This window comes from Pseudarthrobacter sp. J1738 (assembly GCF_050490315.1).
In the GTDB taxonomy this organism is placed as follows: Bacteria; Actinomycetota; Actinomycetes; order Actinomycetales; family Micrococcaceae; genus JBNPEO01.
The window spans coordinates 1-56,643 of the sequence record NZ_JBNPEO010000001.1 but is presented as its reverse complement, the minus strand read 5'-3'; the positions used below and the strand labels follow the sequence as shown (position 1 = coordinate 56,643).

General features: G+C 62.6%; 52 protein-coding genes and 2 pseudogenes (1 of these 54 only partly in view). 24 read left to right on the top strand and 30 right to left on the bottom strand.

All coding sequences use genetic code 11. The features are described from left to right. The 3 genes from ACQR35_RS00270 to ACQR35_RS00260 all read left to right on the top strand — a co-directional run. Positions 1-810, top strand: the 3' portion of a protein-coding gene (locus tag ACQR35_RS00270; protein ID WP_430268895.1) for a DNA-3-methyladenine glycosylase 2. It extends 168 nt beyond the left edge of the window; only the last 810 of its 978 coding nucleotides appear in the window; its start codon lies beyond the left edge, outside the window; it ends in the stop codon at positions 808-810. Between the two features lie 65 nt (positions 811-875). Next, positions 876-1,304 (top strand): aspartate 1-decarboxylase, encoded by a 429-nt coding sequence (gene panD, locus ACQR35_RS00265; RefSeq protein WP_430267932.1) that lies wholly within the window; start codon positions 876-878, stop codon positions 1,302-1,304. A 42-nt stretch (positions 1,305-1,346) separates the two neighbouring features. Continuing rightward, positions 1,347-2,327: an AEC family transporter gene (locus tag ACQR35_RS00260; protein WP_430268894.1), complete on the top strand. Its 981-nt coding sequence runs from the start codon at positions 1,347-1,349 to the stop codon at positions 2,325-2,327. A gap of 22 nt (positions 2,328-2,349) precedes the next feature. On the opposite strand, the gene ACQR35_RS00255 is transcribed toward ACQR35_RS00260, so the two are convergent. Beyond that, entirely contained in the window at positions 2,350-3,336 is a 987-nt protein-coding gene (locus ACQR35_RS00255; protein ID WP_430268893.1) for an LLM class flavin-dependent oxidoreductase, read from the bottom strand. A 253-nt stretch (positions 3,337-3,589) separates the two neighbouring features. Between ACQR35_RS00255 and ACQR35_RS00250 the strand changes: the two genes are divergently transcribed. From ACQR35_RS00250 to ACQR35_RS00240, 3 genes are all read left to right on the top strand, one after another. Beyond that, complete coding sequence (locus tag ACQR35_RS00250) at positions 3,590-4,567, top strand: transporter substrate-binding domain-containing protein (protein WP_430268892.1); 978 nt, start codon at positions 3,590-3,592, stop codon at positions 4,565-4,567. A gap of 73 nt (positions 4,568-4,640) precedes the next feature. After that, positions 4,641-5,216, top strand: a complete 576-nt coding sequence (locus ACQR35_RS00245; RefSeq protein ID WP_430268891.1) for a hypothetical protein — start codon at positions 4,641-4,643, stop codon at positions 5,214-5,216. Next, positions 5,213-7,984 (top strand): ATP-binding cassette domain-containing protein, encoded by a 2,772-nt coding sequence (locus ACQR35_RS00240; RefSeq protein WP_430268890.1) that lies wholly within the window; start codon positions 5,213-5,215, stop codon positions 7,982-7,984. The genes ACQR35_RS00245 and ACQR35_RS00240 overlap by 4 nt, the downstream gene beginning before the upstream one ends. 14 nt (positions 7,985-7,998) lie before the next feature. On the opposite strand, the gene metH is transcribed toward ACQR35_RS00240, so the two are convergent. Beyond that, positions 7,999-11,637 carry a methionine synthase gene (metH, locus tag ACQR35_RS00235; protein WP_430268889.1) on the bottom strand — a complete coding sequence of 1,213 codons (3,639 nt, stop codon included), beginning with the start codon at positions 11,635-11,637 and terminating at the stop codon, positions 7,999-8,001. Between the two features lie 85 nt (positions 11,638-11,722). Here metH and ACQR35_RS00230 point away from each other — a divergent pair, with 85 nt between their 5' ends. Further along, the gene (locus ACQR35_RS00230; protein WP_430268888.1) at positions 11,723-12,190 is read left to right on the top strand and encodes a hypothetical protein; all 468 of its coding nucleotides are present in this window, start codon (positions 11,723-11,725) and stop codon (positions 12,188-12,190) included. Positions 12,191-12,202: 12 nt separating this feature from the next. Here the strand turns inward: ACQR35_RS00230 and ACQR35_RS00225 are convergent, their stop codons facing one another. The 8 genes from ACQR35_RS00225 to ACQR35_RS00190 are packed head-to-tail and all read right to left on the bottom strand — an operon-like array spanning position 12,203 to position 19,647. Further along, positions 12,203-13,264, bottom strand: coding sequence for an LLM class flavin-dependent oxidoreductase (locus ACQR35_RS00225; RefSeq protein WP_430268887.1), 1,062 nt, complete (start codon positions 13,262-13,264; stop codon positions 12,203-12,205). Positions 13,265-13,312: 48 nt separating this feature from the next. Beyond that, a complete protein-coding gene (locus ACQR35_RS00220) occupies positions 13,313-13,459 on the bottom strand; it encodes a hypothetical protein (RefSeq protein WP_430267941.1) in 147 nt (48 codons plus the stop codon). Next, positions 13,459-14,829, bottom strand: a complete 1,371-nt coding sequence (locus ACQR35_RS00215) for an NtaA/DmoA family FMN-dependent monooxygenase (protein WP_430267942.1) — start codon at positions 14,827-14,829, stop codon at positions 13,459-13,461. Before ACQR35_RS00215 ends, ACQR35_RS00220 begins: the two co-directional genes overlap by 1 nt. 9 nt (positions 14,830-14,838) lie before the next feature. Then, positions 14,839-15,924 (bottom strand): LLM class flavin-dependent oxidoreductase, encoded by a 1,086-nt coding sequence (locus ACQR35_RS00210; RefSeq protein ID WP_430267943.1) that lies wholly within the window; start codon positions 15,922-15,924, stop codon positions 14,839-14,841. After that, on the bottom strand, positions 15,921-16,754 hold the full coding sequence (locus ACQR35_RS00205; protein ID WP_430268886.1) for a DUF1684 domain-containing protein: 834 nt from the start codon (positions 16,752-16,754) through the stop codon (positions 15,921-15,923). The genes ACQR35_RS00210 and ACQR35_RS00205 overlap by 4 nt, the downstream gene beginning before the upstream one ends. After that, positions 16,751-17,782 carry an ABC transporter substrate-binding protein gene (locus ACQR35_RS00200; protein ID WP_430268885.1) on the bottom strand — a complete coding sequence of 344 codons (1,032 nt, stop codon included), beginning with the start codon at positions 17,780-17,782 and terminating at the stop codon, positions 16,751-16,753. The genes ACQR35_RS00205 and ACQR35_RS00200 overlap by 4 nt, the downstream gene beginning before the upstream one ends. Before the next feature lie 9 nt (positions 17,783-17,791). Then, positions 17,792-18,622 carry an amino acid ABC transporter ATP-binding protein gene (locus tag ACQR35_RS00195; RefSeq protein WP_430267946.1) on the bottom strand — a complete coding sequence of 277 codons (831 nt, stop codon included), beginning with the start codon at positions 18,620-18,622 and terminating at the stop codon, positions 17,792-17,794. Beyond that, positions 18,622-19,647, bottom strand: coding sequence for an amino acid ABC transporter permease (locus tag ACQR35_RS00190; protein WP_430267947.1), 1,026 nt, complete (start codon positions 19,645-19,647; stop codon positions 18,622-18,624). The genes ACQR35_RS00195 and ACQR35_RS00190 overlap by 1 nt, the downstream gene beginning before the upstream one ends. A gap of 286 nt (positions 19,648-19,933) precedes the next feature. On the opposite strand from ACQR35_RS00190, the pseudogene ACQR35_RS00185 reads away from it, so the two are divergent. The 7 genes and pseudogenes from ACQR35_RS00185 to ACQR35_RS00155 all read left to right on the top strand — a co-directional run. Further along, positions 19,934-20,410, top strand: a pseudogene (locus ACQR35_RS00185) (FAD/NAD(P)-binding protein); the annotation flags it as partial. Between the two features lie 339 nt (positions 20,411-20,749). Beyond that, positions 20,750-21,835, top strand: a complete 1,086-nt coding sequence (locus ACQR35_RS00180) for an IS110 family transposase (RefSeq protein WP_430267948.1) — start codon at positions 20,750-20,752, stop codon at positions 21,833-21,835. A 581-nt stretch (positions 21,836-22,416) separates the two neighbouring features. After that, a complete protein-coding gene (locus tag ACQR35_RS00175) occupies positions 22,417-23,136 on the top strand; it encodes a 2OG-Fe dioxygenase family protein (RefSeq protein ID WP_430267950.1) in 720 nt (239 codons plus the stop codon). Positions 23,137-23,149: 13 nt separating this feature from the next. Next, positions 23,150-24,370: an argininosuccinate synthase-related protein gene (locus ACQR35_RS00170; RefSeq protein ID WP_430267951.1), complete on the top strand. Its 1,221-nt coding sequence runs from the start codon at positions 23,150-23,152 to the stop codon at positions 24,368-24,370. Continuing rightward, positions 24,363-25,328: a DMT family transporter gene (locus ACQR35_RS00165; RefSeq protein ID WP_430267952.1), complete on the top strand. Its 966-nt coding sequence runs from the start codon at positions 24,363-24,365 to the stop codon at positions 25,326-25,328. The genes ACQR35_RS00170 and ACQR35_RS00165 overlap by 8 nt, the downstream gene beginning before the upstream one ends. A 482-nt stretch (positions 25,329-25,810) precedes the next feature. After that, positions 25,811-26,455, top strand: coding sequence for an AAA family ATPase (locus ACQR35_RS00160; RefSeq protein ID WP_430267953.1), 645 nt, complete (start codon positions 25,811-25,813; stop codon positions 26,453-26,455). Beyond that, positions 26,446-26,742, top strand: a complete 297-nt coding sequence (locus tag ACQR35_RS00155; RefSeq protein WP_430267954.1) for a hypothetical protein — start codon at positions 26,446-26,448, stop codon at positions 26,740-26,742. Before ACQR35_RS00160 ends, ACQR35_RS00155 begins: the two co-directional genes overlap by 10 nt. 105 nt (positions 26,743-26,847) lie before the next feature. Here ACQR35_RS00155 and ACQR35_RS00150 read toward each other — a convergent pair whose 3' ends face one another. The 6 genes and pseudogenes from ACQR35_RS00150 to ACQR35_RS00125 all read right to left on the bottom strand — a co-directional run bounded on the left by ACQR35_RS00150 (position 26,848) and on the right by ACQR35_RS00125 (position 33,641). Continuing rightward, on the bottom strand, positions 26,848-29,814 hold the full coding sequence (locus ACQR35_RS00150) for a Tn3 family transposase (RefSeq protein WP_430268884.1): 2,967 nt from the start codon (positions 29,812-29,814) through the stop codon (positions 26,848-26,850). A 78-nt stretch (positions 29,815-29,892) separates the two neighbouring features. Next, on the bottom strand, positions 29,893-30,465 hold the full coding sequence (locus ACQR35_RS00145; RefSeq protein WP_430267956.1) for a recombinase family protein: 573 nt from the start codon (positions 30,463-30,465) through the stop codon (positions 29,893-29,895). A 444-nt stretch (positions 30,466-30,909) separates the two neighbouring features. Further along, entirely contained in the window at positions 30,910-32,202 is a 1,293-nt protein-coding gene (locus ACQR35_RS00140) for an IS256 family transposase (protein WP_400160669.1), read from the bottom strand. A gap of 115 nt (positions 32,203-32,317) precedes the next feature. After that, positions 32,318-32,482, bottom strand: a pseudogene (locus tag ACQR35_RS00135) (IS256 family transposase); the annotation flags it as partial. Between the two features lie 649 nt (positions 32,483-33,131). Then, positions 33,132-33,449, bottom strand: a complete 318-nt coding sequence (locus tag ACQR35_RS00130; RefSeq protein WP_430268866.1) for a hypothetical protein — start codon at positions 33,447-33,449, stop codon at positions 33,132-33,134. Between the two features lie 9 nt (positions 33,450-33,458). Beyond that, entirely contained in the window at positions 33,459-33,641 is a 183-nt protein-coding gene (locus tag ACQR35_RS00125; RefSeq protein ID WP_430268867.1) for a hypothetical protein, read from the bottom strand. A 552-nt stretch (positions 33,642-34,193) separates the two neighbouring features. Between ACQR35_RS00125 and ACQR35_RS00120 the strand changes: the two genes are divergently transcribed. Then, on the top strand, positions 34,194-34,904 hold the full coding sequence (locus tag ACQR35_RS00120; RefSeq protein WP_236803057.1) for a VIT1/CCC1 transporter family protein: 711 nt from the start codon (positions 34,194-34,196) through the stop codon (positions 34,902-34,904). 156 nt (positions 34,905-35,060) lie between these two features. Here the strand turns inward: ACQR35_RS00120 and ACQR35_RS00115 are convergent, their stop codons facing one another. The 4 genes from ACQR35_RS00115 to ACQR35_RS00100 all read right to left on the bottom strand — a co-directional run bounded on the left by ACQR35_RS00115 (position 35,061) and on the right by ACQR35_RS00100 (position 39,448). After that, positions 35,061-35,738, bottom strand: a complete 678-nt coding sequence (locus ACQR35_RS00115; protein WP_236803058.1) for a DUF1345 domain-containing protein — start codon at positions 35,736-35,738, stop codon at positions 35,061-35,063. A 148-nt stretch (positions 35,739-35,886) separates the two neighbouring features. Then, the gene (locus ACQR35_RS00110) at positions 35,887-37,503 is read right to left on the bottom strand and encodes a multicopper oxidase family protein (protein WP_236803059.1); all 1,617 of its coding nucleotides are present in this window, start codon (positions 37,501-37,503) and stop codon (positions 35,887-35,889) included. An 896-nt stretch (positions 37,504-38,399) separates the two neighbouring features. Next, positions 38,400-38,621: a hypothetical protein gene (locus ACQR35_RS00105; protein ID WP_236803060.1), complete on the bottom strand. Its 222-nt coding sequence runs from the start codon at positions 38,619-38,621 to the stop codon at positions 38,400-38,402. A gap of 278 nt (positions 38,622-38,899) precedes the next feature. Further along, entirely contained in the window at positions 38,900-39,448 is a 549-nt protein-coding gene (locus tag ACQR35_RS00100; RefSeq protein ID WP_236803061.1) for a hypothetical protein, read from the bottom strand. 243 nt (positions 39,449-39,691) lie between these two features. Between ACQR35_RS00100 and ACQR35_RS00095 the strand changes: the two genes are divergently transcribed. Further along, on the top strand, positions 39,692-40,318 hold the full coding sequence (locus ACQR35_RS00095) for a DedA family protein (protein ID WP_236803062.1): 627 nt from the start codon (positions 39,692-39,694) through the stop codon (positions 40,316-40,318). Positions 40,319-40,490: 172 nt separating this feature from the next. On the opposite strand, the gene ACQR35_RS00090 is transcribed toward ACQR35_RS00095, so the two are convergent. Genes ACQR35_RS00090 through ACQR35_RS00070 form a run of 5 tightly spaced genes read right to left on the bottom strand, consistent with a single transcriptional unit; the run spans position 40,491 to position 43,585 of the window. Then, positions 40,491-40,724, bottom strand: a complete 234-nt coding sequence (locus ACQR35_RS00090; protein ID WP_236803063.1) for a ferredoxin — start codon at positions 40,722-40,724, stop codon at positions 40,491-40,493. Then, entirely contained in the window at positions 40,721-41,812 is a 1,092-nt protein-coding gene (locus ACQR35_RS00085) for an NADH-ubiquinone oxidoreductase-F iron-sulfur binding region domain-containing protein (protein ID WP_236803064.1), read from the bottom strand. Before ACQR35_RS00085 ends, ACQR35_RS00090 begins: the two co-directional genes overlap by 4 nt. Then, complete coding sequence (locus ACQR35_RS00080) at positions 41,803-42,378, bottom strand: ferric reductase-like transmembrane domain-containing protein (protein WP_236803065.1); 576 nt, start codon at positions 42,376-42,378, stop codon at positions 41,803-41,805. Before ACQR35_RS00080 ends, ACQR35_RS00085 begins: the two co-directional genes overlap by 10 nt. After that, complete coding sequence (locus tag ACQR35_RS00075; protein ID WP_430268883.1) at positions 42,375-43,313, bottom strand: FAD:protein FMN transferase; 939 nt, start codon at positions 43,311-43,313, stop codon at positions 42,375-42,377. Before ACQR35_RS00075 ends, ACQR35_RS00080 begins: the two co-directional genes overlap by 4 nt. Positions 43,314-43,315: 2 nt before the next feature. Continuing rightward, the gene (locus tag ACQR35_RS00070) at positions 43,316-43,585 is read right to left on the bottom strand and encodes a hypothetical protein (RefSeq protein WP_236803067.1); all 270 of its coding nucleotides are present in this window, start codon (positions 43,583-43,585) and stop codon (positions 43,316-43,318) included. A gap of 464 nt (positions 43,586-44,049) precedes the next feature. Between ACQR35_RS00070 and ACQR35_RS00065 the strand changes: the two genes are divergently transcribed. From ACQR35_RS00065 to ACQR35_RS00055, 3 genes are all read left to right on the top strand, one after another. Beyond that, on the top strand, positions 44,050-45,138 hold the full coding sequence (locus ACQR35_RS00065) for an IS110 family transposase (protein ID WP_430268870.1): 1,089 nt from the start codon (positions 44,050-44,052) through the stop codon (positions 45,136-45,138). Between the two features lie 160 nt (positions 45,139-45,298). Next, complete coding sequence (locus ACQR35_RS00060; RefSeq protein WP_430268871.1) at positions 45,299-45,754, top strand: DUF6176 family protein; 456 nt, start codon at positions 45,299-45,301, stop codon at positions 45,752-45,754. Positions 45,755-45,939: 185 nt separating this feature from the next. Further along, the gene (locus tag ACQR35_RS00055; RefSeq protein ID WP_430268879.1) at positions 45,940-46,359 is read left to right on the top strand and encodes an SRPBCC family protein; all 420 of its coding nucleotides are present in this window, start codon (positions 45,940-45,942) and stop codon (positions 46,357-46,359) included. Positions 46,360-46,424: 65 nt separating this feature from the next. Here ACQR35_RS00055 and ACQR35_RS00050 read toward each other — a convergent pair whose 3' ends face one another. Further along, complete coding sequence (locus ACQR35_RS00050; RefSeq protein ID WP_430268872.1) at positions 46,425-46,892, bottom strand: hypothetical protein; 468 nt, start codon at positions 46,890-46,892, stop codon at positions 46,425-46,427. Positions 46,893-47,042: 150 nt separating this feature from the next. Between ACQR35_RS00050 and ACQR35_RS00045 the strand changes: the two genes are divergently transcribed. From ACQR35_RS00045 to ACQR35_RS00035, 3 genes are all read left to right on the top strand, one after another. Continuing rightward, complete coding sequence (locus ACQR35_RS00045; protein WP_430268873.1) at positions 47,043-47,237, top strand: hypothetical protein; 195 nt, start codon at positions 47,043-47,045, stop codon at positions 47,235-47,237. 186 nt (positions 47,238-47,423) lie between these two features. Further along, positions 47,424-47,843, top strand: a complete 420-nt coding sequence (locus tag ACQR35_RS00040; protein ID WP_430268874.1) for a hypothetical protein — start codon at positions 47,424-47,426, stop codon at positions 47,841-47,843. 140 nt (positions 47,844-47,983) lie between these two features. Then, positions 47,984-48,223: a hypothetical protein gene (locus tag ACQR35_RS00035; protein ID WP_430268882.1), complete on the top strand. Its 240-nt coding sequence runs from the start codon at positions 47,984-47,986 to the stop codon at positions 48,221-48,223. Between the two features lie 110 nt (positions 48,224-48,333). Here ACQR35_RS00035 and ACQR35_RS00030 read toward each other — a convergent pair whose 3' ends face one another. Then, on the bottom strand, positions 48,334-48,840 hold the full coding sequence (locus ACQR35_RS00030) for a hypothetical protein (RefSeq protein WP_430268876.1): 507 nt from the start codon (positions 48,838-48,840) through the stop codon (positions 48,334-48,336). A gap of 557 nt (positions 48,841-49,397) precedes the next feature. Between ACQR35_RS00030 and ACQR35_RS00025 the strand changes: the two genes are divergently transcribed. Together ACQR35_RS00025 and ACQR35_RS00020 are read left to right on the top strand one after the other, a co-directional pair. Next, positions 49,398-50,405, top strand: a complete 1,008-nt coding sequence (locus tag ACQR35_RS00025; RefSeq protein ID WP_430268881.1) for a glucose 1-dehydrogenase — start codon at positions 49,398-49,400, stop codon at positions 50,403-50,405. 1 nt (position 50,406) lies between these two features. Continuing rightward, positions 50,407-52,218 (top strand): glycoside hydrolase family 15 protein, encoded by a 1,812-nt coding sequence (locus tag ACQR35_RS00020; protein WP_236803069.1) that lies wholly within the window; start codon positions 50,407-50,409, stop codon positions 52,216-52,218. A 223-nt stretch (positions 52,219-52,441) separates the two neighbouring features. On the opposite strand, the gene ACQR35_RS00015 is transcribed toward ACQR35_RS00020, so the two are convergent. The 3 genes from ACQR35_RS00015 to ACQR35_RS00005 form a co-directional block, all read right to left on the bottom strand. Further along, positions 52,442-52,822: a hypothetical protein gene (locus ACQR35_RS00015; protein WP_430268880.1), complete on the bottom strand. Its 381-nt coding sequence runs from the start codon at positions 52,820-52,822 to the stop codon at positions 52,442-52,444. Between the two features lie 221 nt (positions 52,823-53,043). Beyond that, entirely contained in the window at positions 53,044-53,724 is a 681-nt protein-coding gene (locus ACQR35_RS00010) for a plasmid pRiA4b ORF-3 family protein (RefSeq protein ID WP_236803071.1), read from the bottom strand. Between the two features lie 15 nt (positions 53,725-53,739). Then, positions 53,740-56,640, bottom strand: a complete 2,901-nt coding sequence (locus ACQR35_RS00005) for a Tn3 family transposase (RefSeq protein ID WP_430269234.1) — start codon at positions 56,638-56,640, stop codon at positions 53,740-53,742. Between the last annotated feature and the right edge of the window lie 3 nt (positions 56,641-56,643).

Genomic DNA, 56,643 nt, shown 5'->3' with positions numbered 1-56,643 from the left:
GTACGCCTGAGCCCTCGCGAGGTTGAATTCCAGGCCGAACTGGCGCAGCCTGCTCCAAAGCAAGGGCCTGATCCAGGGCAAGGGCCCGGTCCAAAGCAAGGGCTCAACCCCATAGAGGTAGAGCAAGCCGTACGCTGGTGGCTGGATGTGGACACCGATGTGACAAGCATTGAGCGGTATCTGAGCGAGGATCCCCTGCTCGCCGCCCTGATCGAGCAGCGGCCAGGCATTAGGATCATGCGCTACGTCAACGGTTTTGAAGCAGCGATTGTCACCGTTTTAGGTCAGCAAGTGTCCTTGGCGGCGTGCCGGACTTTTGGTGGCAGGCTGCTCGCCGCATACGGCACGCCCTTTACAAGCCCCACCGGGATGACGCTGATGGCGTTTCCGAAACCGGACACACTGGCGGCGATACCGGAGGACGAACTGCGGGCAACCCTTGGCATCACCGGTTCGCGTGCGCGGACGGTAACGGCCGTGGCTCGCGCCTTCGCGAGTGGGCTTCAGCTCGCCCGCCCGGAGCCGAACACCAGCCCGAACACCAGCCCGGGCACCAGCCCGGGGCCTACAAAAGCAGCCCAGCAAGAGGTACGCGAACAACTTTTGGCGATTCCCGGCGTCGGACCCTGGACAGCTGATTGCTTGGCGCTGCGCGTGATGGGTGACCCGGACGCGTTTACGCCGGGTGATTTGGTGCTGCGGCGGGCGCTCGGAAAAATTACTGTGCCAGCCGCCACCAAACGCGCGGAAGCGTGGAGCCCGTGGCGAGCCTATGCACTCGCGCAACTTTGGGCCTCGGCGCTCACCTAAGCGTCACCGGGCTGTCTGCCATCTCACAGACGCGTTGATGCCCGGAGGGTTAGACTTGATGCGTTATGAATCGCACAATGTTCAAGTCCAAGATCCACCGCGCAACGGTCACCCACGCAGACCTTCACTACGTTGGGTCAGTCACTGTTGACTTGGACCTGTTGGAAGCGGCGGACATCCTCCCCGGCGAGCTGGTCTCGATCGTAGACATCACCAATGGCGCTCGCCTTGAGACCTACACCATTGCTGGCGAGCGCGGTTCTGGAGTGATCGGGATCAATGGCGCGGCCGCCCACCTGATTCATGAGAACGATCTGGTTATCCTCATTACCTACGCGGCCATGACCACCGAAGAAGCCACGGCGTATCAGCCCAAAGTGGTGCATGTGGACAAGGACAACAAGATTGTCCAGCTAGGCAATGACCCTGCCGAGAGCATCACCCCGGACCTACTGCGCCCTCCGCACGCGCTCAACAACGCTTCACTGAACTAATCAGATTTAACGCACTGGCCCTGCGCTAGCTAGGGTAAAGAGGTGCTGCAGGTACTCTCCGGCTTTTTCATCGTCTGGGCCATTATTGGCGTGGGCTACTTCATTGGGCGCCGGAACGTCCTAGGCAACAACGCCGGGCAGGTGTTGAGCCGCCTGGCGTTTTTTGTGGGAAGCCCCGCATTGCTGTTTGAGACACTCAGCAAGGCAGATCTCAAAGCTGTATTTGCCCAACCGCTTTTAGTGGCTGCAGTCAGTGCCGTGGGCACGGCACTTCTGTTTCTGCTGGTCAGCAGACTATTTTTCAAGCGGAGCCTTCCAGAAACTCTCATCGGCTCCATGTCTTCTTCGCTAGCCAACTCGGCCAACTTAGGCATCCCCATCGCCGTGTTTGTTTTGGGTGATGCCAGCTACGTGGCGCCGCTGCTCATTTTCCAGTTGGCCTTTTTTACGCCGGCCTACTTGATGGTTTTGGACGCGGCAACCAATGCGGAAATGGCCCGTTCACGAGCTACAACGGACAGCGCTGGTACTCGCCGAAGCGCGCTGCGCTCCACACCGCTGATGTTTTTGTTGATCATTGTCCGCAACCCGATGATCATCGGTTCCGCTCTGGGACTACTTGCGGCGGCTTACAAATGGACGCCGCCGGAACTGATCCTGGAGCCCATCCACCTCATTGGCGGGGCGGCCGTGCCGGCCATGCTCTTGTCGTTTGGTATGTCGCTCAACGGGACCAAACCGCTGCAGGCGTCCGAGGGGCGACGCACAGACACCCTGGTGGCCAGTGCGTTCAAACTTTTTCTGCACCCGCTGCTTGCGTTGGTGTTTGCCCGCTTCGCTTTGAACCTCGACGGTCACGCACTCTTCGCCGCAGTGGTGGCAGCAAGTTTGCCGACTGCGCAAAACGTTTTTGTGGCAGCTACCAGGTACCAACAGGGAGTGACGGTGGCGAAGGACGTTGTCCTGATCACCACCGTCCTCGCCGTTCCCGCGATGGTGGGCATCGCGGCGTTACTCGGTTAAGCGGGCTACTCGGTTAGGCAGGCTAAGCACCCAGCCCTGCAGCCTTGGCTAGCAACTCCACCGAACGCAAACGGTCCTCAGTGGTGTTGGCCTGATGAGCCACAATGAGCTCGTCGGCGTCAGCGTGCTTGGCGAATCCGTCGAGGTACTCCACCACGGTTTCCGGTGTTCCTACTGCCGAATAAGTCATCATTTGCTTGATGTGTTGACCCTGCGGGGAATCCAAAACCATGTCCGCCTCGTCATCGGTGAATTCGCGTCCACCACCGAAGAACAATGACACCCGGGCGCGCATGGTGGCCTGAATCAGCTGGTGCGCGTAGCTTGCCTCGTCGGCTGCAACCACGTTCGCCCCGGCAATAACGTACGGTTCGGCCAAGTGCTCTGACGGTTTGAACTCTCGACGGTACGCAGCCACCGCATCCTGCAAAGCGTTTGGTGCAAAGTGGGAGGCAAAGGCATAGGGCAAACCCAGCGCGGCGGCCAGCTTTGCGCCAAAGAGCGAGGATCCAAGAATGTACAGCGGCACATTGGTGCCCTTACCCGGGGTGGCTTCTACCCCCTTGATCAGAGTTGGACCGGCCAGGTAGCCCTGCAGTTCTTGAACATCCTGCGGGAAAGAGTCGGCGGACATGGGGTCGCGGCGCAGCGCACGCATGGTGTTCTGATCGCTGCCCGGCGCACGGCCCAGTCCCAGATCAATACGCCCCGGGTGCAGGGTCTCCAAGGTTCCGAACTGCTCGGCAATGGTCAGCGGCGAGTGATTGGGCAACATAATCCCACCGGCGCCCAAGCGAATTGTGGAAGTATTCGCGGCCACGTGAGCAATGAGCACGCTCGTAGCGGAGGAGGCAATGGACGACATGTTGTGGTGCTCCGCGTACCAAATACGCTTGTAGCCCAGTGTCTCTGCGAGCTGCGCCATGGCCACGCTTCCGGCCAAACTCTCCCGCGCCGTCTGGCCCTTCCCAATGGTTGCAAGGTCCAGGATGGAAATCGGCAAAGTCACGGCACAAGCCTTTCAAAAACACGTTGAATAAGTCGCCAACCAGTTCCGGCAGCCACGGAAGGCATAACCCCACAGCCGCCATTCTTATTTCCGAATGCGTCGAAGAATGTGACTGTCCGCGTCCTGAGGTGAACTGCCATGACTCCGCGTATCGCCGGGTTGCGGGCCCATTGATTCGCCCCGCACCGCTAACGGATAGTTGCTGCAACGCGCACGTTTCCCACTTATCACTGCAAACTTCTGAGGAGGAGTTATGGCTATCGAGTCCAAGCCCACCGCTTTTATTTCCATCGCAATCGCAGCCCTTGTGGGGCTGACTGCCTGCTCTGATCCTGGCGCGTCGGCGGCTAGCCCGGCGTCGTCGCAGGCCGTCACGGCAGCCGGCAAAACATTCAACCTAAGTCCCGAGCAAAACCGTCCAGCCGTGAGCGTCGATCCGGCAGCCGCAGCATTGGTGCCGGCCGCGATTAAGGCCGACGGCAAACTCACCGTGGTGACCACCGGCGGTACGGCACCGCTGAGCCTGTTCGCTACGGACAACAAAACTCTCATCGGCTCCGAGGTAGACATTGCCTACGCCGTGGGTGAGGCGCTGGGGCTGAAGGTTGAAGTCCTGCCGGTAGCCTGGGCCGACTGGCCGCTGGGCGTGGAATCAGGCAAGTATGAGGCGGTTCTGTCTAACGTGACTGTCACCGAGGCGCGGAAGGAAAAGTTCGATTTCGCCTCCTACCGCAACGACCTGTTGGGCTTCTACGCCAAGTCAGATTCCACCATCGGCACCATCAAAGAAGCCAAGGATGTGGCCGGCAAAAAGATCATCGTGGGCTCCGGAACCAACCAGGAAGCCATCTTGATCCGCTGGGATGAGGAGAACAAAAAGAACGGTTTGGCTCCGGTTCAGTTCCAGTATTACGACGACGACTCGGCCTCAAGTTTGGCCCTCCAGTCCGGACGTGCGGACCTGACCTTCGGTCCCAACGCGGCCGCCGCTTACAAAGCGGCGAAGGACCGAAAAACGAAAGAGGTGGGCACCCTCAATGGCGGGTGGCCGCTGACAGCTCAGATCGCGTTCACCACTAAGAAGGGCAATGGTTTGGCAGGGGCCGCTGAGGCTGCGTTGAATCACCTGATCCAAGACGGGACGTACACCCAGATTTTGGACCGCTGGGGCTTGGGCTCCGAAGCGATCCAGAAGTCTGAGCTGAATCCGCCGGGACTGCCGAAATCCTAAGGATGTAGGCATTCCGCGTCACATAAGGGCACGCACTAAGGGTAGGGGCTCCCCAGCCCCTACCCTTAACCACGTGACTTTGACTAAGATTCGCACCGCCGCCGCGACTACGTTTGCCGCCGCCGGTGTTTTGATTGCTCTTGCTGGTTGTTCCGGTTCTGCCACCAGCACCGCCACCTCAACCTCAACCTCAACCTCCCCGGCAGCATCGGCCACAGCCACCGCCACCAGCACTGCCGCAGCTGACGGTCCCTGCACCGGTGTGAAGGTGATTGTGGATTCCGCTTCGTTGAAGCAGTCCGCCGCTAACACCTCCGTGTGCGTCCCGGCAGATGGCCCCGTCCTAGCCTCGGCAGTGTTGAGCCAAGCGCAGGTGAAGATCGAGGGCACCGCGAAATACCCCACGAGTTTTGCCTGCCGCGTCAACGGTGTACCTGCCGCGGATCTGGACATCAAGCACAAAGGCGGAACCATCCGCGAAGCGTGCGACGACAAGAACACCGTCTCCTACTGGGCACTGTGGGTGAAGCCCGCGGACGGCAAGTGGGGTTACGCCCAAGAGGGTCTGGATACTCTCAAGCTCACCACCGGTCAGAGCCTCGAACTGCTCTACACGGTAGATAACGAACCGGCCGCCCCCGCGGCATGATGTTCCGGCCCGCGCCGTTACGAGCCGCTGCGGCGCTAGCTGCCGTTTTCATTGCGGCGCGGGTCATTTACCGTGTCCTCTTTAATGGGGCTGGGCTCGGCGCCGGTTTGGGGACACCGGTTTTGCTGGATCTTCCTGCGTTGCGTCTTCCTCCCCCGTACGCTCACGTAATTTTTCTGGGCCCTGTCACCGCGCCGGGGCTCTGGCAGGCAGTGCTGTCCGCGTTGCCCATCGCGTTGATGATCCTCGCTTTTGGTGTGCTGAACTCCGTGGTGGACATCTCGCGGGGCTTTGTTCGGCTGGCCCGCGGCGGTCCCTTGCAGGGTGTCGCGCGGATGCTGGTGGTGGCGTGGGCTGCGTTGCCGGCTTTGGCCAGCGCCGTTGCTTCGGTGCGGTTGGCGTTTCGTTTGCGCGGTGAACGTTTTGGCCCGCGCGCCATGGTGCCGATTCTTGAACGCACCCTTGAACACGCCAGCAGGGTGGCCGCCGCACTGGAACTGCGCGGCTTTGGTGCCCGCTTTTCAGGACAAAATACGTACGACGGCGTTGGGCCGGTTCGCCTGCGAAACGCTGAGTTTCGAATCGGTTCAGCCAGCATCGCTGTTGCCGATTTTGCGCCTTCCCGCGGGACTGTCACCGTGATCACCGGGCCCACGGGATCTGGAAAATCAACGATTCTGCGCGGGATCTCGGGGCTGCTCTCGCACGTTGACGGTGGTTCCCTCTCCGGCGAGGTCCTCATCGCCGGAAAGGACCGGGCTGCCACGCCGCCGCGAGAGACGGCCGGAAGTGTCGGCGTCGTTCTTCAAAATCCGCGGGCAGCTTTCGCCACGAGCAAGGTCCGGGATGAGATTGCGTTGGCCCTCGAGTTGCAGGGCGTGCCTGCCGCTGCGGCGAAGGAGCGGGTTCTGGAAGTCGCATGCCACGTGGGCGTTACGCAGTTCTTGGACCGCGACGTCAGTACTCTCTCGGCCGGTGAGGCGACGCTCGTAGCTATTACAGCCGCCGTCGTGAATGGGCCGGAATTGTTGTTGGCGGACGAGCCGCTTGCCGATTTGGACACCGCGGCGCGGGCGCGAGTGATTGCGGTGTTGGCGTCCTTGGCGCGGGAGCACGGCGTTTGTGTGGTGGTGGCGGAGCACCGGGCTCACGCGCTGATTCCAGTAGCCGATGCGTGGTGGCGGATGGAGGGCGGTTCGCTGGTACCGGGTGAGGCGCCTGATGTTGCTGCCACGGCTGCAGTTTCCCCTACTGTTCCTCCGGCCCCCTTGGCTTCCCCAGTGTTGACCGTGGCCGGCCTGAGCGTGGAGCGCAAGGGCGCCCGGCTGGTTCGGGACGCCGCGCTGAGCCTGAACGCGGGCGAGATCGTGGCGCTCGTGGGGCCCAATGGCGCCGGAAAATCATCGCTGCTGGTCGAGCTGGCGCTCGGCTCTCATTCCAGCGCGCGCGTGGCTTTGGTCCCGGATGCTTCTGACGATCTGTTCACGCGGGACACGGTGGCAGGGGAGCTCCAGGCGGCCGAACGGCGCCTCAATCGCCGCTCCAAAGACTCCCCGCGCGAGCCAGGTTTCGCCGCAGCACACCTTCAGCGTCTGCGCGGAAACACCTCCATGCCGCTCGGTTCCCAACATCCCCGGGACCTCTCCGCGGGAGAACGTCGCGTGCTGGCTGTTGCCCTGCAGAGCTTGGATTCCCCGCAGGTTTTGTTGATCGACGAGCCCACGCGCGGTTTGGACCCCACGGCCCAGGCCGCTGTTGCGGGCGCCCTTCGCACGGCCGCCGCAGACGGCGCAGCCGTTCTGATGGCCACCCATGATGCTGACTTCGCCGCCGCTCTGGGGGCTAGGGTTCTGCACATGCACGACGGCGTGGTCCCGGTATTACCGGGGATGGTCGCCACCGTGCCGGCTGAAGTTGAGATCCCCGCCCCGTGCACCCCTGCTCTAGCCGCGCCAGCAACTCGACTCCCAGCAACGCCACGGCCAGCACGTACCGGCTTGTCAGGAACCAGCTTGGCGCTCCCCCGCGGTGCGCAATTCGCGGTCCTCGCCGCCGCCAATCTCGTGGCTCTAGCCGCGTTTTGTTGGCCGCTGCTGGCCGCCGCGCTCCCGGACGATGCCACAGCTGCGCTGCCTTTCGCGGCCTTGGCCATCGCGCCCGTGGCGGCGATCGCCGTCGTCGTTTCACTCGATGGTTCGGTGCGGTCCGCGCATACCGTGGCGCTGCTGGGAGTGTTGGCCGCGGTGGGTTCCGCGGTGCGGGTGGCGAGTACCGGCGTTGGCGGTGTGGAGGCTGTGTTTATCCTGCTGATCCTGGCCGGACGGGCTTTTGGTGCGCGTTTTGGTCTGCTGCTGGGGGCCGCGACGATCGCGCTTTCGAGTGCCCTGTGGGGTGGGTTGGGGCCGTGGACGCCGTTCCAAATTTTCGCGTGCGCGTGGGTCGGCGCCGGCGCTGGTTTACTCCCCCGGCAGGTGCGCGGCAAGGCCGAACTGTGGATGCTGGCCGGGTACGGGATTGTGGCGTCGTACTTGTTCGGGCTGCTCACCAACCTGTGGTTTTGGCCGTTCGCGGTGGGCACCGGAACCGGGATTTCTTACGTTGCGGGCGCACCGCTGAGCACTAATCTGAGCAGTTTCCTGCTGTATTCACTCTTAACTTCGACGGCGGGATGGGACACCCTGCGCGCCGTCACCACGGTGATCGGCGTCGCCGTGGTGGGCCGCGCCGTACTGGCCGCGCTGCGGCGGGCCAAACCCGTCACGGCGTAGCGGCGCGCAGCGCCCTACACCTTGAAGTACTTGGCCTCCGGGTGGTGGAACACAAAGGCGTCAGTTGACTGCTCAGGGTGCAGCATCAACTCGTTACTCAGCACCACGCCCATGCGCTCAGGCTTGAGGAGTTCGGTGACTTTGCGGCGGTCCTCCATGTCCGGGCAGGCCGGGTACCCCAGCGAGAAACGGGCACCCCGGTAGTCGAGTTTGAAGTATCCAGCGGTTTCCTTGGGTTCCTCGGCGCCGAAGCCCAACTCCTTACGAATACGTGCGTGCCAGAATTCGGCGAGCGCCTCGGTCAGCTGCATCACCAGGCCGTTGAGCTCGTAGTAATCCCGGTACTGGTTGGCGGCGAACATCTTGGAGGTGAACTCTTCGATCTTCGAACCGGCGGTGACCAGCTGAACCGGCAGAACATCAATCTGCCCGGACTCGCGGGACCGCACAAAGTCGGCCAAGCACAAGTGCCGGTCGCGGCGCTGACGCGGGAAGTTAAAGCGCAAACGCTCGGTGCCAATCTGCCCACCGGAACCACCATCGGGGGCGAGCAGACCGGGAGTGCCGAGTACGCCGTCGGGGTCTTCACTGTGATGCAAAACCACCACATCTTCCCCTTCGGCCACCACGGGGAAGTAGCCGTACGCCACGGAGGCGTCCAGCATTCCTTCGCCCAGAATCCGGTCCAGCCAGTAGCGCAGACGCGGGCGGCCTTCGGTCTCTACGAGTTCCTCATAGGAAGCGCCGTCCTCGCCGCGGCCGGGTTTCAGACCCCACTGGCCCATAAACGTGGCGCGCTCATCCAAAAACGCGGAGTAATCGTTGAGCGCAATGCCGCGCACAATCCGGGTTCCCCAGAACGGTGGCGCGGGCACCACATTGTCCACAACGACGTCGGACCGGCCGGGCATCGCCTCCGGCTCGGTGACCGTAAACGACGGACCAGAACGGTGAATGCGTTTCTTCAAAGGCGGCAGGCCAACCTCGTCAGGATGAGCGCCCCGCGCGATTGCCACCAGCGGTTCCATCAGAGCGAGTCCCTCGAAGGCGTCTTTTGCGTACCGGACGGTCCCCTCGAACTGTTCGGCGAGATCCTGCTCAACGTAGGCGCGCGTCAGGGCTGCGCCGCCCAGAATCACCGGCCACTTTTTGGCCAGGCCGCGGGATTGCAGCCCGGCGAGGTTTTCCTTCATCACCACTGTCGATTTCACCAGCAGCCCGGACATTCCGATCACGTCCGCGTTGTGTTCCTCAGCGGCGGCCATGATCTCCGCGATGCCCTGCTTGATGCCGATATTGATGACCTTGTAGCCGTTGTTGGTCAGGATGATGTCCACGAGGTTCTTACCGATGTCATGGACGTCGCCGCGGACCGTGGCAATCACCATGGTGCCCTTGCCGGAGGAGTCAGATTTCTCCATGTGCGGTTCCAAAAGCGCGACGGCGTTCTTCATCACCTCAGCGGATTGCAGCACAAACGGCAACTGCATTTCGCCGGCGCCGAAGCGCTCGCCCACAACTTTCATACCTTCAAGGAGGTGATCATTGATGATGCCCAGCGGAGTGAGGCCTTCGCTGCGGGCCAGGTCCAGGTCCGCTTCCAGGCCCTTGCCTTCGCCGTCGATAATGCGGCGTTCCAAGCGGGCACCGGTGGGCAGCGCGGCGAGTTCCGCGGCTCGCTGATCCTTCAGCGCTGCAGTGTCCACACCGGCGAACATGTCCAGCATGATGGCTAGCGGATCGTAGGTGGTGTTGCCTTCGGAGTCGTATTCGCGGCGGTCATAGACCAGATCTAGGGCAACCTTGCGCTGCTCCTCGGGGAGGGATGCGAGTGGGACGATCTTGGCGGCGTCGATAATTCCGGACGAAAGCCCGGCTTGGACGGCTTCGTGCAGGAAGACGGAGTTCAGGACCACGCGGGCCGCCGGGTTGAGGCCGAAGGACACGTTGGAGACACCGAGGGTGGTGTTGATTCCGGGGTATTTTGCAGTGATTTGGCGGATCGCTTCGATAGTTTCGATGCCGTCGCGGCGGGTTTCCTCTTGGCCGGTGGCCACCGGGAAGGTGAGGCAGTCAACGATGATGTCCTCAACCCGCATGCCCCATTCACCCACCAAGGCGTCGATCAGGCGCGAAGCGATGGCCACTTTGCCGTCCGTGGTGCGGGCCTGGCCGGATTCGTCGATGGTCAGGGCGATCACCGCGGTGCCGTGCTCTTTGACCAGCGGCATGATCCGGGCAAAGCGACTATTGGGTCCGTCACCGTCCTCGTAGTTCACCGAGTTGACCACCGGGCGTCCGCCGATGAGTTCCAATCCGGCTTGCAGTACGGGAGGTTCGGTGGAGTCGATAACCAGCGGGAGGGTGGATGCTGAAGCGAAACGGGAAACGATTGACTTGACGTCTGCAACACCGTCGCGGCCCACGTAGTCAATGCAGACGTCCAAAAGGTGCGCACCAACGCGAATTTGTTCGCGCGCAATGTCCACGCAGTCATCCCAGCGTTCCTCAAGCATGGCCTGCCGGAATGCCTTGGATCCGTTAGCGTTGGTCCGCTCCCCGATAGCCAGGTAGGAAGCGTCCTGCTTGAAATTCACGTGCTGGTAGAGCGAGGACACGCCCGCTTCGCGCTCGGCCGGGACCCGCGCCGGGCCCTCCTTCGGTGACCCGGACTGAGTCCGGAAGGGGGCCAAACGTTCGACGACGGCGGACAGGTGTTCCGGCGTCGTACCGCAACAGCCACCCACCAAACCGATACCGAATTCGCGGACGAACTGTTCGTGGGCGGTGGCCAGTTCCGCGGGTGAGAGCGGGTAGTGCGCGCCGTTGGGGCCTAGGACCGGGAGTCCGGCGTTGGGCATACAGGCGATCGCGACGGAGGACTGTTTGGAGAGGTGGCGGAGGTGTTCGCTCATCTCGGCCGGGCCGGTGGCGCAGTTCAGGCCGATCGCGTCCACGCCGAGTGGTTCCAGCGCGGTGAGGGCGGCGCCGATTTCCGAGCCCATAAGCATGGTCCCGGTGGTTTCCACCGTGACTTCAACGAAGATCGGCAGGCGGACGCCGCGGGTGACGATCGCTTGCTTGCAACCGTTAACTGCAGCCTTAGTTTGGAGAAGGTCTTGGCTGGTTTCGATCAGGAAAGCGTCCGCGCCGCCGTCGATCAGGCCTTCGGCTTGGAGCGCGAAGGTCTCTTTGAGGTTGGCGTAGCTCGTGTGGCCGAGGCTGGGAAGTTTGGTGCCGGGGCCCATGGAGCCGAGGACCCAGCGCATGCGGCCGTCTTTGTCTTCGGCAGCTTCCGCACGTTCGCGGGCAATCCGGGCGCCCTTTTGGGCGAGTTCCTCGATGCGGTCCTCGATGCCGTAGTCCGAAAGGTTGGACCAGTTGGCGCCAAAGGTGTTGGTCTCCACGGCGTCGATGCCGGTGGCGAAGTAGGCGTCGTGAATGTCGCCGATGACGTCCGGGCGGGTCTCGTTGAGGATCTCGTTGCAGCCCTCAAGGTTTTGGAAGTCCGTTTCCAGCTTCAGATCACGGGCTTGGAGCATGGTGCCCATGGCGCCATCGGCAATAACCACCCGGGTGTTCACCGCATCAAGCAGGGCCTGGGCGCGGGCCGGGCGGGGAACAGTATCGATGTCTAGCGCAAAACGAGGCATGCCAACAGGTTACGTGTGGTGGTGGGCGCGATGCGATGTGTGTCCATGTGCTACGACGGGGGGTGCGGCGTGGAAGTATTCACATATGACTTTCGATAATGATGTTGCCAGTGTTCCAACGCCACAGGATGCTCCCGTTGAAACTGAGGCCACTGCCCGCAGTTGGGATCACATCGGCGCCATCATTCTCGATGCCGCCTTGCAGCGGCGGCAGAACTATCACGCAACGGTCCGGCCCCGCGTTCTTACCCTGATCGAGGCATGGCCGGACGCTGCCACCACCAGCGGATTCAGGGCACACCTCGACGGCGGGACCCTTTCCGAGGTTATCGACTGGCCATCACCCGGCCGGCTGGCACAAGTAGATGACATGACGGCCGTACTGGAGATCCAAAGAATTGAGACTGTCGCCGAACTCCGCGCAGCCTTTGACGACGCCGCCAAAGGCGCTGACCTCCGCGAGGCCATGGGGGCCGTCTTGCATGTCAGCCCCAAAACCCTCGACTACATCGAGGCACTCAGCCAAGAACCAGCGAACGCAGTCGAAGAATAGAACCGGCGTACTTCAAACGGTCGACGGTGCCCCGGAGGTAGTCGGTGGCGCTAGCCACCCCAACGCCGGACCTAACTTCTCAGCAATATCCGTCAGGATCTGCACGTAATCCTCGTGCTCAAAACTGAACGGCAAAGCGAACGCCACCTCATCCACTTCACGGAAACCCGCGTGAGCGTAGAGCTGCTCCGCGATTTCCTCGGAAGTGCCGATCAGATCGGCTGCGAACATCATGCCCCGTGGGCCCTGAGGCGTCAGGGTTCGCGGGGTTCGCTCGTCAACATACCGCTGATACTTCTCGCGCTGTTCCGGGGATGCAGAATCGGTAGGGATCACCACCAAGCCTTGTGATACTCGAGCGCCTGAATGCCCAGCATCGGCCGCAGCCTTCCGGAACGCCTGGATCTGCGATTGCTGCACCAGAGCAAAGTCAGGTTCCTGATCAGGGATGGGGAAGATCACGCTACTGGAGAGCAAATTGAACCCATTGGCCCCAGCCCATACGGCGGACTTCAAACTGCCAGCCCCGTACCAAAGCCGCTCTCGCAAACCTGCGGAGTGCGGCTCAACCCGGCGCGAAAACTCCTCCACTACACCTTGTTTGCCGGAGAATTCGCGGACCGGTTCTCCGGCGACCAACCGCGCAAAGCGTTCAACCCGGGCGTAACTGAAATCTTCGACGTCGGCGGTGTCCGGGTAGAGCTCATGCTTAAGGGTGTCGAACTGCATCGGCTCCCCCACACTCACCCCGGGATTGATCCGGCCGCCGGACAGCACGTCCACAGTGGCCAAATCCTCTGCGAGCCGCAGCGGGTTCTCCCAACCCAAAGGCGTCACCGCGGTGCCCAGCTCGATGCGGGAGGTCCGCTGACTCGCCGCAGCCATCACAGCCACAGGGGACGAGATCCCAAATTGCAGGTGCCGGTGACGCAACCATGCGCTGTCGAAGCCAAGCTTCTCGCCCAGTTCAATAATCTGCAAGGTCGATTCGTGCCCAGCCGCAGGGTCCGCCGGGTCAAACAAGCCGATGGTCAGGAATCCAAGTTTCCGTAGCGGTTGGGATTTTTCAGGCATGGGATTCCTTCTCTCAAAAACTGCTGTCACTATTGAGACTAAGCCAAATTACAACCACTGCTCCCACACGGCCAGCTCAAGTCGCGCCACCCCCGCGTACGGATCCCCGGCTAAAGCGTCACCCGCGGAAAGGTCGACGACGGCACTTACTTCGCCGCCGTCGTCGAACCTTCCGAAGAAATCAGCCCAAGACATTAGGCACGAACCGTCTCAACCACATCAGCCGAACGGACCGGGGTGGCCAAGCCCAGGTTCTCGCGCAACGTGGACCCCGCATACTCGGTGGGGTACACGCCGCGCTCCTGCAGCTCCGGGACCAGGTGGTTCACGATGTCGTCCAATCCGCTGGGCACCAGCCACGGTGAAATGTTGAACCCATCCACCGCCCCCACGCGAGCGAACTCCGCCAGCTGGTCAGCAATCTCCGAGTACGAACCGGTGAAGGTCGAATCAATCCGAGCTGTCCGGGACGAAACAAACTCCCGAATGCTCAGGTTCTTATCCTTCGCCTCTGCCCGCCACTGATCAGCCAGCTGCCGCGCCTTAGCACCATGGAAACCGCTACCGCGAGTCTCCGAGGTCTCCTCAACCACAGGGTCAATGTCCGGCAACGGACCATCCGGATCGTAGCTAGACAATTCCCGGCCCCAGAACTGCTCGAGGTACGCAATGGCTTGCTGCGGGCCAATCTGCAAACTCCGCACCCATGCCTTCTTCTCGGCAGCTTCAGCAGACGTCGGCGCCAAAATGAACTCGCTCGCCGGCATGATCTGCAGCGCGTTCGCCCCACGGCCAGCCTTAAGAGAGCGCTCCACCAGGTCCTCACGGAATTTCACCGCTGCCTCAAACTTGGGGTGCGCGGAGAAGATCACGTCCGCTTGGCGGGCAGCAAAGTCGCGGCCTTCCGGGGAATCACCTGCCTGGAACAGCACCGGTCGGTACTGGGCGCTGCGCGGCAAACGTGGCGTGACGTCCACCGTGTAATGCTGGCCTTCGTGCAGTACTCGCCGGGCCGGGCCGTCAGCGGTCTCCCACGAATCCCAGATCCGCTTAGCCGTCTCAACGAACGCCTCGGCATGCTTGTACCTGTCAGCGTGATTCAGGTACCCGCCGCGCCGGAAATTGGCACCAGTCCACGCGTTGTCAGTTGTCACAATGTTCCAGGCCGCACGCCCACCAGAGATCAGATCAAGCGACGCCAAACGGTGCGCCAAGTCGGCGGGATCGTTGTAGGTGGTGTTCTGTGTGGCCACCAAACCAATGTTCTTGGTGACTCCTGCGAGCGCCGCAAGAGCGGTCTGCGCATCCGGACGGCCCACCACATCGAGGGCGTGCGGACGGCCCAAGTGCTCACGTAAACGCAGACCCTCACCCAAAAAGAATGCTGCAAATAGACCGCGCTCGGCGGTCTGAGCGATTCGTCGGAAGGATTCAAAGTCGGTTTGGGACCCTGATTCTTCAGCCTTCCAAATGGTCCCGGAGTTCACGCCTTGGAAGAAAACACCAAACTGGATTTTTCCGGACGGAACAAAAGTTCCGGCGTCGTTCTGGCTGTGCTGTGTCATGGTTTTCCCTTACTTTCCAGCGCCAGCGGGCGCGGCGGCGGATAAAGCAGATGCGTAGCGGTTCACTGGGCGTTCAAGGCCCAGCACCTCACGAAAGGTCCCGTCCTGAATGACGTCCCGCAGTGCGCCGCGGCGCCGAAGTTCGGGCAGAACTAGGAGGCTCAGCTCCTGAAGATCAACAAAAAGATCCAGCGGGTGCAGGCGAACCCCGTCAGCAGCTGTCAACAGCTCTGCGAGGAAATCAGTCAGTTCGGCAGGCGAGCCAACAAACCGAGCCCGGCCAGATCTAGTACCGGCCACGCGCTCCGCGGCCGCTTGACCGCGCGAGTCCAGTACAACGTCCAACTCCGCAACTACGGCAACCGCGTCACCGTTAGCACCGGCGAGCCGCGCTTTGACGTCCCGCACCTCACCAACCAACAACTCCGGCGTGGGTGCTGTCACCAGCACGGCATCCACAGACTCCACAGGAATCGAGCCCTCGCCCACCAAGTCTGCCGCTGCCAGCACGGGCAATTGACCCTGGAGCGGGCGGGGAATGATGGACGGACCCTTGACCGCATACGCGTCACCGGCAAACTTGTCACCAGTCTCAAAGTCCGCATAGTGCAGTTTGTCCACGTCGATGTAACGCCCGGTGGCCACGTCACGGATCACAGCGTCGTCTTCCCAGGAATCCCACAACCGCCGGGATACCTCCACCGACGCTGCAGCTTCCTGTCCCAGCGCTGCACCGGTCACCGCGGAACGCCCGACGGCGGCAGCCGCCTCAGCTGATTCGGCGGCAGTCACAATCCACCCGGCCCGGCCACGGGAGACATAGTCCAGGCTGGCCAACTGGGTGGAGATGTGAAACGGCTCCGTATATACAGTGTCCACTTCGGGGATCACGGCGATGTTGCGGGTCACCGGACCCGCAAACGCGGCACGAAGCAAAGCGTTAGCCCGTCCCGGTGCCGGGGCGTCGGTGAAGGTGGCGGCGTGGAAGCCGGCCTGCTCTGCGGCGAGCACCGCGCGGGTGAGCTGGGCGCTGTCCCAGCCCGCGCCGTCGAGCTCTATGGCAAGAAATCCTGGCTTGTTCTTAGCGGTACTCACTTCTGTTCCTGACGTTCGTAGGGAATCTTTTCGCCTGCTTCAATGGCAACGGGCAAACGGTTTTCGGCCGGCGGTAGCGGGCACATGGCAAGATCCGTATAGGCGCAGGGCAAGTTCACCGCCCGGTTGAAGTCCAGCAACACCGTGCCGTCCGCAGCGGGGGTCACTGACAAGGAGCGGTTGGCCGCGTAGGTGGTTTTGCCGGAGGTGGCATCGGTGAAGAGCACCAAAAGTGCTCCGGCTTCGTGGCCGTTGAAGGCTGTCAGTGCCAGTTCTTGGCCGTCCAGTTCAAAGTGGATCTTTCCCGGCGCCTCATAAACGTGGTGAATGCCTTCGACGGCGGCACCCACCGTGGTGGGGCGCGGCGTCTGATACGGGACGAACTTTGCCGGGATGGCGAACGCTTCGTTGGGCGCGTAGGCGGGTGTTCCTTGGTATTGCTGAAGGAGCTCATTCTCCGGATGCCGCGGGCGCAGCACGTACTCACCGCCCCGCTTTGCCAGCTCAAGCACGCTCTCGCCGGAGGTCAGGTTGATGCCGTCACGTTCGGGAATCGGCCCAAACGTGACGCTTGTGCCGGCACCTTGGTTGAGTTCCTTGCCGTCCTGCAACAGGCTTTCGCCGGGTTCTAAAATCACCCGGACGGCATCATCCTGAACGCTCCACACCCCGGGAGCACCCTCCAGAACTGCAGGCGAGTCGCCTAACCAGTGCAGGTGAGTTACGGCCAGGAAACCATAGGGGTGGGTTCGGTTCTGTTCGTGCGCTGCGTGCCAGTGGTTCCATTCGGCAGCGAAGGAGGTGGTGGTTTCAGTCTCAACGGCGGTCATGATGCCTTCCCTGAAGCGGTTGCGGTGGCTGCGGCCTGGGTGGCTGCGAAGTTCTCTTGTGTGATGGTTTTGGATTCCGGCACTGCTTCTTCACTCAGGCCCCAACGCTGGAGAACCTTGGCGTAGGAGCCGTCTTTGATGGCCGAGTTGATGGCGTCGGTGATCACCGGGGCCAGCCCATTGCCGCGCAAGGTGGTGGCTGCAACAAGGGTTTCGGACGGCCAGCCGGCGTTGATTTTGCCCACCACTTTCAAGTCCTGCCGGGTGTTTTGCCGGTAAGTGACAGACGGGTAGGGAGCAATGTTCAGGTCTGTCCGGCCGGAGGACAGCGCCAGGATCGTGTCTGCGTCGGAGGAGTAGTACTGCAGTGTTGCAGGCGCTTTGCCCTTCGCTTCTAGCTCCTTGTTCCAGGCCAGCAGGATCTTCTCCTGGTTAGTACCGGAGCCCACTGAGACCTTCAGCCCAGAGATGTCTTCAGCGCTCTTGATGGTGTAGTTTGACGACTTTTTGGCCTCAAACCCCATAAACGCTGCACGGTAGCTAGAGAAGTCGAACAGCTTCACCCGGTCCTTGTTCACACCGACATTGGAGAACACTGCTTCGAAGTCGCCAGATTGGGTTTTCAGCGGCCAGTTCTCCCAGGACGTGACCTGCACATCCAGTTCCAAGCCCAGTTTGTCCGCCACCAGCTGCGCGAGGTCCACCTCAACACCAATGGGTGTTTTGTCATCCGTGGCGTGGAAGGACAGCGGGATGGAACCGGCGGTGGTGGCAACTGTCAGTTTGCCGTCCTTGCCGATCTTCTCCGGAACTTTGGCCGCGAGCGCTGTCTCCTTTTCCTCGCGGATGCGCTTCTGGTCGGGCGAAGTGTTGTACACAATGCCGTTGCTGGCTGCGGTGGCGGTAGAACCGCCGGCGCCGTTTCCGGCGGCCGCAGCGCCAGGGTCAGAGCAGCCAGTGAGCGCGGCGGTGCCAAGAAGTACGACGGCGGGCAGTAGCGTGAGTGCGCGGGTGCGGTTGAGAGCCATAAGAATTCCTTAGATGTTGAATGCCGGTTCGAGCACCTTGGAGAGAAAACTCCTGGTGCGTGGTTCTTGGGGATTACCGAAAATTTGTTGGGGAGTGCCCTGCTCCACGATCTGGCCTTGGTCCATAAACACCACGGTGTCCGCCACATCCTTGGCGAACCCCATTTCGTGGGTGACGATGATGAGTGTGGTTCCGGAGGTGGCGAGTTCCCGGATCACGTCCAGCACCTCGTTGACCAGTTCGGGATCCAGCGCTGAAGTGGGCTCATCAAACAGCAAGATTTTGGGATCGAGGGCCAGCGCCCGGGCTATTGCCACACGTTGTTGTTGCCCGCCGGAGAGTTGGCGGGGGTAGGCGTTTGCGCGATCTTTTAGTCCCACTCGGTCCAAGAGTTCCAGGCCACGGCGGCGCGCTTCTTCTTTGCTCCGGCGTGCCTTCCCGGGCTGACGTGCCACGACGGGTGCTTCGGCCACGTTTTCCAGTGCGGTCAGGTGCGGGAACAGATTGAAGTTCTGAAACACCATGCCGATTTCGGTGCGCTGCTTCAGAATGTCCTTCTCGCGCAGTTCGTGGAGCTTGTCCCCACGAATTTGGTAGCCGACTAGCTCGCCGTCGATGGTGATGTGACCGCCGTCGACCTTTTCTAGGTGATTGATGGTCCGCAAAAGTGTGGACTTCCCGGAACCCGAGGGCCCTACAATCACCGCAACACCGCCTGGTTCAACCGTCAGACTGACGCCTTTGAGTACTTCGGTGGTTCCGAACGATTTCCGGACCCCGTTGATCTGGACCAGACCGAGCGTTTTGGTGGGTGTTGAAGAAAGAGTTGTTGTGCTCATCAGAGGTTCCTCCGGGAGGGTACTGCCGCGTGGGTGGCGAAGAACTTTTTGGCCTTTTGCAGGGGTGTGAGAGGCAGGTTGCGCACCGCACCCTTGGAGTAGTGGCGCTCAATGTAGTACTGGAAAACGCTCAGCACGGAGGTGATCACGATGTACCAGAGGGTGGCCACAAGAAGCAGCGGCAGCACTTGTTGGGTGCGGTTGTATATCACCTGAACCGTGTAGAACAGCTCCGAATACGCCAGGACGTACACAATCGAGGTGCCCTTGACCAGGCCAATAACCTCATTGAAGGCGGTGGGCAGGATGGCCCGCATGGCTTGCGGCAGCACAATCCGGGTGGAACGGCGCCAGGCCGGGATTCCCAAAGCGGCTGCTGCTTCCAGCTGACCGTGATCCACGGAGAGAATGCCGCCGCGGATGATCTCCGCCGAATACGCGGCCTGGTTTAGAGTCAGCCCCAAAACTGCTGCTGCAAATTGGCTAATCAACGTGGTGGTTTGCATTTCAAAGAAGCGCACATCGGTAAACGGAATGCCCAGGCTGATCTTCTCGTACAGGTACCCGAGGTTGTACCAGAGGAGCATCTGCACCAGCAGCGGTGTGGACCGGAAAATCCAGGAGAACGTCCAAGACACCGTCAGTAGCAAGGGTGAAGCGGAGAGCCGCATCAGTGCCAGGACAAAACCGAGCACAAAGCCCAGCACCCCGGAGATCACGGTAAGTTTGAGGGTCTCGAGTAAACCGTTGATGACTGACTGGGCCGTAAACCATTGGGCCACCACGCCCCACTCCCAGCGGGGGTTTGTTGCCAGCGACCATGCCACAGCCAAGACACCAAGTGCCACAACCGCGGTACCCACCCAACGCCAAGGATGCTTTGCAGCCACCACACGGTAGGCGGAGTAGTCGGTGTCTACGCGGATGGAACCAGAGGAGTTGGGTTGCTCTGGTACGTGGCCGGGGCCAGTATTCGGCGCCGCTGGTGTGGGCTTGGCCGCCGCGGTCTTAACTGCTGCACTCATCAGCCACCTCGTTTCTGTAGTGCTGTTAATATCGGGTTGGCTGCAAACATAGGACCGTTTTCAAGTGGCCAGCAAGGGTCTCTGTTGCATGAGGTCACGGGGCTTCGCGGGGCGTCACATGACCATTTGTTGCCCTTTCTGACGCCTCATGACGTGCAGTTAAGCGCAGTGACTATTTGCTGTACGGGCGCCGTTTTCGGTGCCTAGCATGGGCACTTCAGCGGCTCTTCAGCCGCCGGTTCACTTTCTGGCACCACCGGCGCCAGGCCCACCCCAAGGAGCGTGTATGCCTGAGAAGATTCCGGCGATCGTTTTTATTGGTGGTGGTCCGCGCACGGCGGGAGTTCTTGAACGGATCGCCGTGAACCGGGCCGAACTCGGGGCTGGCCCCCCACGGATCCATGTGGTGGAGCCTTATGTCCCCGGCTCGGACAGGATTTGGCGTTACAACCAAGACCCAGGCTTACTGCTGAACTCCATGGCTGCGGACATCACCATGTTCACTGACGATTCGGTGGAGTGCGCCGGACCGGTTAACCCTGGCCCCGGCCTGCTTGAGTGGGCCGCCGGTGTTCTGGACGCTTCCATCATTGACGTCCCGGATTTCACGTCCGATCTTTGGAAACAATTGCGTCAACTCACCGGCACCAGCTTCCCGTCGCGACAGTTGCAAAGCCAATACCTTGAATGGTTTTTTCGGCGTACGGCCCGGTCGCTAGATGGCGCCGTCACCATCCACCGGACCACAGCCCTCAAGATCACGGGGTCTGAGTAGTAATGGAACAGGATTGCGCGTTTAGCCCTCGACCGGGCAAGTCCCCATGGTCTGTAAGTCTTTACCCGGTTGCTCTGTGAGCGGCTGGCAGTCTGGTGCTGTGACCTGGCTGGGGTGTGACTCGCCCATGGTATTGCCTCCGCACGGAGCTTTCCGGAGTGCGCTTGCTTGGATATGTCCGCCCTGGCCGGGTCCGGCATCGGTTCTGTCTACAGCGCTGGCCTGATTAGAAGCATGCCCACCCACGCAGCGGGTGTGGCCCATTACAGACCTGCCACGCCGTAACCCACCGACGCGCTTCCATTCCCGGAACTCAGGAGGAAAAAGATGATTGTGGCAGAGCACTTCTGCTTCGTCGTAGGCATTGATACGCACGCAAAAACTCACACACTAGCCATCGTCGACACCGCAACTGGTGGAGAAATAGCGAACGAAACATTCCCTGCCAACGCAACCGGAGGCAATCGCGCCCTGTCCTGGATTCTGCGCCGCACCGAAGCTTCTCCTGAGCAGGTCCTGCTCTCCATGGAGGGAACAGGGTCGTACGGCGCGAAACTTCGGCAACAAGCCTCCGACGCCGGCTTCCAGGTCACTGAAGCTCCTGTCCCCAACCAACGGTTGGGCAGGTATCAGGGTAAGTCCGATTCCATTGATGCCACCCGGGCAGCACGAGCTATTCTCAGCATCCCTATGGACCGGCTCCGGGAACCCCGGTCCGGGCAGAACCACATGGCACTACGGATCCTCTCCAACGCACGCCGCACCATGGCACGGGAACGCACCGCAGCCATCAACGCTCTCACTGCTCTCCTGCGCGTCGTAGACCTCGACATGGATGCCCGGAAACCGTTGACCGTCACCCAGATCCAGACCATCGCAGGATGGCGGGAAAGGGACGAAGAATTCGGAGTCCAAACCTGCCGCCGCGAAGCCACACGCCTTGCGAAACAGATCCTGACCTTGCAGGAGCAAATGGCCAAAAACCACAAAGAACTCGAGACCCTTGTGCAGCAAGTTCAGCCGGCTCTTCTGAATGTCTACGGCATTGGTCCGGTGCTGGCTGCAATCATCCTCACAGCTTGGTCACACACTGGGAGGGTGCGCTCCGAGGCCGCATTCGCTGCCTTGGCCGGTACCTGCCCCGTCCCAGCATCCTCCGGCAGCAACACCAGATTCCGCCTGAACCGCGGCGGCGACCGTCAACTCAACAAAGCCATCTACACCATCGCTCTCATCAGAATGAATAGGGACCAGGCCACCAGAGACTACGTCGCCAAACGGATAAGCCAGGGCAGAACCAAAAAGGAAATCATCCGAAGCCTCAAGCGCTACATAACCCGCCAGATCTTTAGACACCTCAACAGCAAAGGTTCCGTGAACGGAAACCTTGGAGTAGTACCCGCCACTGGCTAATCCGACGACGTGGTTTTTAACAAGGCGCGCTGCCGCGGCAGTGGTTTGGTTGCTTCCAAGCCGTCGCCGGGTCTGATCGAGGATAGCGCTTGCTCCAGGCTCGCGGAATCATCAGGGTCTCGGGCACGCCCTGCTGACTGAAGCGCCAGTCCTCCGCCTCAAAACAACGCCGAATCTGCTCGGGATCGTTCTGGCCGCGGGTCAGCATCCCCTCAGCGTGCATGCGCGCGGTCTACACGAAGACGTTGATGTTCAGAGGTGCCGGCAGTGCGGGTTGCGAGGTGCGCGACTTGCACGATGACCAGCGGGGTTCGCCGGACGTCACTGGCCTCATAATCGGCGCGTTGACCTGCCCAGTTCCGCATACACCTTTTTGGGAACAGGAAAAAGTCAAGCACAATTCATGGAAAAAATGACGAAACATACAAGCTTCATTACGTCCCATCGGACAAAAAGTTGATTCATAAAATCGATCGTCTATCGTTGGTCCTAGGCCTGAAGGCGGTTCTGGCCCGGCTCCGTTCCATAGCCCACTGGGAGCATGAACGGATGCCTAACCACATCTTAATTTTGGGGGATTCATGAAAACTCTTGTCGATTCATTGAATATCGATGGTCTTAAAACAACTGGATTTGTTCACACTAATCTTGCAGCCGTTTCATCCGACGCGCTTGATGGAGACTGGCAAGACTTTGCCTCGAGCTGGTCCAACCTGCGGCCCGATACTTATATGGCAGATGGTGGAAAATACCGCTTTCGGCGGTACTCGGAGTTTTCGGTTGAGGGGACGACAGGGGCGTCGGAATTGCTCCCCCACGTGCCCTACAAGCAGGAAAAATCGGTCAATCACCTCAATGGCGGCATCGACCGGATGTATGAACCCTTTGAGGACAGTGTTGTTGAAAGTTCCAGTCTTTCGTCCGTTTTCCGGACCGTCTCCCACTATCTGGAGGCAGTGCGTCCGGGGCGCACTTGGAAGGCCCAGTGCTTCCAGAACCGTATCCTGACCAGCCAAGATGAAGTTGGGCAGCCGGCACCTGAAGGTGTGCACCGCGATGGAGTTGACTACGTTCTGACCCTGTTCGTGGACCGGGTCGGCGCGGATGGCGGCGAGAGCAGCGCCTATCTCGCGTCGGACCGCAGCAAGCTGGCCTCCACCCAGCTCAGCGAACCGGGTGAGTATCTTTTCGTGGACGACCACAAGCTGCTGCACGACGTGACTGGTCTATCTCTCAAGCCTGGTCACGACCAGGGACACCGCGATGTTCTCATCGCGATGTTCACCGATACTTCAGCGTAAGGAAGCACCGAAATTGTCGCAGCTAATTCGTTCCTTCGGTCAGCTCGAAAACGCAATTCTTGACCGCACTGACCCGGTGGTGACACTGTTCAGCGGCGGCCTGGACAGCACCTATCTGCTGTACCGCCTTCAAAAACTGGGGATGCAGAACATTCACGCAGTTTCCATCGATGTTGGTGATGTTGAATCGCACACAGGAAAACGCGAAATCGCCACTCACCTCGGCGCGACGTTCCATTCTGTCGACGCCAGGAACGAATTCATCAGCCACCACGTGGCCCCCGCCATTAGGGCTCATGCGGTGTACCTAGGGACACATCCAATTAGCTCGTCTCTGTCCCGGCCTCTGCTCGCAAAAGTCGCCGTGGAGCTTGCGGAGAAAACAGGTGCACGCATGCTTCTGCATACGGCGAACCGCTCGCAAAACTCCTTGCGGCGGTTGAACGGGTCGATCAGCGCCCTGAAATTCACCGGCCGCTACGGAAGTCCGTACGACCTCGAACCGGTCGATCGCTCAACGAAAATCGAACACCTTGCTGCTGCTGGCTTGACCAGTATGGCGCAGCGCGTCGTCAGCGGAGACTCTAATCTGTGGTGCCGGGAATACGAATCCGGATTCTTGGACGACCCGGAAAACCACGCAATGGAACAGGACCTGTACCAGTGGACGGCCAACACCGGCAGCTACCCCGAAGAACTGATGAGCATCGGCTTCGCGAACGGACTCCCCGTGAACGTGGACGGCCGTGCTTTGGAGCTGGCTGCGATTATTGAGGAGCTCAATCACCGCGTTGGAAAATTCGGCTATGGACGCTATAGCGGGCTGGAGCATCTCGACCGCGGTGAAAAGGTACTCGAGGTACGTGAGATGCCGGCGGCCTGGATCCTCCTGAGAACTTTGCGGCATCTGGAAACGGCTTGCCTCAGTGAACGGCTGATCCGGGAAAAAATGGATATAGAACAGACCTGGGTGACGGAAGCTGTGGAAGGGCGCTGGTTTGGCGGACTAAGGTCCGCGGCCCAGGCTTTCATTGAGTCCTCGACCAGCCGGGTTACCGGCACTGTCACTTGGGCTATGAACCAACGTTCAGTGGATACAGTAAGCATTCACGCGCCGGACGCCCTGTACCTTCGTGACCGCGAAGCCTGGGAAGCGGAATCCGTGAATAACGAAAAGGAAGGCTACGCTATGCGTTCTGATGGACTGGTCCTGGCCGGGCTGAACAGTGTCTGATCCAACTTCTCTCCGGTCCGCGGCCAAGCGGGCCTCGGTTGTCGATGCTTTGCTGCTTGCCGTCGCTGTGGCTTGGGGCTCGACTTACTGGGTTGCCAAGGAACTGGTCAGTCAGGACACCGTGCTGGCGGTTCTTGGCGTCAGGATGACGCTGACCGCCGCCGCGCTGGGCCTGATTCTCGTCTTGATGCGCAAGCGGCTACAGAAGACGGAGGCAGCGATCGGCTGTATCCTCGGCCTGTTGCTGTCCACCGTCTTTACGTTCGAAACCTTCGGCATTGCCGCAACCAGCGCGACCAACGCCGGGCTCATCATCAGCCTCACCATCGTGATGACCCCAGTACTGGAAACGTTGGTCGGAAAGCGGAAGCTCAGCCGGCTGTTTTACCTGGCCGCGGTGATCGCGGTTGCTGGGGTCTACTTCCTCGCTACGGGCGGTGCCGCAGCATCCTTCGGGTTCGGCGATCTGCTAATCCTGCTGGCCGCAGTGGCACGTGCGGTCCATGTGACGGGGATGCACAGGCTCTCGGCAGGACGCAGCATTGATTCGCTAAATCTGACCTTCGTCCAGATGGCCACCTGCGCACTGGTGTTCCTCATCCTGTCCAGCCTCTGGGGCATGCCGGTTCCGGCCTATACAGGAGGCATGGACTGGTCCGCGGCACTCCAGATGGCGTATCTGGTGATCGTATGCACCGTTTTCCCGTTCTTTATTCAAATGTGGGCGGTTCGCAAGACCTCCCCGACTAGAGTGAGTCTCTTGCTTGGAACTGAACCGGTTTGGGCAGCAATCATCGGCGTTACGCTGGCAGGCGACGTCCTAGGCCCAATCGGAATCTTCGGTGTTGTGCTTGTGCTTGCTGGAACAATGTGGGGGCAGCGCCTGGAACTCAAGGCTCCGCCTACTGCCTCCGTTGCCTCCCGTGAACCTGAAGAGATCCGCACCCCGACGGCATAGTTAATACAACCCCCAGGGGACAACTGAATGAGTAGAGAAGCAGCCCGACGGACTCTCACCGGAGGGCTGCTTCTCTACTGGTACCGCAGCACAGAACACCGCCAACAACTCGTTCAGGCCGGCCAGCAGGCAATGGACCACGCACGGGAACTTAACCGGAACAAGCCATCACCGAGCCTCCTTCGCTGTCCGAGTTCCCGGGGCGGAGCCCCGTTATCGCATCCAGCGTCACTACATAACTTCACCGCCGGGTTGACGGATCATAGAAGCATCCACGCCTCATGCGTCCGTCTCTCCCATTTGTCTTGGGATGGGTTTTTTAGCCGGGACATAGCCGGCCCCTAACTAGTATCATGGTGATACTGTTTTGATGCTAGTATCAAAACAGTTCCGAAATTATACTGTTGCAGTATCGTCACGTGACTAAAACCAGATCGCCTTGATATCAGGGCAGTAGCATTCAATCTCTTGGAGAGGAAGACATGCCAGTAATCCTTGTCGCTTGCCAGAAAGGCGGGACAGGCAAAACAACGACAACAGTCAATGTCGCAGCCGAACTTGCCCGCTTGGGCCACGATGTCCTGATTGCAGACTGCGATAAAAGCACCGAGTCATCCTCCACATGGGCGCAAGACCGCGCCCAAGACGACTCACTCCCCCGCGTCCACGCCATCCAAAAGACCGGGAATGTTCGCGAGGCCCTGAAGGACCTCGCTGCCCGGTACGACTACGTAATCGTTGACGCCCCCGGCCATGACAGCCAGGAAATGCGCACAGCCATGACCGTGGCAGACCTGATGGTCATTCCTACCCGACCGTCCCAGTTCGATCTGGACACCCTACCCGGCTTGGCCGGACTGATCGAAGTCGCTCGGGATCTGAACCCCAAACTCAAAGCATTCGTCCTCCTGACACAAGTCCCCACGGACTCGAACGCCACGGAACAGGATGAAGCAAAGGAGTACCTAAGGGATTACCCACAGCTCCCACTCATTGATGCTGCGCTGAAGATCAGGAAGGCCTACCGCGACAGCATCCCGACAGGCCGAGGGGTCATCGAGCTGGGGAATGCTAAGGCAAAAGCAGAAGTTCAGGTACTGGTAAAGGAGATCCAAGGATGGCTATAAAGAAGCGCGCCGCACAATCGACGTCCCCCGCGACGGCTGACGAGGACGTCATAGCGAAGAAGGCCGAGGAATTCGGTCGTGGTGGCTACGCGCCGGAGGTGCAGGCGCCTTCCCTGGACCCGAATGCGCCTGTTGGCCCGCAGGGCATCCTGTTCCGGTTCAACGACTACCAGAAGCAGCTGCTCAAAGAAGAGGCTGAAGCCGATAGGCGCAGCCAGCAAAAGCTCCTTGAATCGATCATCTGGCCCGAGCTGGAACGACGACGCGCAGCCCGAACCCGGAAATAGACGGTATCGCGGTGGTATCAAAACAGTCGCAATCCAGTAGCGCAGTAGTCGCATAACGTCCACGGGTAACAAGGGGTGGCTTGTGAAAAAGTGAAATATCCGACGCTAAGGTTTTGCCGGGCGTCGTAGTGGCCTGTATTTGCCGGGTTTGATGTGGTTGGCGTGCGGCCAGGTGTAGTCGCCGGTGAGGTTGATGTGTTCCCAGCCCAGGGGTGAGAGGAACCGCAGGAGGTCCGGGTCAATATCACCGCCGTTGCTGGCCAGGGTGGAGACGGTGCGGTCAAGGTAGACCGTGTTCCAGAGAACGATGGCTGCGGTGAGAAGGTTCAGTCCGCTGGCACGGTAGCGCTGCTGCTCGAAGGAGCGGTCGCGGATTTCGCCGAGCCGGTTGAAGAACACGGCCCGGGCGAGGGTGTTCCGGGCCTCGCCCTTGTTCAGGCCGGCGGTGACCTTGCGGCGCAGGCCGGGATCTTGGAGCCAGTCCAGCAGGAACAGCGTCCGTTCGAGTCTGCCCAGTTCCCGTAGGGCGAGGGCGAGTCCGTTCTGGCGGGGGTAGGCGCCAAGTTTGCGCATCATGAGGGACGCAGTCACGGTGCCGGTTTTGATGGACGTTGCAAGGCGTAGGATCTCGTCCCAGTGCAAGGCGATCGTTGTCGTGTTGATCGTTCCGCCGATCAGCGGCGCCAAGCCAGAGAGTCCCGGATCGTTCGTGGGTGTGTAAAGGCGGGTGTCGCCGATATTGCGGATCCGTGGCGCAAACCGGTAGCCGAGCAGGTGCATGAGGGCGAAGAGATGGTCGGTGAATCCAGCCGTGTCGGTGTAGTGCTCCTGGATCGCCAGGTCGGACTCATGGTAGAGCAGCCCGTCCAGGACATAGGTCGCGTCGCGGTCCCCGACGTTGATGAGTTGGCTGTGGAAGGGCGAGTACTGGTCCGAGACGTGCGTATAGACGAGCCGGCCCGGCTCGGCACCGTATTTGGGGTTCACATGCCCGGTGGATTCGGCTTTGCTGCCGGCCCGGAAACGCTGCCCGTCAGAGGACGAGGTGGTCCCGTCGCCCCATTGCGCGGCGAAGGGGTGACCGTGCTGGGTGTTCACCAGTTCCGCCAGCGCGGCGCTGTAGGTTTCATCCCGGATGTACGCCGCCTGGTGGCGGTCCAGCTGGGCGTAGGTGACGCCGGTGCAAGACTCTGCCATCTTGGTCAGTCCCAGGTTGATTCCGTCCGCGAGGATCGCGGTGAGCAGGAGCTGCCTGTCCTTGGAAGGTTGGCCGGATTTAAGGCTGGTGAAGTGGCGGGTGAATCCGGTCCATGTATCCACTTCCATCAGCAGGTCGGTGATGCGGATCCGCGGGAACATGGCACTGGCCTGGTCGATCAGTGGTTGGGCGTGCGCGGGGACGATCGTCTCGAGCGGGGTGATTTTCACGCCCTTGTCCGTGACCAGTACCCCGGGCAGTTCGTCGCGGGACGCAAGCCTGTTGACCTGGTGCAGCTGTTCGCTGAGCAGGGCCAGGCGGTCCTGGAGATAGTGTTCGCCGCCGTCTGTCGTGATCAGAGGCAGCTTCCCGGCAGTTTTCATGACCGTGTAGTCGGGACGGGCAAGAAGGTAGTCGTCGAAGTCGCGGAATTGGCGTGATCCGGTGACCCACATGTCTCCGGAACGCAGCGCATTCTTCAGTTCCGTGAGGGCGCAGAACTCGTAAAAGCCCCGGTGGAAGCCGTCGTCGGTGAAGACCAGCGGTTTCCATCGGGGCCTGATGAAAGAGACCGGTGCATCGTCCGGGATCCTTCGGGCGCCGGTGGTGTTCAGGGTGCGGATGACGTTGATCGCGGCCAGGAGGTCTTGTGCCGCCGGTGCGGCGTGGAGGTCAAGGACGCCAAGGAACGCCGGGGTGTAGCGGCGCAGCGTGGTGAAGTGTGCGCTGACGAGGGCCAGGTGATCTTCGAAGGCCGGCCTGGTCATTTCCTTGGCCTGAGCGATGCTTTCGGCCAGGGATTCCCAGCCGATAGCTGTTTCGATCGCGGCGAAGGGATCTTCACCGTTTTCCTTTGCCGCGAAGAGGGCATCACCGAGCCGTGAGTGCATACGCATCATGGCTGTGACGGTGGAGCGGGACGCCAGCGTGTGCTGGTTTTGTTTGTTCTGCGCGGTCCGGATAAGCCGGCCAATGATGCGATCGTGCAGATCGATAATTTCGTCGGTGACCGTTGCCATGCTTTCCACTGCCATGGCAAAGAGGGTCGCGTACCGGCGTGCGGGTTCGAACTTGGACAGATCGGCCGCGGTCATGGAGGCACCCTCACGGGCAAGCTTCAGCAACCTGTTCCGGTGAACCAGCCGGCTCGCTGGCCACGGGAGATCAAGGGCACGCCAGGTAGTGAGCCGGTCGATGTGCTCGTTCATCGCGCGTGCGTTGGCGCGCAGGGGTGCCTGCCGCAGCCAGCCGATTTCGGTCGATGAACTCTCAGGGCGACGGAGAAGCAGCCCGTCCAGTCGTTTGCAGTGGTCCACGGACAGCTGCTCACACACGGTGGCGTAAATGTTCCGGTTCGCCTTGGTCAGGGCCTGGGCGCAGGCCCGTTCAATGACGCTGACGCCAGGCAGAGCGATCTTCTTTGCATGGAGGAAGTCTCGCGCGCTTTCAACCAGGAGCAGGCCCATGTCTGTTTGGGCAGCCACGCCGGCAACGTGCTCCACGAGCTGGCGGAAATCCGCGATGCCAAACGAAGACATCCCCAGATACGCGCGGATCTCTCTTCCGTGTTCTTGCCGCGTTTCCTCGCGTTCCCCGTAGTCTGTCCATGCATCGGCGGGGACGACCAAGCGGGAGGCCAGCCAAGAAAGCAGTTCAGGCGGGACCTCGGTGTCTTCGGCCAGCGCGATCCCTGGGTGACGCAGCAGAGCCAGCTGGGCGGCGAAGCCCAGCCTGTTCGTGTCTCCGCGACGCTGGCGGATCAACGACATATCAGCATCACTGAGCGTGTAGTGGGCTGCAAGGTCCTCTGCTCGTGTGGGTATTGCCACGATCTGGCTACGCTCTGCAGGTGTGAGTAAAGAGCGCAGAGCCACGTCAGAAGTCCTTATCTACTAAACGGCCGGGCCTCACAGGCATGCCGTCGTTCTGCTGTGGCGCGCAAGGCCCGTCGTTCATGGTTTGGCGAGGTGCCGGTAGATTGTGGGCCGGGTGACGCCGAACTCCTGGGCGATGTGCTCGACCGTGTGGGCCCGCTTCCCGTCGGGGCCCTTCTCTTCATACATTTCCCGGGCCAGCCTGACCTGGCGCGGGCCGAGCTTGGGTTTCTGGCCGCCGGTCCGGCCGCGAGCACGGGCAGCGGCGAGGCCGTCGCGGGTTCGTTCGGACATCAGGGCGTGTTCGAACTCGGCGATCGAGCCGAGGATCTGGAAAAACATCCGGCCGATGGCGGTGGAGGTGTCGATGCCCTGGTCCAGGACGACCAGGTCCACGCCGCGCACCTGCAGCGTGTTGGAGAGCTCGATAAGGTTCTCCAACGACCGGCCGAGCCGGTCGAGTTTGGTGACGACAAGCTGATCACCCGCCCGGTTGGTCGAGAGCAGCGCTTTGTCGAGTTCGGGTCTGCGGGCGAGTTTTCCGGAGGCCGTATCAATGAAGATCTGCTCGCAGTCGGCCGCTGTCAGGGCGTCGTGCTGGGCTTCGGGGTGCTGGTCATGGGTTGAAACCCGCCCGTATCCGATTCGCATTCCCAAAACGTATCAGTAACCCGGATGGGCGTTACATAGGAGAGTACACGCGAAGCATTACAAATGAGGCCCCGTACTTCCGCGCCTCTTCGAACTCCACTTGGAGTGTCTTGCGAACGATCGTTACCGTTACGGCTGTGTTCTGTAAGTACCTCCGCTTCCGGAAGTTGCGGGGCAAGTCGGGGCATGAGGATGGCATCGTCATCAAGAGAGACCTGAAGATGCTGACGCGCTTGGCCGAGGTGGAGCGGAATGCTCGTTCACGGGGGAGCGTGTCTATGCCAGCGCCTGCACGATGAATGTCCTAAGTGCCAATGGTGTTGCCCGTTTTTCAGGACAGGCTCAGGATCCCGGCGGCGAGCTCAGGGGCCTTGCCTCGTGATTCTCCTCGCCGGGCTGAAACCGCCGGGACTATCTCATTAACGGTGTATCCGGCGGTTTCCTTTAGTAGTTTTCAGCTGCCGGGAATCGGTCGCTGAAGGTGATGGCGAAGGCGTTCAAAGCGGGCTTCCAACGCACGGCCCATCGGGTCCTGCCGGCACCGGTCGGATCGAGGGATCTGGTGACGAGATACAGGCACTTTAGCGCGGCCTGCTCGGTTGGGAAATGACCGCGTGCCTTCACGGCCCGCCGGTACCGGGCGTTGAGCGATTCGATGGCGTTGGTCGAGCAGATCACGCGCCGGATTTCCACGTCGTAGTCCAGGAACGGGATGAACTCTTCCCACGCGTTCTCCCAGAGCCGGACGATCGCCCCGTATTTCCTGCCCCACCGCTCCGTGAGCTCCTCGAGTGCCGTCCGGGCGGCCGCGGCGTTCGGGGCTGTGTAGATGGGCTTCACATCGCGTTTGAGCGCGTCCCAGTCCTTTTTCGAGGCCAGTCGGAAGGTGTTGCGGATCAGGTGGATGATGCAGGTCTGCACCGTCGTCAGCGGCCAGACATTGCCCACCACTTCCGGCAGGCCCTTGAGTCCGTCGCAGACCAGGAAGAAGCTGTCTTTCACACCACGGTTCTTGATGTCAGTGAGAACGCTCATCCAGAACTTCGCGCCCTCGCCGCCGGTCCCGGCCCACAGGCCCAGAATGTCCTTCTCCCCGTCCAGGGTGACGCCAATGGCGGCGTAGATCGGCCGGTTGGCGACCTGACCATCGCGGATCTTGACCACAATGGCGTCGATGAAGATCGCCGCGTAGACCTCATCAAGCGGCCGGTTCTGCCACTCGTTCATCTCCTCGAGGACCCTGTCCGTGATCCGCGAGATGGTCTCCTTGGAAACGGAAGCCCCGTAGATCTCGGCGAAGTGCGCACTGATCTCGCCTGTTGTCAGGCCCTTCGCGTACAGCGAGAGGACCATCTCGTCCACCCCATTCAGCCGGCGCTGGCGCTTCCGGACAATGACCGGCTCAAACGTGCCCGCCCGGTCCCGCGGAACGTCGATGCCCACCGGCCCGGTGGTCTCCGTCAGCACAGTCTTGGACCGGGTCCCGTTGCGGGCATTGCCCGTCTCTTTCCCGGCCGCGTCGTGCTTCTCATAACCGAGGTGCTCCGTGAGCTCCTCATCCAACGCGGTCTCTATGACCGTCTTGGTCAGCTGTTTGAGCAGCCCGTCCGGACCAGTCAGAGACAATCCCTGTTCACGGGCCATCCTCACCAGCTCACGGGCGGCCTCAGCCTCCGAATCTTCCTTCGGTTTCCCAGTGGTGTCCGCAGTCTTCACGGCATCCAGTGTCACCGGCATATCCAGCTCATTCCTGCCAAGCAGACCGCCTGGCGTGTCGAGCCGGATACACCGTTAATTCCACATTCCCGGCTAGGGGTCTGTCAATTATTCGGTGTAACTGGGGTTGTCTTCTCTAGCTCCTGCCGGCGGACAGGCGGCCGTCAAAGGTGATCTCGGAGGCGTTGAGAGTGGCCTTCCAGCGGTTGCTCCAGCGTTTCCGGCCCTTGCCGGTGGAGTCCAGGCTCATGATAGCCAGGTAGACGCACTTCAACGCGGACTGCTCGGTCGGGAAGTGGCCGCTGCACGATGACTGTCCTAAGTGCCAATGGTGTTGCCCGTTTTTCAGGACAGGCTCAGGATCCCGGCGGCGAGCTCAGGGGCCTTGCCTCGTGATTCTCCTCGCAGGGCTGAAACCACTGTCCGTAGCAATACCGCGACAGGCTATGCGCCGAGGCACCCGGTGCGGCACCGGCAAGTGGGGCTGACTCCCGAATTTCTTGAGGCCGCGAGTCAGCCCCCGGACGGAACCCCGATGAAGGCTGAATGGACCCTCTCCAGCAAGGTGAAACACCGCCACTTCAAATACTCCGCTACCAGTCCAGCCCAGACAAGATGACAAGGGAATCGTGGGCAGGTTCTTTCTGCCCGGACTGTCCTGCCGCCGCCGACGGTGGCTGGACACGCCAGGAGCCACGGCGTAGGTTTTTGGTGGCAGGCATCACGTATCTATCCTCCTTTCGGCTTGGTGCATAGCTGGCGGGAGATCCCGCTATAGCAGGATGGCGGGCTGGAATGCACGCAGCTAAAAGGGAGCCGAGCATGGCCGCCTCGCATGTCAACCAGGGCGGTGGCCGGGCCATCACCGCCTGGACCGGCCTGCCAGATACCGCATTCAGCGCGGCAATGCGCCTGGGTTGTGTCGACGGGGCGGATTGCAGCCTGTCCAGCTACGCGGCGGGAGCGTAAAAATGTCCTTCGATCCCGGCGCCGCCAGTATCCGCCCGCACACTGATCGCCCCGGCAGTACTTTGCTCCTGTGCGGCCATTGCGGTTCTGACACGGAGCTGAGGCTGCAGTCGATTAAAGCCCTCGATCCGCCCTCGGACGATTTCGTGGAAGCAGGGTATGTCTGCACCGCGTGCGATCTCCACTACCTGCGACGAGCCGACGTTGCCGCCGTAGGGGCAGTCCTCAGCCGGGCCCCGGGCGAGGATGACGTCCTGATATTCGACGGAGAGTACGTCCACTGCGGCCGGCCGATGCATACGCTCGATTCAGAGGCCGGCTGCCTCAACGCCGTCTACACGGACCGCGACCCGCAGAACGCCAACGACGTCTGCCTTACCACCCGCATATTGCGCTGCAGCTGCGGCTTCCAGATACAACTGCCTGAATAGTGGCACCGCCTCTGGCAACGCCGAAAGCAACAGCCCTGGGTCGGTACCCCGGGCGGTCATGTGGCCCCGCGGCGCCGGCGGAACGTTCTTCCTCGACGTCCCCCGCGCGGGACGTCGTCGAGGCCGGCCTGCGGGTCGCCTGGTGAATATGGCAGGTTGGTTCCGGTTCGAAGAACTCGGCCTGCACTCGCGCACCGCTCCGATGGCAGCCACACCAAGCGGCCGCGCCCGAACGGTGCGGACCGATTAAATGCGGTCGATGACGTTGGGTTTCTTACCGGTGGGCACCGACGCGCCCGGGGGCCTCTGCCGCGTCGTTGCGCTCCTCGACCGCAGCTCTGGGGCGGCTGGGGCGTTCGGAACGGTGTGTAGGGGTTTCACGCCGCGTTCGAGCGCGCCCGAATCCTCGTTCAGGGCAGGCCGGAATGCACCAATCGGATGATCCAGGTCTGAGCAGGGCGGCGGCCAGACGTTGATGAGAACTTGGGGGTAGGCCGTTGAGTCCGTCGCTGCTAGTGTGATGTCCTGGCACCGGCCCGCGCTCCGGCCGCAGGGCGAGTGGTGCATCCGTGCTGCGCTCTCCTTGGAATGACGTTGAAAGTGAGAAATCCCATGCCTGTTCATGCCTTTCCGGAACCGCATGCCTCCGGGATGTCCGGGCGCTTGAACGCCCTGCGGGCTGCCGTGCTGGGGGCCAACGACGGGATTTTGTCGATGGCCGGTCTGGTGATCGGTGTTGCCGGTGCGACGACCCTTGTGCAGCCGGTCTTCATCGCGGCGATGGCGGGGTTGACCGCGGGTGCCGTTTCCATGGCGCTGGGTGAGTACGTGTCGGTGAGCAGCCAGCGGGACAGCGAACGGGACCTTATTGTCAAAGAGCGGCGTGAGCTGGCCGAGGACCCTGAAGGGGAGCTGCAGGAACTGGCCGGGCTCTACGAGGAGCAGGGCCTCAGCAGCGCCACCGCGGCCATGGTCGCCCGGGAGCTGACAGCAGCGGATCCGCTGAAGGCACACCTGCGGATGGAGCTCGGCGTCGACGAGGAAGAGCTGACCAACCCCTGGCACGCGGCAGGTTCATCGGCGGCGGCGTTCCTGCTGGGCGGTGCGCTTCCGGTAGCCGCGATCCTGCTCTCCCCGGTGTCGGTGCGGGTCTGGATCACCTACGTGATCGTGCTCGCGGCCCTGGCCCTCACCGGTGCCTTGGGGGCAAGGATAGGCGGAGGGTCCATCCGCAGAGCCGCGACCCGGGTACTGATCGGCGGAGCGGTGGGTCTGATGATCACTTACGGCATCGGGTTGCTCTTCGGTGCGACCGTGCTTTAACCGGCCGCCCTCAGCACAGCCATCCATCTGCTCCACCCGGCCGCCGCCGGCGGAAAATTCTACTTTCCTTTCCCACAGGCGCACGGGAACTCTCTGCCCCGTCCGGGCCGGCGCCTCACAGGCAGGGTTCCTGAACACTGGCAGAGCCAGGGCCTTTTAGTGGATGAGGCCGGAGACGAGGTTGATGGTGGTGGCCAGGACGATGGCCCCGAGGAGGTAGGACAGCAGTGCCTGGCGCAGGACCGTGGAGCGGATCGCATCGGTTTTCAGGTTGGTGTCGGAGACCTGGAAGGTCATCCCGACGGTGAATGCCAGGTAGGCGAAGTCCCGGTAGTGGGGCGCGCTTTCTTCGTTGAAATCGATCCCGTTCTTGTCCCGGTAGTAGATGGAGGCGTAGCGGAGCGTGAAGAGGGTGTGCACGAGGAACCAGGACAGGGCCACACTTCCGAGTGCCAGGGCGATTACCGAGGCTTTGCTGCCGCCTTGCAAGGTGGCGGCATCGAGCAGGATCAGCGCGACTCCGGTGAAGCTTCCCATGGTCGCGGCCAGGACCAGTACGTCTGAAATGCCGCGCCCTGGGTCTTCCCGTTTGGCATGGGCGGCCGTACCTGCCGGGTCCAGACGCCCGATAACAACCCACACCCAGACCAGGTACGTCGCGGACGCCGCAGCCCAACCGGCCGCGGGCGCGTAGTCCGGCGGCCCGCTAACCGCGACGAGGAACGCGGCCGCGGCACCGGTGACCGTCATGGCCGTGACCCGGAGCCAGGAACGGTGGAAAACGGAGGCGAACCCTTCACGGGCCCCGACGACTGTGTTACCGGCAGTGTTCATAGGACCATCGTCGCAGGTCGGCACCCGGCACTGCCTCTGGCAGATCCCGATAGCGGCCGGGTGCGGGCCGCATTTTGCGCTGCGCCGGGCCTGCGCGCACCCCGGGCCCTGAAGGCAGAGACGCGGGGTACGCGGGCCACCGGGTCGACTATTTGATGTAGGAGAAGACCCCCATCATGCCGCGCTCGGCGTGGTAGGCGTTGTGGCAGTGGGTAAGCCATTGACCGGGGTTATCGGCATCGAATTCGACGCTCACTGTTTGTTTCGGGCGCACGATGACGGTGTCTTTGCGCGCCCCGCCACCGGCGAGCTGGAACGTGTGGCCGTGCAAGTGCATGGGGTGCCACATGGTGGTGTCATTGATGAAGTCCACCCGGACCCGTTCATTGACCTTGAGATCGAACGCCCCCTCGTAGGGATTGTTCATGTCGAAGCGGCGGTTGTTGATGCCCCAGTCGTACTTTGCCATGCCGCCGGTCAGGTGCACTTCATGGACCCGGTCCGCCGGTTTCGCCGGGAGGAGGACGGAGGCGTCTGCCTTGAGCATGCCGCCGTCAACGACCGTGCCACCCAAAGTTGAAGGGAAGGCGGTTGCCGGCGGCGGTGTACCCGTGCCCGTGCTGATCAGGCCGTAGGCCATCCCGGGTTTACCTTCGGGCAGCGCCAGAACAGGGGTGAAACCCTCCTGCACGTTCAGGATCGCGTCGATCCGTTCCCCCATGCCCAGGACAACGGCGTCAACGTCCCGGTGCGCGGCCGGGAACCCGTCCGTGTGCGTCAACGTAATTTTCTGCCCGGGCACACCGACACGGTAAGCGGTGTCAGCGGCCGCGTTGATGATCCGCAACCGGACCCGGCTGCCCGGTTTGCTGGGAAACGTTTCAGGCCCGGCCGCGGCCTTGCCGTTGAAAAGATGGTACGGGTAGGAAACGTCGCCCGCGTCACCGCCGAGGAAGTCGCTGCGCGCCCCCATCAACATGTATTTCATGCCCGGCATCGGCGGCATCGTGGACCCTGACCCGCCCATGTCCATGCCGGGCATCGAGGACGCTGACCCGCCGCCCATGTCCATGCCGGGCATTGAATGGGCCGGTGCCGGGGTGTTCATGGACCCCATGCCCATGGAGAGTTCCTTCAGGACATCGTCGGGGGTGCCGGTGACCCCGTCCATCCAGTCATCAAGGATGATCACCCATTCCTGGTCATAGGCCAGGGTTTCCTTGGGATCGGCGATAATGAGGGCCCCGTAGAGCCCGCGTTCGCGCTGCATTTCCACGTGCGAGTGGTACCAGTACGTTCCCGGGTGGGGAAGAACGAAGTTGTAGTCGTACGCGGCGCCGGGGGCGATGGCCTGTTGTGTCAGCCCCGGGACCCCGTCCTGGTCGTTGCGCAGGGCCAGCCCGTGCCAGTGCACGGAGGTCCCCTGGCTGAGCTGGTTCATCAGCGGCACCGTGAGTTTATCCCCTGCGGTGGCCCGGATCACCGGCCCGTTCAGGGTGCCCCCATAGCCCCAGGTCCGGACAGGTTGTCCGGCGATAACGACGTCGGCTTCACCGGCGCTGAGCCGGGTTGTGATGGTCTTGCCCGTGAAGGCGCGGCGCGCTTCGAAGTCCGCGATCATCGGGTCCCCCGGCATGATCCTGGTCACCGCGGAAGGCCCGGCGGTCGGGTTGGACGTGCAGGCAGCGAGGGCCGCCATGGCAGCGGCCGCGATCCCGGTACCGAGCACAGTACGGCGGGAGGGAAGAGGGTAGGCGTTTTTCATTTTTGCGTGTCCTTGGTCTGTATCCGCGCAACGCGGAGAAATCTCAAAAAAAGGGGGTAACTCTAAGTACTCCAGGGGCGGGAGGAGCCGCTGCGGCCAACCGGCAAACAGGCACCGCCGGCCCGGGCCCGGGGCACGCCCGCAGCAGCGCCCGGCGGAGGCCAGGAGAAGGCCGGGCGGAGCCGCACGCACCCGGGATGGACCGGGCAGCTTTTGGTCGTCTCTGTCCCAGGGGTGCGGAGGCAGCCGGGACGAACACGGCCAGGGCCCTGCAACGATGAAGGCAGTCGCTAGCGGCGTACGCGGGGGCTGTGGGGGCGGACCGGGACCGGTTTACGTGCGGCTGATAGAGAGTTCTGTCAGGGACGGTGCGGCCCGTCCGCGGGCTGCCGGCTTCAGACAGGGAAGAGCAGGAGCGCCCACAAGGGCCGCCCTGCCGGCATCCGGAGCGAGGGCGGGCAGTACAGGCTGAGGGACTGCAGCGCTGGCTTGCGGGCCACATGACCATTCATGTACTGTCATCGTGCACGGCGCCGGGCAACCGGAAGATTGGTTCCCGCCGGGTAACGGAACTGCGGCCACGGCCGGCCCGGCGGTTGCCGCCCGGCCCGCCGGACGCGCCCCCGCGGCAGTGAAATGGCCGCCGGACACCTGTGAGATGCCGCTGTGCGGTGCTGTGCTGTGCGGGGGTGGGCTGCCGTGGCCGGTTCCAGGGGCGTGCATGCCCAGAATCCCGAGTACCAGGCCTGCGAGAACCAGGAAAGCAACGACGGGCGGGGAAACCGGGTTAAGGGCCGGGAATGAGGGGTGCTTTCGCGCTGTCCTCACCGGTCCCCTTTCACCGCCCCTCACGGGGTCGTTCCCTGCACGGTATTCTACCCAACACCCGGGGACGGTCAGTCGCCGCTGGCTTCCCCTGCGTCATGCTGCTGGCCGTCCGCGCCTGCCGGCACCTGGTGCACGGCCGGCGCGGGGGCGGACGCGGTGGACGATGCCGGCCCCGGCGCAGGGGCTGCGACCGCGGGCCCAATCCCGGCGACCGCGGTCCCGGCAACCAAAGCGATTCCGGCCAGAGTGCTGAACAGGACAGCTGAGCGGGGGGTTCGGGTCGCAGACATTGCCGGTATCCGTCCTACTAAGTCGGTGCCCCGTCCGGATGGGGGGCCCGTCCGGGGCGGGCGTCTCAACGACGCCTGCCATCTATTATCCGGAGCTGCGCTGAATGGTTGCTGAGAGTCCGCAGTGAACCGGCAGGGAACCTGGCGGGGGCAGCGCCGGACCCGGAAACGGTCCTGCGTCCCTCGGGTGCTCACCCGGGTCCTGCGGAGGTCAGCCAGCCGGGCCCCGCCGGCGCGTGAATGAGACGGCATGCTGAGGCCTGCAGTGGTACTTGTCGTTAGGGAGTAGGAGTGGGCGCCGGGGTTGGGGAAGTGGCCGGCGGCGTGGTGCCGGGGGTGTGGGGCGGCTCCGGCCGGATCGGGAAGTAGGGTGCGTATTCGGTGAAGGTCGCGTCGAGGACGGGTACCGGGATGGTCTGTGTCGTCGTGTCTGCGCTGATTTTGAGCTGGAGCGTCGCGCCGGGGGCCGCGCCGGTGCGGGCGAACGTGACCGGGGCCGTGTCGAGGGTGAGCTGTCTGCGGTCTTGGGCCGGGACCGGTATGGTCGTTGTCTCTCCTGATGCCAGGGCCAGGGTGAGGACGATGTCGTGGTCGGTGGTGTTCCTCACCGTGCCGATGACCCTGCCCGGTCCGTTGGCGTCCAGGGCGAGAATCAACAGGTTGCCCAGCTTCACCGGGCCGATCACGGTGTTGATGCCGTTGGTGGCCGGCGTGATCCGGGTGGTCTCCTGGGGGTTGGTAAAGGAGCACCCTGCCGTCCCGGGAAGGGCCAGACCGAGGAGCACCGCCAGGGCGAGGGTGTTCGCGCGTTTGCTGACGTGCTGCATCTGGTCACTCCCGTGCCTGGGCCGGATCCTCTACCGTACACTGTACCCACGCGGCCGTGCACCGGTCCAGACCGCCTCGGTGGGCATGGACAGCGCAGGTGCGTAGGCCGCTGCAGAGCCTGCCGGCTCCCCTGGGACACCTCGGATCGGGGCCTCGGGCCGGGATACCCCTGAGGTCGGCGCGGAAAGATCGCCGGAACCGCAGGTGCGTGGGGGGTGGGCGCCAGGAGGAAAGGCAGTGTTGTGGGCCAGATTGTGGACAGTATCCTGAATATCAGCCCGGTGCTGGCCGCGCTGCTGGTCTTTGCCCTGGTATTCGCTGAAGACGCGTTTTTCCTCGGATTTGTGATCCCGGGTGAGACGGCGGCCATTCTGGGCGGCGTCCTGGCCAGCCACGGACGGCTTCCCTTGTGGGTGGTGATCGTTCTGGTCGTGACGGCGGCGATCACCGGCGACACGGTGGGGTACGAGGTAGGACGGTTCTTCGGGCCGCGGATCATGCGCCTGCGCCTTGTTGCGAGGAAAGGGCAGCAGGTGGCTAAAGCCCAGGACCTGTTGCGCCGCCGGGGCGGCGCGGCTGTCTTCGTGGGACGCTTCACAGCATTCTTCCGCGCTGTCATGCCTGCCCTGGCCGGCATGGCGCATATGCCCTACCTGCGGTTTTTGGCCTTCAACGCCGCGGGCGCTCTGGTGTGGGGTACCGGCTGTGCCCTGCTGGGGTTCCTGGCAGGGAACTCATATCAGAGCATCGCCCGGACAGCCGGACACGGAGCCGCCCTCCTCACCGTCGCTGTTGTCCTTGCAGCGTTACTGTTCTGGCACCTGCGCAGGCGCCGCGCCGCGAAAGCGGCCCCGGAAGCGGGCAGTTGACGCCCGTCTGAGCGCACCGTCGGTCAGAGAATGCGGAAGCGTGCCCGGGACAAACACCGTCGGGTCGGGGGGCAGATGCGGTGTCCTGGGTCCTACCCCTCCAGCACCTGCCAGAGGACCACCGGGCGGGCAGTGGAAGTCCTCGTGCGGGCAAGGGTCAGCGGGCTCCGACTCAGTCGTTTTGGTTTCGCCAGTAGAGTGCCCGGGCCGGGCAGTACCGGACGGTCAGCTCAGCGTCGGTCGTTTTGGGGATGGGTCCGTCCAGGATGGGGTAGCCCCATTCGTCGAGGGTGATGTGTTCAGGCAGCAAGGTGGCGCAGACTCCGTGCCCGGTGCAGGCGGTCCGGTCGACGGCCAGGACCGGGACGGCCGAATCGGTCCGGGGCGGGCGGGCAGAAAAGCTCACGACTGATCTCTTTCTTCCTGTCCGGGGCAATAGCCTGCCGCGTGCGCTTGGAGGTGGGTGCTGAAGACCTCCAGTGCGGAGGCGGTGAACGCTGCAACACCGTCGGGGAAGTGGCAGGCCCCGCGGCCGGTAAGCAGTCCCAGTCGTTGCCGCAGCGCGGCGTGCGCTCCGGGACCTCCGGTACCGGCGGCGAGTTCAGCGAACCCGGCCGCTGCCGCGGGGAGCCCGAACATGCAGGGCCCGCATTGGCCGGCTGATTCCCCGGCGGCGTAGTTGAGCATGTCCGCGACCGTGGCGACCGGGCAATGTGAGGGGCCCAGCAGGTGCATCACCCCGGGCCCGGGAGCGGCGCCCGCGGTGGCCATCGACGCGGTGGTGTAGTGCAGGGCCGGTATCCGGGACGCTGCAATCCAGGTGCCGCCGAGTCCGCCGATGTTCAGGGCCCGGGCGCCGGGCAGCGGTCCACCGGCCAGGGAGAGTATTTGGCTTAGGGATGGTCCGGTTTCGGTTTCGTAGACACCTGGCGCCTGGACGGCGCCGTTGAGAGCGACCAGCCGCGGGCCGGGGTCCTCCGGTGTGCCGAAAGACCGGAACCAGGCCGGCCCGAAGGCCTCGATCTGGGCGACCCGCAGAAGTGTTTCGGCGTTCAGGACCAGTACCGGCCGGGTTTTCTTCCCCTCCGGGGTGCGGCCGCCCTGGACCAGGCGGGCGCGTTTGGTCATCGGGCGGGCAAGGCCGCCGTGATGCAGGGAAACGAGGGCGCTGGCCTCGGAGGCGACATACCGGGCAGGTACCGGCAACACCGCCACGCCCGCTGCCCGCAGGCGTCCTTCGGTTTCTGATCCGGCGTGGGCGGCATACGTTACCCGCTTCAGGCCCGTCAATGCTGCCCCGTCCCGGACCTCGGCGAGGTGGTGCCGGATGACGTAGGCGTCCTTCGCGGCACCGATTTCCCCGTCGCAGGCGTTAACTATCAGCTCGGCCCGATTCTGAAGCGCCGCACCGAGTTTCACGGCAGTGCTGAACGCCGAACCGCTCCGGCCCGTCAGGCCGGCCTCGTGCAGGGCCGGCAGCAGGTTCAGCGCCATGGCTGTTGTCCGATTTCGTTGCGGCGGGTCTCATCGGGTTGCCGGCCGGTGAGCCGGTAGGCGATCGCGGCGGCGCCTGCGGCCAGGCAGGCCACCCCCACGGCCCGGAGGATCCAGGCGCTCCCGGTGCCCATCGTGATGCCATGGACTATCGCTGCCGGCCACAGCACGTAGCTCAGCGCGTGGACCCGGCCCCACCACCGCTCGGGAATACGGTGACGCAGCATCGAGGTCAACGTCACGGCCACCAGCAGATCGAACGCGACAGCGCCCAGCCCGATCCAGGCCCGTTCGTAGCCGGAAGTGAACGGCACCACTACCGACACCCAGCCGATGTCGACGTAGCCTTCCAGCACGGCAGTAACAATATGGACTACCACAAAAACCATCATCCCCAGGGCCAGGTTGCGGTGGAGCCCTGTCACGACAGTGGTCCCGATCCCTGCCGGCCGGCGCCGCCCGGAAGTCACAACACCGAGAATGAACGTCACCGTCAGCAGCACCGAAGCCGTGACCCCGCTCGCCCGGGAAACGAACCAGAAAACCTCGCTGACCGCCGGACTCACAGTGCCCCGGCAGGTTCGTGGGGGGCAGGCCAGTTCCCGGTCCTCACGGTCGAACCGTCCGTGGCGTGCAGGCTGGCATCGATGCCACGGGCCCCCAGCCAGGACGGTGCCTGAGCACCCAGGACGATGGCGGCGGTCGAGGCGGCATTGGCTTCCAGAGCGGTCGCACCCAGGCAGGTCACTTCGGCCCAGATGCGCTGTGCCGGGGCGCCGGTGCGCGGGTCGATGATGTGGTGGGCGGTCCCGGACCCGCTGGACCACGCCCGGTGCCTCGTTGAAGACGTTGCTATGGCCTGGTCCCTGATGGTGATGACCTGATCGGTGCGGCCGCGGTCGTGCTCGATCCCTACCTGCCAGCCTGTCTCTGGAGGGGTGCCGGCAACGGCGATGTCTCCGCCCAGGTCGACCAGGAAACCGCCCGGCAGGGTCTCACCCAGCAGGGCCGCGATCCGGTCAGCGGCGTAGGCTTTGGCGCTGGAGCCAAAGTCCAGCACCGTGCCGGCCGGCATGACCAGCAACCGGACGTCGGGTGTGTAGCTGATCTGCAGCCACCCCGGCGCCGGTTCCGGATCACCGGGCACCGTCCAGCCCGCCCTGTCTCTGACCAGTACCATATCGTCATCGTAACCGGCCCGCAGCAGGGCCGCGCCGACTGTCGGGTCCACCAGGCCGCCGGTCAGGGCCGCCGTGCGGAAGGAAGCCTCCAAAACATCCCCGAGCAAGGCACTGACTGCCACCGCCACCGGACCCCGGGCCGACCGGGCGTTAATGGTCGTAAGTTCTGAATCTGCCCGGAACCGCGAGGCAGCAAGGTCCAGAGGCGCCAGCCATTCCCTGGCCGTGCGCACAGCCTGATCCAGGGCGCCCGGGTCGGTCGCGTGCACGCTAACGGTGGTGCCGATCGCATCGAACCGGGCGGCCGGGACAGCTGCCAAGGTCAGGAGGCCCGGGTCGCGGTCTGCGGCACTGCAGCGGCCGGGGCGTTTTGTGCGGGCGTAACTTTCCCGAACGTCCCTGCCGCGGCGGGCGCGGCCGGCGCCTGCTGCACCGCCGCCGCTGCTGCCTGGCCGGTGGCGGCGGTGTGCTGCACCGTGGCCAGCCCGGCGCCGGCGCCGGCGGTCGCGATCCCCGCCAGTACCATCGCGGTCACCGTCCAGCGCCGTACCGCGCCGAGAGCCCGAGCCCGTGAATTCACAACCGCCGTCATCGCATGTCCTTCCGTTACCACCAAGTTTCCCACGAGCCCGATAAGAGGTACCTGAGATGAACCTGTGTACGGTCTGTGAGACCTTCCGGGAGGACCATGGCTGCGCGGGCCCTAAGAAGTTCTCCGGTTTTCAGCGGGATTCGGAGGTGGACGTGGTAGACAAATAACCGGTGTGAGTCTTGACAGTGGCTGGTCCGGGACTGGCTGGCAGGATGGGTGCAGGCCGTTCCGCCCGTGGATGCGACTCACCGCACAACTGACCCGCATGGTGTCTTTAAGTAGATTTGTCGGTCCATTGGGTGGTCCGGCCGGCACTGTCCGGCCCACCTCGGTAGCTTGATCAGAAGATTGTCCACCCCTTTTGCGGGGCGTGACCCATCACAGTGCTGTTCCTTGGTGACCTCACCCGGACTGGCGTCGGCCAGCGACGGCCACGACCGTGTCCGTGAAGAGGAAAGGTACCAATGACCGCCATGTCTATCGTCGCGCATACCCATCCATTCGTCGTCGGTGTCGACACGCACGCCCGCAACCACGTCTACGCGATCCTCGCCGCGAATACCGGCGCCTTGCTAGAATCCCGGGATTTCCCTGCCACTGGTGCCGGGATCAACCGGGCAATCGACTGGGTCGCCCGCCGCACCGATGGTAGTGCCGATACTCTCTGGGTGATCGAAGGTGCCGCATCCTACGGGGCGATCCTGGCCGGCACCGTAGCCAGCCACGGCTTCCCTGTGGCAGAGGCACCGCGCATGGATGCCAGGAAGCGTCGAGGGGTGGGCAAGACCGATGCCCTGGACGCCCACCAGATCGCCATCTCGACCCTGCCCCTACCGGTGGACAAGCTGCGCCGCCCCCGCCTGCATGACGGGATCCGCCAAGGCGTGAGGATTCTGGTGACGGCGCGGGGATCCATGAGCAAGGACCGCACCCGGTCGATCAACGCGCTCAACGCCCTAGTGCGCGGCAATGACCTGGGCATCGACGCCCGCAAGAAGCTCACCAGCAACCAGATCACTGAGGTCTCAAAGTGGCGGTCCCGGGAGGAAGAACTCTCCTTGTCCATCGCCCGCACCGAGGCCGTGCGGCTGGCTAGACACATCCTGCTTCTCGACGAGCAGCTCACGGCCAACGAGAACCAGCTCGATGAGTTGGTCAAGGTCAGTGAGGCCGCACCCTTGCTGGAGGAAACAGGGTTCGCAGCGATCAGCGCCGCGAAGTGCCTCGCTGCCTGGTCACACGAAGGAAGAGTCCGTAACGAGGCGGCGTTCGCATCCCTGGCCGGGGTGAATCCCATACCCGCATCGTCCGGGAACACGGTCAGGCACCGACTGAACCGGGGCGGAGACAGATCCCTGAACAGTGCCCTGCACATGGTCGCGGTCACCAAAATGACCCATGACACCAAAACCCGCGAGTACGCCGAAAAACGACGCGCCCAAGGGAGAACCAACAAGGAAATACGCCGCTGCATCAAGCGCTACCTCGCACGCCATATCTACCGCACGCTCAACGCCTCAGCAACACAAACGCCTTTGGCTATGGCAGCGTGATTCAGGACCGGTGTGGCGTTGCGACGACAGCTCTCCTTAATCCGGTAGCAGCAGCGTCATCTCCACATTCCGCGTTCTGTGTGCCCGGTAAATGATCCCTGAGCGAAACACGCCTGCCTTGGAGGTACTTCCGTGGGATCAACGCCGCGAGAATACCTTCATGACCTCTCCCGACAATGGCTTCGAGATGCCCTTCACCCCGGTGCCGCGCGACTTTCCTGGGCACCAGATGCCGCCATCAGTACCGCGCGGCATGCGACTCGAACTGAGCCGCTCACGCATCGTCAGCGGCAAGGAACACGCGTTCGAGGAGTGGATGAACATGCTCAATTCGCGACCGGACGAACTGCAGCAAGGACTCTCGGCGGAGCGCGCGGTCTTTGAGGCAACGTTCCGAAATGTCGAAGCCGACGGCTCCACGTGGATCTATCACCTTGCTCTCATGGGCGAGGAATCGGGTGGGCTCGACGAGTCCATCCCCATTGATGCCGACCATGCAGCGTATAACCGGAGCGTGAAGGAGCCAGGCTGGGAGGAACTCGAACCTCGCTTCATGCTCACGCCAAATCATCTCCTCGAAGCGATGAAGCGCTGGGCCGCGACCGGACGCGAATGAGGTCTGGATCAGGGGCGGCCCGGCCGCTCCTTCCAACCGTCCCGCAAGCCGATCCCTGAACGGGCACCCTTGCCTTGGTCGCTTTGTGTGCTTGCTCCGTCCGGAAGTCGCAATTCAAGTCGAGACTGAAAGGCTGCAATACTCTGACGATGGCCGTCTATTTTGAGTGCAGAACGCGGACGAAGATGCCCGTGTCCGAGCTATTTGACCTTGCCCGGAGCATCGACGCCCACAAGGACTCCATGAGGCAGTCAAACGAAGAGGCGATAGATGGCGTGACGTCCGGCCTCATCTCCTTAGACGAAGAAGTGACCTGGCGTGCTTGGCATTTCGGCGTCCCGCTTCAGATGACGAGCCGGATCACTGAGATGCAGAAACCCAACTACTTCGTAGACGAGCAGGTCAGGGGTCCGTTCCAGCGGTTCCGTCATGTTCACGAGTTCAGCCAGGACTCGGCAGGAACCACGATGGTGGACCGCATTGAGTTCGCGGCTCCATTCGGCCCTATAGGGCGTTTGGCCGAGAAACTTGTGCTGGGCCGCTATCTCCGAAGGTTGATAGAAGCCCGCAATCGACACCTTGCAGGTGAGTCGAATCTCCAGTAGATCGTCTCGGTAGCCGATCGGCTAATGGAATGGTCTGTGAGAACAGTTCGGCATGCTTGTTGGAGTCAGCTGAGGGGTGGCCGCCGGTCAGTGATCGCAGTCAGCAGGTCGTTCAGCTTGACGATGGCTTCGTCGAACCACTCATCGTCGATCCAGAAGCGCACGCCGGTGGTCTGCCTATTCGTTGTCTCTGCGCGCATCAGGCGTTGGGAGTCGCCTGGGTGTGTAGCTGGGCGGGCATGAAGGACGTCGTTTCTAATTGCTGCGGCCGCGAAGAGCGAGCGGTACACAGCAACCAGGTACTCCTTCGTTGGTCCGCTAGTCATATCGGTGGTCGCCGCCTTGATCTTGGTTGCAATCCCTGACGTCATCTCCGGCTCTAGTTGATCGAGCGAGAGAGTGTCAGGCAGATCGGCCACGAGTCGATGGAGATCACCGAGTATCGTCCACTCCATCGAGGAAATCGTGTACGCGATCTCACCGATACGGGCGAGATAGCTCGGCTCGGGGAGGGCGACCCGGGAATGTTCCATGGCGGCAGCTTAGTCGGAGCGGCTGCGTTGGAACTTTCGACGCCCTGAGCCTCGAGGGGGAACCCGGAGAAGAGTGTCCGGTGAGGGATCAGCTTGCGGGCACCCCGCGTCGGCATGCAAATATCTGGCCTACGTCACTAAGGTAATTCTGTGGATAAAAAGATCTTCGGTGCTATTGCGGCGTGTGTGGCCGCTCTTGCTGTTGTTATCTGCTGCGTGGCGGTGGCAATCGAATTCCCGGTACCTGTCAAGATCGCCATGGTGGCAGGAGCGGCGCTGTTGTTGCTATCTGCAGGCGGGCTGATCGGTGCCGGCATCGCAGCACAGAAGAAGTCACCAACCTGAAGCGGCCAGGGAATCCGTTTCGAGTGACGCCCGGTGAGGGATCCTTTAATGGGCACCACGCCTGGACCATGATGTGACCTCGTAGCGCCCGGTGACGGATCGGCTAGCGGTCGCCGAGACGGTGATATCCATTGACCGCGATGCTTGTGAAGGTGAAGAGTTTCCAGCAGGGAAGGCGTGGCACCCATGACGGAAGTATCCAGCGCCGAGAGATGGATCATCACGTTTGAAGAGATGCGCGCCTACCGTTGGCTTGAATGGACCCGCAATGCAGCCGTGATTGTTGCCGCGCTGGTCTTCATTGTTTGCCGGCTAGTCTTCGGCCGGCAATGGAATGACGACGGTCCGGGAGCCTGGCTTGTGCTCCTGCCTTACATCACGTGGGCAGCAGTAGCGCTGCTCACTGCAAAACGACGGCGAGTGCTTCGGGTTGCCGTGAATGAAAGGTTCCGCGTGGAGTTCATGCTGCGAACGCGCAGCGAGTTCCCCGAAGGACTCGACGTCCTCGAGGTCAAGAAGACCGTCCCCGGCCTTCACTCGGACGGGACCGTAACCATCTGGCAGCTGAAGAGAAAGGGTGCGACCTTCCACCTCAGGCGATCCTGACCCCAACTCCCGCAAACAGGGCCCTCGCTCAAGGGTTTCCCGATGAAGCGATCGCTTGGCGGGAAAAATCCCGCCGGATTTATGCGCACGGCTAGGATCAGGGCACAACGGGCTCCAGCCCGTCCAAAAGTGGGGGAGATATGAAGATGGTCATTCTTGCTATATCCGCGTGGGTCCTGACTGGCGTGATCGCATTACTGGGTGTGAGCGCGGGTTCCACTTTTTGGTTCTACATGGAGCCAGTAATCGATACAGCGCCCGATCCGGCAAGCTACTACGTCGCCGCCGCGGCCGGATTCGTGGCCCTGTTCTTGAGCTCGGTAGTCAGTGTCGGCGTGACTGTCCACGCAGTCCGCTGCAACGCCAGCGGAAGAGCCTGATCCATCTCCATCTGACTACCATCACCGCTGAGCGTTCCAATCGAGGAACGCCGCCCGCGGGACATTTTCCAGCCCCGGGCCGGGTCGGTCCGTCGGGGTTTGCGGCCTGCCTATTCCCGCCCTGCCCGGGGTGGCTTGAAGACGGTATCGGAAAGCGGTGAGTAGGCGAACCATCCGGTGTTTTCTCCACGCTGGGCTGCTGTCCGGGCCCGGGAGATTTCGTCCTGTTTTGCCTGCAGTGCGGCTGCCAAGGCATCGAACGCGGCAGCCGCCCGGGCGTTGAGGGCGGGTCCCGTTCCGCGGAACCGGCGGGTCGGCACGTTTTTCTCGTAGGAGTTGAACTCGATTTCGTAGCCGTCGCCGAGTTCATCCGCTACGCGCCGGGCCAGACGGTTGCCTTCCAGCGTGAACCGGCGTGCGAGCTCCGCGGATTTCCAGTCGAGGTCCGGGGTCAGTGACTCGTAATAGGACTGTTCCCAGACCCTCAGGTCGCGGACCAGTCCTTGCGTCAGGCCGGCGAGGTCATAGTCAACGGGGTCGTCAAACCAAAGCACGGTGTCGGCATAGTCCGGAAACATGCGCACCGTCGGACACCGGTCCTCTCCCGGGGTTTTCATATGGCGATCGTACTGCAGCCGCCGGCTCCGGTGAACTGACGTCCGGTCGATCCGGCGCGGCAGAGGACCGGCGTATTTACCGGACTACGAAGCTCACCGTCCCGAAAGGGGTGTCCCGTATAGAGCCGTCGAATCGTCCCGTTAGCCGGTCGCTCACCGCTCTGCACATTCCAACCTCGGTGTCCGGCTCCCCACCAATAGGGCAATGTACGTTTACCCCGCACGGTGAGCATGCACGCTGAACGGGGGTCAACTGCAACTGTCTGTTCCGTCTCATATCCCATGGGATACGAGACGTCTCACAGGCTCGCCCCGCGGGAGTATGTTCCTGTCTAATCCCGGCACTTGCCCAAGGGTAGACAGGTCTCCGTCGGACACAGCTCCGCAAGCTTCGCCAGCAACCTAAACAACGGGGAGAAAAATGCGGGTTGGCAGACTGCCAAGCCCGACTCCTACCGCTTGACAAGACATAGAAGCGTCGACGGATGCCGCCCGGAGATGCAGGAGGAAAAGACGTGAAGGCTTTGACTGTCGTCCCGGGGACGAAGGAGCCGTTGGTGCTCAGGGATGTCCCCGAGCCCGACGCGGCGGACGGTCAGGTCCTGGTGGAGACCCTGGCCGTCGGGCTCTGCGGCACCGATGCCGAGATCACCTCCGGCGAATACGGAGAAGCACCCGCCGGGTCACCGTTTCTGATTCTGGGACACGAGAACATCGGCCGTGTCCTCGACGCTCCGGCAGGTTCCGGGCTCAGCCCCCGGGATCTGGTGGTCTGCATCGTTCGCCGTCCGGACCCTGTGCCGTGTCCTGCGTGCGCGGCGGGGCAGTGGGATATGTGCCGCAACGGCCGCTACACCGAACACGGAATAAAAGGCCTGCACGGGTTCGCCCGAGAACGCTTCCGGGCTGATCCTGATGCTCTCGTCCGGCTTCCGAACACGCTGGCCGACGTCGGCGTTCTGCTGGAACCAACAACCATCGTCGCCAAAGCCTGGCAGCACATCGACGCGATCGGCTCCCGGGCCTTTTTTGCCCCGAAGACCGCCGTTGTCACCGGGGCCGGGCCGGTCGGCCTGCTCGCGGCAGTGCTGGGCGTGCAGCGCGGACTCGACGTCCACGTCTTTGACCAAGTGCGGGCAGGGCCGAAACCGGGACTCGTCCGGGAGCTCGGAGCGACCTACCACCCGGAGAGCCTCACTGATTCCGGGATTCAGGCCGATATCCTGGTCGAATGCACCGGCGTCGCCTCCGTAGTGCTCGAGACGATGACCTGCAGAGCCCTCGACTCGGTCACCTGCCTGACCGGAGTCTCCTCCACCGGCAGGACCGAGCCAGTGGACATCGGCGCGGTCAACCGTGCCCTGGTGCTGGGCAACGAATCGGTATTCGGCAGCGTCAACGCCAACCGCAGCCACTATGAAGCCGCTGTCAGGGCATTGGAGCAGGCCGACAGCGCCTGGCTTCAGCGGCTGATCACCCGCCGGGTACCACTGGCCGACTTCCAGGACGCCTTCCGGCGCCAGGATACCGACGTGAAAGTCGTCCTCGAAGTCAAGGCCGGCTGAGGTGACGCGCATAGAGGATTACGCCATCGTCGGGGACCTGCACACGGCAGCCCTGATCGGAACAGACGGATCCATCGACTGGCTCTGCCTGCCGCACTTCGACTCGCCGGCCTGTTTCGCCGCGCTGCTGGACACCCCCGACGCGGGACGCTGGCTGCTGGCCCCTGCCGCCGGAGGCACCTGCACCCGCCGCCGGTACCGGCCCGACACCCTGGTCCTGGAGACCGAATGGGACACCGGCACGGGAAGGGTCAGAGTAACCGATTTCATGCCTCCCCGGGACGGGGTCGCCGACCTCATCCGCATCGTAGAGGGACTCAGCGGCACCGTCGCGATGCGCGGCGAACTGGCCTTACGTTTCGACTACGGGCACGTGGTCCCCTGGGTCCGGCGCACCACAACCGGGATTCATGCGGTCGCCGGGCCCGACTCGGTTCACCTGTCCTCGTCCGCCCCCATGGAGGGAGAACACCTCCGCACGGTCAGCGAATTCACGGTCAAGGCAGGTGAGCGTGTCCCGTTCGTCCTTACCTGGTCACCCAGCCACTTGCGGCGGCCGCGGACCGTCGACGCCGAGAATGCCCTGACCGGGACCCTGGCGTACTGGGAGGACTGGTCTTCGCGCAGCGCGGCCGCCGGCCCCTACCGGGACGCTGTCCAGCGGTCCCTGATCACCCTCAAAGCACTCACCTTCGCCCCGACCGGGGGCATCGTCGCGGCTGCGACGACATCACTTCCCGAACAGCCCGGGGGGCCCCGCAACTGGGACTACCGGTACTGCTGGCTCCGGGACGCGACGCTGACGCTGCAGTCCCTCATCACAGCCGGCTACACGGACGAGGCCAAAGCCTGGCGGGAATGGCTGCTGCGCGCCGTGGCAGGCGACCCGGCAGACCTGCAGATCATGTATTCCCTCGACGGGCGGCGCAGGCTCCCCGAAGCCGAGATACCCTGGCTGGCAGGGTACGAGGACTCCACGCCGGTCCGCACCGGCAACGCGGCCGCCGACCAACTCCAACTCGACGTCTGGGGTGAAGTCCTCGACGGGCTTTCCCTCACCCGCAACGCCCTCCTCCACGACGCGGACGACTCCTGGGACATCCAAATCGCCCTAATGGACCACCTTGAGGACGCCTGGCAACAGCCCGACAACGGACTCTGGGAAATGCGCGGACCCAGGCGGCACTTCACCCACTCCAAAGTCATGGCCTGGGTCGCAGTAGACCGGATGATCAAGGCAGTCCGCCAGTTCCACCTCCCCGGACCAGCAGACCGGTGGGAGGACCTTCGCGAGGCCATCCACAACGACGTCATGGAGCACGGCTTCAACCCTGAAATGAACTCCTTCGTCCAGTCCTACGGCGGCACCGAACTCGACGCCAGTCTCCTGCTGATCCCCAGGGTCGGATTCCTTCCTCCGGACCACCCCCGCGTCACCGGCACCATCGACGCCATCCAGCGCGGCCTGACCCAGGACGGGTACGTGCTCCGGTACCGCCCCCAACACAGCGACGACGGGCTGCCCGGCGGAGAAGGTGTCTTCGTTGCCTGCTCCTTCTGGCTCGTCGACGCACTCCTTGGCGCCGGAAAACGCACCGAGGCAACGACACTGTTCGAACGACTCCTGACCCTGCGCAACGACGTGGGCCTGCTCAGCGAGGAATGGGACGTCCAAGACGCCCGGCAACTCGGTAACACCCCACAGGCCTTCAGCCACTTCGCCCTGATCACCAGCGCCTTCCAGCTCCACCACGGCCCCAGCCACCGAAGCGATCAAACAATCACCGCCCGCACAACCCCGCCACCGGACTAACCCCAAACACGGCCGGCCGCACCAGGTGCAGACAGCGAAGAGGCCACAAGGAACCCTCGCCGGCCCGGCCTCGGAGGGCCCCGTTTCGCTCTCGCCCCCAGGGCCCCGCCGCTCATGTCAAAGGCAAACAACCGCAGAGAAATCAGCCGACCGGACAATCACGGTATTTCTCAGCTCGTGAGCCCAGATTCTGTAAGCCCGGTACTTAGCCCGTCCGGGCCTGTTACGGCTCCTCCGAAGGTTCGGCATGCTCCGGCGCCTCCGGTGCCTCTGCCGGTTCGGCAATCACTGGTACGTCCGGTGCGTGTGCCAACTCCGGTGCGGTTGAAGATGACGCCGGCGCCGGCGGGACCTCAGCCGAAGATACGGGCGCGCTGGACGGAGTGGGCGTCGATGCGGGAACAACCGACGATGTGGCCGTGGAGGAAGCCGACGGATCAGCGGCGGGGGCGGCCGGCGACACAGTGGACGTCGCATCGGTCGGCGCAACGGTGGCGGTGGCGGCCACTGCTGCACCGGTGCCACCAGCGGCAACGACGGATGCTACAACAACGGCTTTTCCTGTGGTGCCCAGCGCACCCAGCCAGGGGATGATTCCTGCCATGACAGGGGAGTCCTTTCAATACAGAACATGAGACCGGCTGACCTCATGGACAGCCGAGCGCAACGGTACTTGACAGATGGGGGATCCTGCTCGCCAGTTCCTGGAAACTACGTCAATCCTTGGCGTTTCCTGCGCCGTCCACGCGGAGACAAAAACTCGCTAAGGCATGCCGGCACAATGCCATTGGTGCCAGGCCTGGCTGTGCCGTGGCCGGCACTTGGTCAGTTTCCTTCGGGTGTGAAGAGTCTGCCGAGTTCTTCGTTGACTTTGACCGGGTCGAAGTGTGCGGGATCGAAAGTTTCCTCTCCGCCGGATCGTTGCGCGGTTCCTTGGGCCCATTCGTGCAGGCCCTGGAGGTGCTCGCGGTCTGATTCATCGACGGCATCAGGGTTGGCCAGAGTGGCGATGAGGTCTTCATAGCCGCCGATTCCACCGGAGTCCTCCAGGGGGCAGCGTCGTTTACCGCGGATCACCCGGGCATGGGCGTCGTCACCGGTTTTCCTGACGGTTTCGATCCAGTCGATGCGGTGGAGCCAGCTATCGCCGAAGTCGTATGCGTAGAACAGCGGGGTTGAGCCTTCGTTGAGGACTTTCCCGAGCTGGACGGTCTCTTCAGGCAGGTACCAGCCCTCCTCGTCTTCTGCCCTGACGTAGGCAGGCGCCCAAGACCTGGCCTGTGTCCGTCCGCGGCCCGGGGTGTTCGGGTTGCGGTCGGTAAAGGAATGCAGGTGGGAGTTTTCCCAGCCAATGATCACCTGCAGAACGTCGTGGAATTCGTCCAGGTAAAGGCTGGAATCGACTTCGAATAGCCGCCAGATCTTTGGTTTACTCCCGACGAGGTGGACTCTGGCGCGCAGAAGCTTGCCTTTGGTTCTTGGCGTGGATCTCTCATTCGTGGCCATAGGGGGTCCTTTCCATCACAGAGCAGCGGCCTGGGCCAAGCGGTTGTCACCGGGGGTACGGTGTTCGGGTTCGGCAGAGATCTGGCCCAGGTTCAGGTGGGTGTTCATGTCGAGGGTGAAGCGTCCGTAGGGGTTGATATGGGTCCAGAACAACGGTGTGAGGCCCCTGCGGTCTTCCGGTTCGAGCAGTCCGGTGAACTCCTTGACCTCGAGCACGGTTTGCAGCAGCAGGGTGTTGACCAGGACCAGGGAGGATTGGAGCAGGTGCAGGGCGAGCATGGACACTTCGGTCGTTTCACGGTCAGGGCCCGTGAGGTCACGGTTTTTACCGTAGAAGACGACGTCGTTTCCGCTGTTCCAGTTCTCCACTACCTGCAAACCGGAATTGATTTCGCGTCGCAGGTCTTCGCTGGCGAGGTAGTCGGCGGCGAAGATCGTCCGCACGGCCCGGCCCAGTTCCTCCAGGGCCTGGTACGTGGGGTGTTTGGGCCCGCCCCGGGTGAAACGGCGCAGGATCGTCTCCGACTCTGCCGTGCCGAGTTTGAGGGCCGTGGCGTATTTGACCATCTGATCGTATTGCTGGGCGATGATCTCCCAATTGATCGGCCTGGACAACACGTCATTGATCTCGGCGTAGGCTTCTTCATTGCTGGCCCGGTAGAGGCGGATCGAGCCGATGTTCTTCAACCTCGGCAACAGCTTGAACCCCAGGAGTTCGGTGAACGCGAACCCCACGATCGAGGCCCCGTGGGTATCGACGTAGTTTGCTTCGATCTCGGCGTCGGTGTCGTGGCGCAGAACGCCTTCGATCATCGCCGCGACCTCGGAGGAGGAACAGTTCTTCAGCTGGGAATAGATGCAGGTCGATTTCTTTTCCACGTGCCAGTAGATCATCACGCCGGGACCACCGTAGCGGTTGTGCCATTCGGTCATCAGGTTTGATTCCCAGGAGCCGAACTTTTTCGAATCCGACGCACAGGCGTTCCCTTCACCCCACCAGTGAGGGTTCCTGGCCTCGAACGTGGCGTTGACGACCTTCACGATCGCCTGGCGCAGATTATCCTTCGTAATGAACGTCCGGCGCACATGGCGTAGCTCCCGCTCCGTCTCTCCGTGACCGCCGGCATCAGTGACCGCTTTGATGCCCATGTTCGTCCCAAGCCCGAACAGGCACAACAGCAAACGCCTGCGCAGGGTCTCACGGTCAAGGACCTCACGGGAGGCCACGGAAACAAACTCCCCGGTAAACCCGGTCAGGAAGTCCGCTTCCTTGAGGACTTCTAGCAAGTCCAGGGTGCCCCACCGGGCCAGGACCTCGGCCTTGAGTTTGCCCAGATTCACCGGCTCGTCGAGTTTTTCCAGCTTGGGGACCTTTATCCACGGCGCCCCACGGCGTCTGGTGATCTTCACTCCACCGGTGGTATCGGCCGGCAGCCCCTTATCCAGGTGCTCCAGTGACCTCCTCATTCTGGACTGAAGATCAAGAATGAACCTGGCCGGGTCCAACGGTTTCTGCAGGGCCTCGTAGTGGAGCTCACGGGAAGCGTCGAAGTCCTGGGGAAGGTCCTCTTCCGGGTCCCGCCATTTCCCCGCCCCGTCAACGAAAACCTCGCGGCGGCGCAAAGCGTCCCGTAAGGACACGAGCAGGCACAGCTCGTACGGGATCCGCTCGATCCTGCCCTTCTCGTCCCGGACAGCGCCCTCCCAGGACCTGGGCACCACACCCGCAACCGGGACTACCTCTCCGGGCGCGAAGAACTGGCTCTTACTTCCAGCATCCGCATACCGTTCCAGCAACGCGATGGCATCCATGATGGGCCGGAACGCCGTGTTATGGCACCGGAACCGCAGCACGGACAGCAGCGCCGGTAACATCCGCCGGTAATGATTCGAGTACGAACCCCGCAACACGGTCCTCACCTTGCCCTGGAACACGCTCTCGTTGGCTTTTGCCTCCTGGACCAGTTGCCGCAGGGTTTTCTCACTCACCACCGGGAACACGGCCTCCCGGACCGTCTCATCCGGGCAGGCGACTGCCCTCTCGGCCAGTTTGAACAGCAAAGCCGTCTTGCCGCGCACCCTTTGCAGATCCTCGGTCAGTTCCTTCTCGACCTTCCTCACCGCGCCGGTATTGATCTTCAACACCAGCACGAGCAGCAAATCGACCAGGCTGTCAGCTATCTCTGCCGTCCGTTGATGACACAACGCCGCCAACAGCGTCAACCGCACCGGCGCCGGCGCGTCCTGGAAATCCGATGGATACATCCGTGCCGCCCGCGCCCGCCAGGCACTCACGACCTTCTCCGAAACCCCGGCAAACAAGCCAGCCGGTAAATCAAGAGCCTGGGCTGCTGAAAGCTTCTCCACCTCCGCCAGCAACGACTCCAAACCAGCCGGGCCCGGATCAGCCTTCAACACCGACAACAGGGAACCGGCTGCACCATCAGCGACCAAGGCCTTCAGCCCAGCCGCACCGTCCGGGCCTAGAACCTTGCCCACATGAGCACACAGGCGCTGCTCAAACAACGCCCGGCCAGCACCAACAATCCTGCCCGCACGTCCCGGCGGCTCAATCCGCTCCTGACGACACCGGGACAGCGAAGCCTCCACAAGCGCAGACTCTCGAACCTCAGACGGGCACACCCTCTCCGCCAACCACCCAGCCAGCCGGGCCTCATCAGCGGTCGTGAACTCACGGAAACCAAAATGGGACCGGATCTCGGCCCGGTGGTACTTGATCGAGCGCCCACCCCAATAGGGAGCCAGCGCAACGGGAGGAACAGAAATCTGCGCCGCAATATAGTTCAAAGCTCCCGGTGGAAGGTCAGAAGGGCTACCCGGGAATCTGGCATGTTGCTGAAAAAACTTCAGCAACACAGCAAACCCTGCCCGAGTCGCTCCTGACTTCCGCGCCATCAA

Excerpts from the sequence above, each read along its gene's own strand:
- ACQR35_RS00225 (WP_430268887.1), bottom strand. The coding sequence starts at position 13,264 with ATGCCTGAAAAATCCCAACCGCTACGGAAACTTGGATTCCTGACCATC.
- ACQR35_RS00190 (WP_430267947.1), bottom strand. The coding sequence starts at position 19,647 with ATGAGTGCAGCAGTTAAGACCGCGGCGGCCAAGCCCACACCAGCGGCG.
- ACQR35_RS00050 (WP_430268872.1), bottom strand. The coding sequence starts at position 46,892 with ATGGAACATTCCCGGGTCGCCCTCCCCGAGCCGAGCTATCTCGCCCGT.
- ACQR35_RS00195 (WP_430267946.1), bottom strand. The coding sequence starts at position 18,622 with ATGAGCACAACAACTCTTTCTTCAACACCCACCAAAACGCTCGGTCTG.
- ACQR35_RS00005 (WP_430269234.1), bottom strand. The coding sequence starts at position 56,640 with ATGGCGCGGAAGTCAGGAGCGACTCGGGCAGGGTTTGCTGTGTTGCTG.
- ACQR35_RS00030 (WP_430268876.1), bottom strand. The coding sequence starts at position 48,840 with ATGAAAACCCCGGGAGAGGACCGGTGTCCGACGGTGCGCATGTTTCCG.
- ACQR35_RS00065 (WP_430268870.1), top strand. The coding sequence starts at position 44,050 with ATGACCGCCATGTCTATCGTCGCGCATACCCATCCATTCGTCGTCGGT.
- ACQR35_RS00200 (WP_430268885.1), bottom strand. The coding sequence starts at position 17,782 with ATGGCTCTCAACCGCACCCGCGCACTCACGCTACTGCCCGCCGTCGTA.
- ACQR35_RS00070 (WP_236803067.1), bottom strand. The coding sequence starts at position 43,585 with ATGACGGCGGTTGTGAATTCACGGGCTCGGGCTCTCGGCGCGGTACGG.
- ACQR35_RS00110 (WP_236803059.1), bottom strand. The coding sequence starts at position 37,503 with ATGAAAAACGCCTACCCTCTTCCCTCCCGCCGTACTGTGCTCGGTACC.
- ACQR35_RS00220 (WP_430267941.1), bottom strand. The coding sequence starts at position 13,459 with ATGTCTTGGGCTGATTTCTTCGGAAGGTTCGACGACGGCGGCGAAGTA.
- ACQR35_RS00155 (WP_430267954.1), top strand. The coding sequence starts at position 26,446 with ATGGCTATAAAGAAGCGCGCCGCACAATCGACGTCCCCCGCGACGGCT.
- ACQR35_RS00010 (WP_236803071.1), bottom strand. The coding sequence starts at position 53,724 with ATGGCCACGAATGAGAGATCCACGCCAAGAACCAAAGGCAAGCTTCTG.
- ACQR35_RS00250 (WP_430268892.1), top strand. The coding sequence starts at position 3,590 with ATGGCTATCGAGTCCAAGCCCACCGCTTTTATTTCCATCGCAATCGCA.
- ACQR35_RS00130 (WP_430268866.1), bottom strand. The coding sequence starts at position 33,449 with ATGCATCGGCCGGCCGCAGTGGACGTACTCTCCGTCGAATATCAGGAC.
- ACQR35_RS00125 (WP_430268867.1), bottom strand. The coding sequence starts at position 33,641 with ATGACCGCCCGGGGTACCGACCCAGGGCTGTTGCTTTCGGCGTTGCCA.
- ACQR35_RS00115 (WP_236803058.1), bottom strand. The coding sequence starts at position 35,738 with ATGAACACTGCCGGTAACACAGTCGTCGGGGCCCGTGAAGGGTTCGCC.
- metH (WP_430268889.1), bottom strand. The coding sequence starts at position 11,637 with ATGCCTCGTTTTGCGCTAGACATCGATACTGTTCCCCGCCCGGCCCGC.
- ACQR35_RS00055 (WP_430268879.1), top strand. The coding sequence starts at position 45,940 with ATGCCCGTGTCCGAGCTATTTGACCTTGCCCGGAGCATCGACGCCCAC.
- panD (WP_430267932.1), top strand. The coding sequence starts at position 876 with ATGAATCGCACAATGTTCAAGTCCAAGATCCACCGCGCAACGGTCACC.
- ACQR35_RS00175 (WP_430267950.1), top strand. The coding sequence starts at position 22,417 with ATGAAAACTCTTGTCGATTCATTGAATATCGATGGTCTTAAAACAACT.
- ACQR35_RS00180 (WP_430267948.1), top strand. The coding sequence starts at position 20,750 with ATGATTGTGGCAGAGCACTTCTGCTTCGTCGTAGGCATTGATACGCAC.
- ACQR35_RS00205 (WP_430268886.1), bottom strand. The coding sequence starts at position 16,754 with ATGACCGCCGTTGAGACTGAAACCACCACCTCCTTCGCTGCCGAATGG.
- ACQR35_RS00100 (WP_236803061.1), bottom strand. The coding sequence starts at position 39,448 with ATGCAGCACGTCAGCAAACGCGCGAACACCCTCGCCCTGGCGGTGCTC.
- ACQR35_RS00085 (WP_236803064.1), bottom strand. The coding sequence starts at position 41,812 with ATGGCGCTGAACCTGCTGCCGGCCCTGCACGAGGCCGGCCTGACGGGC.
- ACQR35_RS00160 (WP_430267953.1), top strand. The coding sequence starts at position 25,811 with ATGCCAGTAATCCTTGTCGCTTGCCAGAAAGGCGGGACAGGCAAAACA.
- ACQR35_RS00240 (WP_430268890.1), top strand. The coding sequence starts at position 5,213 with ATGATGTTCCGGCCCGCGCCGTTACGAGCCGCTGCGGCGCTAGCTGCC.
- ACQR35_RS00040 (WP_430268874.1), top strand. The coding sequence starts at position 47,424 with ATGACGGAAGTATCCAGCGCCGAGAGATGGATCATCACGTTTGAAGAG.
- ACQR35_RS00105 (WP_236803060.1), bottom strand. The coding sequence starts at position 38,621 with ATGTCTGCGACCCGAACCCCCCGCTCAGCTGTCCTGTTCAGCACTCTG.
- ACQR35_RS00120 (WP_236803057.1), top strand. The coding sequence starts at position 34,194 with ATGCCTGTTCATGCCTTTCCGGAACCGCATGCCTCCGGGATGTCCGGG.
- ACQR35_RS00035 (WP_430268882.1), top strand. The coding sequence starts at position 47,984 with ATGAAGATGGTCATTCTTGCTATATCCGCGTGGGTCCTGACTGGCGTG.
- ACQR35_RS00060 (WP_430268871.1), top strand. The coding sequence starts at position 45,299 with ATGACCTCTCCCGACAATGGCTTCGAGATGCCCTTCACCCCGGTGCCG.
- ACQR35_RS00015 (WP_430268880.1), bottom strand. The coding sequence starts at position 52,822 with ATGGCAGGAATCATCCCCTGGCTGGGTGCGCTGGGCACCACAGGAAAA.
- ACQR35_RS00230 (WP_430268888.1), top strand. The coding sequence starts at position 11,723 with ATGACTTTCGATAATGATGTTGCCAGTGTTCCAACGCCACAGGATGCT.
- ACQR35_RS00145 (WP_430267956.1), bottom strand. The coding sequence starts at position 30,465 with ATGCGAATCGGATACGGGCGGGTTTCAACCCATGACCAGCACCCCGAA.
- ACQR35_RS00140 (WP_400160669.1), bottom strand. The coding sequence starts at position 32,202 with ATGCCGGTGACACTGGATGCCGTGAAGACTGCGGACACCACTGGGAAA.
- ACQR35_RS00215 (WP_430267942.1), bottom strand. The coding sequence starts at position 14,829 with ATGACACAGCACAGCCAGAACGACGCCGGAACTTTTGTTCCGTCCGGA.